The organism is Kitasatospora sp. NPDC096147 (assembly GCF_044763225.1).
Lineage (GTDB): Bacteria > Actinomycetota > Actinomycetes > Streptomycetales > Streptomycetaceae > Kitasatospora.
On record NZ_JBIWFX010000004.1, the window covers coordinates 227,723 to 273,972 of the forward strand.

Annotated in this window: 44 protein-coding genes (1 of these 44 cut by a window edge); 24 read left to right on the plus strand and 20 right to left on the minus strand. The window is 74.6% G+C overall.

Annotated elements, in window-relative coordinates; genetic code table 11:
- The 4 genes from ACIRBX_RS15265 to ACIRBX_RS15280 all read left to right on the plus strand — a co-directional run.
- A protein-coding gene (locus tag ACIRBX_RS15265; protein WP_402296835.1) for an aminoacyl-tRNA hydrolase crosses the window boundary here: on the plus strand, positions 1-660 show its 3' portion. Its footprint begins 63 nt before the window's first position; 660 of the gene's 723 nt are visible here — the last part of the coding sequence; its start codon lies off the left edge, out of view; its stop codon occupies positions 658-660.
- Between the two features lie 124 nt (positions 661-784).
- The gene (locus ACIRBX_RS15270; protein ID WP_402296837.1) at positions 785-1,408 is read left to right on the plus strand and encodes an excisionase family DNA-binding protein; all 624 of its coding nucleotides are present in this window, start codon (positions 785-787) and stop codon (positions 1,406-1,408) included.
- Positions 1,405-1,884: a Fic/DOC family protein gene (locus ACIRBX_RS15275; RefSeq protein ID WP_402296839.1), complete on the plus strand. Its 480-nt coding sequence runs from the start codon at positions 1,405-1,407 to the stop codon at positions 1,882-1,884. The genes ACIRBX_RS15270 and ACIRBX_RS15275 overlap by 4 nt, the downstream gene beginning before the upstream one ends.
- A gap of 59 nt (positions 1,885-1,943) precedes the next feature.
- Positions 1,944-2,489, plus strand: a complete 546-nt coding sequence (locus ACIRBX_RS15280) for an NUDIX domain-containing protein (RefSeq protein WP_402296841.1) — start codon at positions 1,944-1,946, stop codon at positions 2,487-2,489.
- A gap of 437 nt (positions 2,490-2,926) precedes the next feature.
- Here ACIRBX_RS15280 and ACIRBX_RS15285 read toward each other — a convergent pair whose 3' ends face one another.
- Together ACIRBX_RS15285 and ACIRBX_RS15290 are read right to left on the minus strand one after the other, a co-directional pair.
- Positions 2,927-3,673 carry an ABC transporter permease subunit gene (locus tag ACIRBX_RS15285; protein ID WP_402296842.1) on the minus strand — a complete coding sequence of 249 codons (747 nt, stop codon included), beginning with the start codon at positions 3,671-3,673 and terminating at the stop codon, positions 2,927-2,929.
- Positions 3,670-4,578: an ABC transporter ATP-binding protein gene (locus tag ACIRBX_RS15290; protein WP_402296844.1), complete on the minus strand. Its 909-nt coding sequence runs from the start codon at positions 4,576-4,578 to the stop codon at positions 3,670-3,672. Before ACIRBX_RS15290 ends, ACIRBX_RS15285 begins: the two co-directional genes overlap by 4 nt.
- Before the next feature lie 134 nt (positions 4,579-4,712).
- Here ACIRBX_RS15290 and ACIRBX_RS15295 point away from each other — a divergent pair, with 134 nt between their 5' ends.
- Genes ACIRBX_RS15295 through ACIRBX_RS15305 form a run of 3 tightly spaced genes read left to right on the plus strand, consistent with a single transcriptional unit; the run spans position 4,713 to position 7,702 of the window.
- Complete coding sequence (locus tag ACIRBX_RS15295; RefSeq protein ID WP_402296846.1) at positions 4,713-5,927, plus strand: sensor histidine kinase; 1,215 nt, start codon at positions 4,713-4,715, stop codon at positions 5,925-5,927.
- Positions 5,924-6,571 carry a response regulator gene (locus ACIRBX_RS15300; protein ID WP_402296847.1) on the plus strand — a complete coding sequence of 216 codons (648 nt, stop codon included), beginning with the start codon at positions 5,924-5,926 and terminating at the stop codon, positions 6,569-6,571. Before ACIRBX_RS15295 ends, ACIRBX_RS15300 begins: the two co-directional genes overlap by 4 nt.
- A 45-nt stretch (positions 6,572-6,616) precedes the next feature.
- Positions 6,617-7,702 carry a hypothetical protein gene (locus ACIRBX_RS15305; protein WP_402296849.1) on the plus strand — a complete coding sequence of 362 codons (1,086 nt, stop codon included), beginning with the start codon at positions 6,617-6,619 and terminating at the stop codon, positions 7,700-7,702.
- On the opposite strand, the gene ACIRBX_RS15310 is transcribed toward ACIRBX_RS15305, so the two are convergent.
- The 3 genes from ACIRBX_RS15310 to modA form a co-directional block, all read right to left on the minus strand.
- The gene (locus ACIRBX_RS15310) at positions 7,703-8,776 is read right to left on the minus strand and encodes an ABC transporter ATP-binding protein (RefSeq protein WP_402296851.1); all 1,074 of its coding nucleotides are present in this window, start codon (positions 8,774-8,776) and stop codon (positions 7,703-7,705) included.
- Positions 8,777-8,959: 183 nt separating this feature from the next.
- On the minus strand, positions 8,960-9,778 hold the full coding sequence (locus tag ACIRBX_RS15315) for an ABC transporter permease (RefSeq protein ID WP_402297618.1): 819 nt from the start codon (positions 9,776-9,778) through the stop codon (positions 8,960-8,962).
- A 23-nt stretch (positions 9,779-9,801) separates the two neighbouring features.
- On the minus strand, positions 9,802-10,608 hold the full coding sequence (modA, locus tag ACIRBX_RS15320; protein ID WP_402296853.1) for a molybdate ABC transporter substrate-binding protein: 807 nt from the start codon (positions 10,606-10,608) through the stop codon (positions 9,802-9,804).
- 220 nt (positions 10,609-10,828) lie between these two features.
- On the opposite strand from modA, the gene ACIRBX_RS15325 reads away from it, so the two are divergent.
- From ACIRBX_RS15325 to ACIRBX_RS15335, 3 genes are all read left to right on the plus strand, one after another.
- Positions 10,829-12,214: a cytochrome P450 gene (locus tag ACIRBX_RS15325; RefSeq protein ID WP_402296855.1), complete on the plus strand. Its 1,386-nt coding sequence runs from the start codon at positions 10,829-10,831 to the stop codon at positions 12,212-12,214.
- A gap of 219 nt (positions 12,215-12,433) precedes the next feature.
- Complete coding sequence (locus ACIRBX_RS15330) at positions 12,434-13,273, plus strand: MHYT domain-containing protein (RefSeq protein ID WP_402296857.1); 840 nt, start codon at positions 12,434-12,436, stop codon at positions 13,271-13,273.
- Positions 13,274-13,418: 145 nt separating this feature from the next.
- Positions 13,419-14,378 carry a hypothetical protein gene (locus ACIRBX_RS15335; RefSeq protein WP_402296859.1) on the plus strand — a complete coding sequence of 320 codons (960 nt, stop codon included), beginning with the start codon at positions 13,419-13,421 and terminating at the stop codon, positions 14,376-14,378.
- Between the two features lie 117 nt (positions 14,379-14,495).
- Here ACIRBX_RS15335 and ACIRBX_RS15340 read toward each other — a convergent pair whose 3' ends face one another.
- A complete protein-coding gene (locus ACIRBX_RS15340; protein ID WP_402296860.1) occupies positions 14,496-15,866 on the minus strand; it encodes a cation:dicarboxylate symporter family transporter in 1,371 nt (456 codons plus the stop codon).
- Between the two features lie 175 nt (positions 15,867-16,041).
- Here ACIRBX_RS15340 and ACIRBX_RS15345 point away from each other — a divergent pair, with 175 nt between their 5' ends.
- A complete protein-coding gene (locus ACIRBX_RS15345; protein WP_402296862.1) occupies positions 16,042-17,658 on the plus strand; it encodes an ATP-binding protein in 1,617 nt (538 codons plus the stop codon).
- A gap of 64 nt (positions 17,659-17,722) precedes the next feature.
- Positions 17,723-18,424, plus strand: a complete 702-nt coding sequence (locus tag ACIRBX_RS15350) for a response regulator (protein ID WP_402296864.1) — start codon at positions 17,723-17,725, stop codon at positions 18,422-18,424.
- An 8-nt stretch (positions 18,425-18,432) separates the two neighbouring features.
- Here the strand turns inward: ACIRBX_RS15350 and ACIRBX_RS15355 are convergent, their stop codons facing one another.
- From ACIRBX_RS15355 to ACIRBX_RS15370, 4 genes are all read right to left on the minus strand, one after another.
- Complete coding sequence (locus tag ACIRBX_RS15355) at positions 18,433-18,864, minus strand: DNA-binding protein (protein ID WP_402296866.1); 432 nt, start codon at positions 18,862-18,864, stop codon at positions 18,433-18,435.
- Positions 18,825-19,109, minus strand: a complete 285-nt coding sequence (locus ACIRBX_RS15360) for a hypothetical protein (protein WP_402296868.1) — start codon at positions 19,107-19,109, stop codon at positions 18,825-18,827. The genes ACIRBX_RS15355 and ACIRBX_RS15360 overlap by 40 nt, the downstream gene beginning before the upstream one ends.
- A gap of 28 nt (positions 19,110-19,137) precedes the next feature.
- Positions 19,138-19,740 (minus strand): class I SAM-dependent methyltransferase, encoded by a 603-nt coding sequence (locus tag ACIRBX_RS15365; RefSeq protein ID WP_402296869.1) that lies wholly within the window; start codon positions 19,738-19,740, stop codon positions 19,138-19,140.
- A 104-nt stretch (positions 19,741-19,844) separates the two neighbouring features.
- On the minus strand, positions 19,845-20,429 hold the full coding sequence (locus ACIRBX_RS15370) for a class I SAM-dependent methyltransferase (protein ID WP_402296871.1): 585 nt from the start codon (positions 20,427-20,429) through the stop codon (positions 19,845-19,847).
- A gap of 91 nt (positions 20,430-20,520) precedes the next feature.
- On the opposite strand from ACIRBX_RS15370, the gene ACIRBX_RS15375 reads away from it, so the two are divergent.
- Positions 20,521-21,474, plus strand: a complete 954-nt coding sequence (locus ACIRBX_RS15375; RefSeq protein WP_402296873.1) for a GNAT family N-acetyltransferase — start codon at positions 20,521-20,523, stop codon at positions 21,472-21,474.
- A 64-nt stretch (positions 21,475-21,538) separates the two neighbouring features.
- On the opposite strand, the gene ACIRBX_RS15380 is transcribed toward ACIRBX_RS15375, so the two are convergent.
- The 3 genes from ACIRBX_RS15380 to ACIRBX_RS15390 form a co-directional block, all read right to left on the minus strand.
- On the minus strand, positions 21,539-22,621 hold the full coding sequence (locus tag ACIRBX_RS15380; protein WP_402296875.1) for a PQQ-dependent sugar dehydrogenase: 1,083 nt from the start codon (positions 22,619-22,621) through the stop codon (positions 21,539-21,541).
- A 104-nt stretch (positions 22,622-22,725) separates the two neighbouring features.
- On the minus strand, positions 22,726-23,277 hold the full coding sequence (locus ACIRBX_RS15385; protein ID WP_402296877.1) for a hypothetical protein: 552 nt from the start codon (positions 23,275-23,277) through the stop codon (positions 22,726-22,728).
- Between the two features lie 136 nt (positions 23,278-23,413).
- Positions 23,414-24,598, minus strand: coding sequence for a UDP-N-acetylglucosamine--N-acetylmuramyl-(pentapeptide) pyrophosphoryl-undecaprenol N-acetylglucosamine transferase (locus tag ACIRBX_RS15390; protein WP_402296878.1), 1,185 nt, complete (start codon positions 24,596-24,598; stop codon positions 23,414-23,416).
- A 296-nt stretch (positions 24,599-24,894) separates the two neighbouring features.
- Here ACIRBX_RS15390 and ACIRBX_RS15395 point away from each other — a divergent pair, with 296 nt between their 5' ends.
- The 5 genes from ACIRBX_RS15395 to ACIRBX_RS15415 all read left to right on the plus strand — a co-directional run bounded on the left by ACIRBX_RS15395 (position 24,895) and on the right by ACIRBX_RS15415 (position 30,817).
- Positions 24,895-26,238 carry a diaminobutyrate--2-oxoglutarate transaminase family protein gene (locus ACIRBX_RS15395; protein WP_402296881.1) on the plus strand — a complete coding sequence of 448 codons (1,344 nt, stop codon included), beginning with the start codon at positions 24,895-24,897 and terminating at the stop codon, positions 26,236-26,238.
- A gap of 290 nt (positions 26,239-26,528) precedes the next feature.
- Entirely contained in the window at positions 26,529-27,983 is a 1,455-nt protein-coding gene (locus tag ACIRBX_RS15400; protein WP_402296882.1) for a pyridoxal phosphate-dependent decarboxylase family protein, read from the plus strand.
- Positions 27,984-28,031: 48 nt separating this feature from the next.
- Complete coding sequence (locus tag ACIRBX_RS15405; RefSeq protein ID WP_402296883.1) at positions 28,032-28,490, plus strand: peptidylprolyl isomerase; 459 nt, start codon at positions 28,032-28,034, stop codon at positions 28,488-28,490.
- Between the two features lie 369 nt (positions 28,491-28,859).
- A complete protein-coding gene (locus ACIRBX_RS15410; RefSeq protein WP_402296884.1) occupies positions 28,860-29,582 on the plus strand; it encodes a tRNA-dependent cyclodipeptide synthase in 723 nt (240 codons plus the stop codon).
- Positions 29,583-29,611: 29 nt separating this feature from the next.
- Positions 29,612-30,817: a cytochrome P450 gene (locus tag ACIRBX_RS15415; protein WP_402296885.1), complete on the plus strand. Its 1,206-nt coding sequence runs from the start codon at positions 29,612-29,614 to the stop codon at positions 30,815-30,817.
- A gap of 88 nt (positions 30,818-30,905) precedes the next feature.
- Here the strand turns inward: ACIRBX_RS15415 and ACIRBX_RS15420 are convergent, their stop codons facing one another.
- Positions 30,906-31,703, minus strand: a complete 798-nt coding sequence (locus tag ACIRBX_RS15420) for an inositol monophosphatase family protein (protein ID WP_402297619.1) — start codon at positions 31,701-31,703, stop codon at positions 30,906-30,908.
- A gap of 148 nt (positions 31,704-31,851) precedes the next feature.
- On the opposite strand from ACIRBX_RS15420, the gene ACIRBX_RS15425 reads away from it, so the two are divergent.
- Positions 31,852-32,661 carry an SDR family NAD(P)-dependent oxidoreductase gene (locus ACIRBX_RS15425; RefSeq protein ID WP_402296886.1) on the plus strand — a complete coding sequence of 270 codons (810 nt, stop codon included), beginning with the start codon at positions 31,852-31,854 and terminating at the stop codon, positions 32,659-32,661.
- Between the two features lie 26 nt (positions 32,662-32,687).
- Positions 32,688-33,080: a MerR family transcriptional regulator gene (locus ACIRBX_RS15430; RefSeq protein ID WP_402297620.1), complete on the plus strand. Its 393-nt coding sequence runs from the start codon at positions 32,688-32,690 to the stop codon at positions 33,078-33,080.
- A gap of 58 nt (positions 33,081-33,138) precedes the next feature.
- Here the strand turns inward: ACIRBX_RS15430 and ACIRBX_RS15435 are convergent, their stop codons facing one another.
- Genes ACIRBX_RS15435 through ACIRBX_RS15450 form a run of 4 tightly spaced genes read right to left on the minus strand, consistent with a single transcriptional unit; the run spans position 33,139 to position 39,159 of the window.
- Positions 33,139-34,497 carry a type III PLP-dependent enzyme gene (locus ACIRBX_RS15435; protein WP_402296888.1) on the minus strand — a complete coding sequence of 453 codons (1,359 nt, stop codon included), beginning with the start codon at positions 34,495-34,497 and terminating at the stop codon, positions 33,139-33,141.
- Complete coding sequence (locus ACIRBX_RS15440) at positions 34,494-36,230, minus strand: IucA/IucC family protein (protein WP_402296889.1); 1,737 nt, start codon at positions 36,228-36,230, stop codon at positions 34,494-34,496. Before ACIRBX_RS15440 ends, ACIRBX_RS15435 begins: the two co-directional genes overlap by 4 nt.
- Complete coding sequence (locus ACIRBX_RS15445) at positions 36,230-37,966, minus strand: IucA/IucC family protein (protein WP_402296891.1); 1,737 nt, start codon at positions 37,964-37,966, stop codon at positions 36,230-36,232. The genes ACIRBX_RS15440 and ACIRBX_RS15445 overlap by 1 nt, the downstream gene beginning before the upstream one ends.
- Positions 37,963-39,159 (minus strand): acetyl-CoA carboxylase biotin carboxylase subunit family protein, encoded by a 1,197-nt coding sequence (locus tag ACIRBX_RS15450; protein ID WP_402296892.1) that lies wholly within the window; start codon positions 39,157-39,159, stop codon positions 37,963-37,965. The genes ACIRBX_RS15445 and ACIRBX_RS15450 overlap by 4 nt, the downstream gene beginning before the upstream one ends.
- A 213-nt stretch (positions 39,160-39,372) precedes the next feature.
- Here ACIRBX_RS15450 and ACIRBX_RS15455 point away from each other — a divergent pair, with 213 nt between their 5' ends.
- Positions 39,373-40,119, plus strand: coding sequence for an iron-sulfur protein (locus tag ACIRBX_RS15455; RefSeq protein ID WP_402296894.1), 747 nt, complete (start codon positions 39,373-39,375; stop codon positions 40,117-40,119).
- A 225-nt stretch (positions 40,120-40,344) separates the two neighbouring features.
- Here the strand turns inward: ACIRBX_RS15455 and ACIRBX_RS15460 are convergent, their stop codons facing one another.
- Both ACIRBX_RS15460 and ACIRBX_RS15465 read right to left on the minus strand, forming a co-directional pair.
- Positions 40,345-41,565, minus strand: a complete 1,221-nt coding sequence (locus ACIRBX_RS15460; protein WP_402296895.1) for an MFS transporter — start codon at positions 41,563-41,565, stop codon at positions 40,345-40,347.
- Between the two features lie 283 nt (positions 41,566-41,848).
- A complete protein-coding gene (locus ACIRBX_RS15465) occupies positions 41,849-42,592 on the minus strand; it encodes a MerR family transcriptional regulator (RefSeq protein ID WP_402296897.1) in 744 nt (247 codons plus the stop codon).
- Between the two features lie 182 nt (positions 42,593-42,774).
- On the opposite strand from ACIRBX_RS15465, the gene ACIRBX_RS15470 reads away from it, so the two are divergent.
- From ACIRBX_RS15470 to ACIRBX_RS15480, 3 genes are read left to right on the plus strand one after another with little or no spacing between them, the layout of a single operon-like run.
- Positions 42,775-44,316, plus strand: a complete 1,542-nt coding sequence (locus ACIRBX_RS15470) for a flavin-containing monooxygenase (protein WP_402296898.1) — start codon at positions 42,775-42,777, stop codon at positions 44,314-44,316.
- Positions 44,313-45,248: an alpha/beta fold hydrolase gene (locus tag ACIRBX_RS15475; protein WP_402296900.1), complete on the plus strand. Its 936-nt coding sequence runs from the start codon at positions 44,313-44,315 to the stop codon at positions 45,246-45,248. Before ACIRBX_RS15470 ends, ACIRBX_RS15475 begins: the two co-directional genes overlap by 4 nt.
- Positions 45,245-46,126: an SDR family oxidoreductase gene (locus ACIRBX_RS15480; RefSeq protein WP_402296902.1), complete on the plus strand. Its 882-nt coding sequence runs from the start codon at positions 45,245-45,247 to the stop codon at positions 46,124-46,126. The genes ACIRBX_RS15475 and ACIRBX_RS15480 overlap by 4 nt, the downstream gene beginning before the upstream one ends.
- The last annotated feature ends 124 nt before the right edge of the window (positions 46,127-46,250 follow it).

Genomic DNA, 46,250 nt, shown 5'->3' on the forward strand with positions numbered 1-46,250 from the left:
CCGCAGTACGTGCTGCCCCTGGTGGTCCGGCTGGAGAAGGCCGACCCGCCGGCCCGGACGGACGCCCTGGAGACCTCGGCGCGGGCGGTGCTGACGCTGCTGGCGGACCCCCGGGTGACCGAGCCCGAGGGGGAGTGGGCCGAGCGCGTGGCGGCCTGGGAGGACGCGCGGATCCGGAAGGTGGTGCGGCGGGCCCGGGGCGGCGAGTGGCGCAAGGCCAACGAACTGCCGGGCATCACCGTGACGGGCCGTCAGGCCGAGGTCCGGGTCTACCCGCCGATCCCGCTGGACGGCTGGCCCAAGGACCTCGCCAAGCTCCAGGTCTCCGGCACCGACCTCGACGACCCCGAGGGCCGGGAGCCCGCCCCGGTCGCCGACGGCGCCCCGGTGCTCTGGCTCAACCCCGAGTTGGAGATGAGCGCGGGCAAGACCATGGCCCAGACCGGCCACGCCGCCCAACTCGCCTGGTGGCGCCTGGACGACACCGAACGCAGGGCCTGGGCCGGGGCCGGCTTCCCCCTCATCGTCCGCACCGCCCCGAAGGACGCCTGGCCCGACCTGACGTCCGGTCACCTCCCGGTGGTCCGCGACGCCGGCTTCACCGAGATCGCCCCCGGCTCCTGCACCGTCGTCGCCGACCACCCCGCGCTCCGCGTCTGACCGGGTGCCCCCTCGGGCTGGGCCTGATGCGGCCGCTCTCAGCAGTTGCACATATTGCATCTGATGCACTTGCTGCATATGGTTGAGGTCGGATGGCACCTCTCTCGAAGCTGGGGACGCACTGATGCCCGCGACGCAGCAGGATCAGAAATCGGTCAAGCGGGTCAAGCAGGTGAAGCGCGTCACCGCCGGTGGTGCGGCGCCCTCGGCCCACGAGGTCAGGCGTACCGCGGAGGAGGCCGTCCCTCGCCTCCGCGATGCTCTGACGAGCAGCGCCGCGACGTTCCACGTGACCGTCGCCGAAGCGGGCAAGGGCGCCATAGAGGTGCCGCGTGAAGCCCTGGCGGTCCTGGCGGAGACCATCGCGCTCATGGCCTCGGGCAGCTCGGTCGAGGTGGTCGCCAGGAGTGCGGAGCTCTCCACCATCCAGGCGGCGAAGGCCCTCGGCGTCTCCCGGCCGCATCTGGTCAAGCTTCTCGACAAGGGTGCGATCGACTTCCGGATGGTTGGTACGCACCGCCGTGTGAACGTCGAGTCCCTGGAGGAGTACGAGCGACGCGAGCGGAGCGAGTCGGTCCGGCGCCGCCGCCAGGCAGTCGCCTCCGCCATCGGCTCCACCGAGGCCGAGGGGCTGCGTGTCAGCGCGGACACCACCTCCGACCTTGACTCCTACGCACGGGGAGAGCTCGACGCCGCAGCCGTGCGCGCCCGCACCCTCGCGCGCTACACCCGCAAGGCTGCTGAGTGATCGATCCGTACAGCGAGCCCACCGGAGTCCTCCGGAACAGTCTCGGCATCACCGACGCAGCCGAGCTCTCCGGGGCCGAAGCGGACATTGCCGCGGTGGAGCTCACCATCCTCGACGCCGAGCCGTTGCCCGGCAACTACGACCTCGCGCACCTGCAGGCTTTTCACCAGCAGATCTTCGGGAGTGTGTACCCGTGGGCCGGGGAGTTGCGCACCATCGAGATCTCCAAGGGCACGTCATTCTGCCCGTCGATCCACATCGTCTCGTTCGCTGAGGACGTGTTCCGCAGGCTGGCCGACAACCACCACCTGCAAGGCTTGGACCGCCCGGCGTTCGTCCGTGCTCTCGCCGACCCGTACGGCGACGTGAACGCCATTCACCCCTTCCGGGAAGGCAACGGCCGCACCCAGCGTGCGTTCCTCGCCCAACTCGCCGGCGAAGCCGGGTACACCGCGCCGACTCCTCCCGGCTGTTGAGCCGGGAGGCCCGATGGAACCCTCCGGCGCAACCCCATCCCGCCAAGGAGATCACCTCGATGAGCACCACCGAAGCGACGACGCCCGAGCCGTTCAGCAGGATCAAGGTCCGCGTCACCGGCCTGGTCTTCTGTGGCGACGACGTCGCGCTGCTGCGACGGGACCGGACCGACTCCGTGCACTACACCACCATCGGCGGCAACGTGGAGGACGGCGAGGACTACCGCGAGGCCGTCCTGCGCGAGCTCGAGGAGGAGCTCGGCCTCAGGCGCGACCAGGCGTCCGCCGAGCCGGAGTTGATCTGGATGGCGGACGCCCGGATCACCCGGCCCGGCCCGACCCCGCCGCCCCGCAAGTTCCACCTGATCTACCGCCTCCACGTCACCCCCGAGGTCCGCGCCCGGCTCGCCGTCCAGGAGTTCGACGAGCTCCCCGACGGCAGCCACGAGGTCGGCACGATCGAGTGGCACGACTACCGCAAGGTCGACGGCCTCCCGCTCTTCCCGCCGATCGGCAAGCAGATCGCCGAACTCGACGCGCCCACCGCCCCGGTGCACACGTTCGAGCTGGAGCCGATCACCGATCAGAACTACACCTGGATCTGACCCCGAATCGCCTGCGGCGATCCGCCTGGGTGCCGGTCCGTGGACTCACCCGAAAGGCGAGTCCACGGACCGGCCGATCCGACCTGATGCTGTGTCATGTCAGGTGATCAGACGGAGAGGTGGCCACCGCACCGGCTCGGGCTCCATGCGAGGTACGGCGCTTGCGCATCCGATTCGGCACCGTCGCTGCGGAGCCCGCCACCTACCCGGCGCCGTCCCTACGCACAGGTGCCGCCAAAGTGCTCGGAGGGTGCCGATTGCTCACCCGACCCCGACGGAACGAGTGCCCGTCAAGCATGGAACCTCACGTTCCCACCGGGGCCGGTGCTCATCGAGGCGCGACCCTACGGGCGAGGACGGTGCTGCCGCCCCACCCGTCGGGCACCGGGAGGCGATCCCCCCCGCAGAGCCCACGGGGGGCGATGCGGTGAAGGGCGTCAGACGTCCTTGCGGGTCAGGGAGCGGTGGCCGAGCCAGAGCAGGGTGACCGTCCAGGCGGCCATCAGGAGCAGGCCGGTCCAGTGGCCGAAGGCGATGTGCGGGTCGGGCTGCTGCTTCCAGGCGTACTGGCCGGCCCGGTCCGGGAGGTACTGGGCGACGGCCCGGACGCCCGGGATGGCGGCCAGGGCGGTGGTGCCGAAGAAGACCAGGGGGGTGAGCAGGCCGAGGGCGGCGCTGAGGTTGCGGAAGCAGGCGGTGACGGCGAAGCAGATCAGCACCAGCATCGGGCAGTAGAGGACGCCGGCCACGGCGGTGCGGAGCATGCCGGGGGCGGAGAGGTCGAGGCCGGTGGTGTTGGCGACCACCAGCATGGAGCCGCCGGTGGTGAGCAGGCCGACCAGGAGGCCGAGGCCGGCACCGAGCAGGGCCTTGGCGGCGTAGAGGCGGCTGCGGTGCGGGACGGCGGTGAGGGAGGCGCGGATGGTGCCGGAGTTGTACTCCTGGCCGATCAGCAGGATGCCGAGGCAGGCCAGCGGCACCTGGCCGAAGTTGAAGCCGTAGAAGATGCCGACGCCCTTGTCCTCGGTGAGCGAGCCGTCGTCGGAGTAGTGGAAGTTCACCAGGAAGGTGATGCCCACGCTCAGGGCCACCGAGAGGACGGGGGTGGACCACTGGGAGATCAGGGTGGTGAGCTTGGTCCACTCGGAGCGCAGGACCGGAGCGTCGGGGAGGACGGTGCTCATGCCGCCACCGCCCGGTACTCGACGCTGTCCGCGGTCATCCGCATGAAGGCCTCCTCCAGCGAGTCCTGACGGCTCGCGATCTCGTAGAGCACCACCCCGTGCGAGGCGGCGTAGCGGGCGAACTCCTCGCCGGTCACCCCGGCGACCTCCCAGGCGCCGTCCCCGGCCGGGGACGCGGTGAGGGAGGTGTCGGCCATCAGGCGGTCCAGCTTCTCCGGGTCGACGGCCCGCACCCGCAGGCGGGGGCGGCCGTGCTCGGCGATGAAGTCGTCCAGGGTGGAGTCGGCCAGCAGCCGGCCCCGGCCGATCACCACCAGGTGATCCGCCGTCAGGGCCATCTCGGTCATCAGGTGCGAGGAGACCAGGACGGCGCGGCCCTCGGCGGCCAGGCCGCGCAGCAGGGTGCGGATCCACCGGATGCCCTCCGGGTCCAGACCGTTGACGGGCTCGTCCAGCAGCAGGGCGGGCGGGTCGCCGAGCAGGGCGGCGGCGACACCGAGCCGTTGCCGCATGCCGAGGGAGAAGCCGCGCACCCGGCGCCCGGCCACCTCGGCCAGCCCGACCTGGTCGAGGACCTCGGCCACCCGCCGGTCCGGCAGCCCGTTGCTGCGGGAGAGGCAGAGCAGGTGGCCCCGGGCGGTGCGGCCACCGTGCACCGCGTTGGCGTCCAGCAGGGCGCCCAAGGTGCGGAGCGGGGCGGCGAGTTCGGCGTACGGACGGCCGTCGACCAGGGCCCGGCCGGCGGTCGGGCGGTCGAGGCCGAGCAGCATCCGCATGGTGGTGGTCTTGCCGGAGCCGTTCGGGCCGAGGAAGCCGGTGACCGAGCCGGGCCGGACCTCGAAGGAGAGGTCGTCCACGGCGCGGGTCTGCCCGTAGCTCTTGCTCAGGCCCTGGACCTGGATCACGTTCGCCTCCTGTGGGAGTGGTTGACGTGGTCCATTCCAGCGGTGGCGGGCGGTGGGCGGATCCCGCCGGGGAGGGGACGGCCTCCCTCCCGGGAGGGAGCCGGGGAGGGCAGTGCGGCTGGCACCATGGGCGGGTGCTCACGACGATCTTCGCGCCGCTGCTCGCGCCCGCCACCTATGCCCGCTGGCTGCACCTGATCATCGGCATGATCTTCGCGGGGGTGGTGCTGTTCGTCTATCCCGGGATCGAGCCCGGGGTCGGGGTGCTCGAACTGATGGCCAAGTGGGCCGCGACGGTCTCGGCGCTGCTGGTGCTGATCGCGCTGATCCCGGCCGTCCGGCGGGCCGAGGGCGTGCAGGCCAGGCTGCTGCTGGTGCCGGAGCGGGAGGAGGAGATCGGCACCGCCTCCTCGGTGGGCTGGACCGACCGGCGGCGGACGGCGGCCTGGCTGCTGGGGCGGACGGCGCTGGGCCTGCCGGTGGGCTACGTCTCGCTGTTCGGGGTGGCCGGGTGCGTCTCCACGGTCTCGTACGTGGTGACCGGGCGGCACCCGGAGCCGTTCGGGCTGGAACTGCCCAGGGAGGTACCGCCGTTGGCCTACCTGCCGGTGGTGGCGCTGGTGCTGCTGCTGGTCGTGCTGGTCGCCGCCCTCGCCGGGAGGCTCCAACTGGCGATGGCGGTGCGGCTGTTGGGGCCGTCACCAGCCGAGCGGCTGGTCGAGGCGGAGCAGCGGGCCGAGCGGCTGCTGGAACGCAACCGGCTGGCCCGGGAGCTGCACGACTCGATCGGGCACGCGCTCACCGTGACGGTGCTCCAGGCCGGCGCGGCCCGGGAGGTGGGGGACCCGGCCTTCGTGGCGAAGGCGCTGGAGGTGATCGAGGAGACCGGCCGGCGGGCGATGGACGACCTGGAGCGCACCCTGGTGCTGCTCCGGGACAGCGCGGACGGCACGGCGGTGGAGCAGCCGGGGGTGGAGCAGCTGGCCGGGCTGTTCGAGACCGCCCGGGCGGCCGGCAGCCCGGTGCGGGCGGTGGTCGCGGTGACGGCCGGGGCGCTGCCGGGGGTGCTCTCCCGTGAGTCCTACCGGATCGTCCAGGAGGCCGTCACCAACGCCCTCAAGTACGCGCCCGGGCAGCCGATCACCGTCCGACTCGCCGTGGAGGAAGGGGACTTGCTCATCCGCAGCACCAACGGCCGTGCGTCGGAGGGTGGTTCGCGGCGGGGCGGCGGCAAGGGCCTGCGCGGCATCCGGGAGCGGGCCACCCTGCTGGGCGGCGAGTCCTCGGCCGGCTGGGAAGGGGCGGAGTGGGTGCTCTCGGTGCGGCTCCCGCTACGGTTGTCGGCATGATCGACATCCTGCTGGTGGACGACGAGGAGCTGGTCCGGGCCGGGCTGCGGGCCGTGCTGGAGGCGCAGGGCGACCTGCGGGTGATCGGCGAGGCGGCGGACGGCGCGGAGGCCATGGTGCTGGCCCGGACGCTCCGGCCGCACGTGGTGCTGATGGACGTCCGGATGCCGGAGGTGGACGGGCTGAGCGCGACCCGGGCGATCCTGGCGGCGGGCGGGGCGAGTGCCCCGAAGGTGCTGGTGGTCACCACCTTCGAGAACGACGACTACGTCTACGAGGCGCTGCGCGCCGGGGCCGACGGCTTCCTGCTCAAGCGCTCCCGGCCGGCCGAGATCGCGCACGCGGTACGGCTGGTGGCGGCGGGCGAGTCGCTGCTCTTCCCGGCCGCGATCCGCCGGCTGGCGGGGGAGCGGGCGAACCGGCCGGCGGCGGAGGCGATGGCCCGGGCCGGGCTGACGGAGCGTGAGGCGGAGGTGCTGCGGCTGGTGGCCCAGGGGCTCTCGAACGGCGAGATCGCCGAGCGGCTCTTCCTCGGGGTGCAGACGGTCAAGACGCACGTGAGCAGCGTGCTCGGAAAGCTCGGCGCGCGGGACCGCACGCAGGCGGTGATCGTGGCGTACGAGTCGGGGTTCGTGCCGAGGTAGCGCGTCGCCCGGGTGCGGGCGTTTTGAGATGGTATGTCTGGCCCCATGACACGACGGTTCGCAGTGGCGGGTTGTACGGCTGTGGCGCTCGGGACGTTGGCCATGGTGCCCTCGATGGCGGTCGGGCCGAGGGCGGTGGCCCCGAACGCGCTGGCCACCGCTGAGCTGGTGAAGCTGACCCAGCAGAAGGTGGATCCGATCGGGATGACCGCCTTCAGCGGCACCTACGGCACGGCCGACAGCGTCGCGTTCGGGGACACCGACAACGGTGACTTCTCCGATCCGGACGGGGTGCTCGCCAAGCTCACCATCGCCACCCAGGTCAGCCGGACCGACGCCGCCGAGAGCAAGATCTACGGGCAGGCGCAGCTCACCGACCTGGAGATGATCCACAACGCCAAGCCGCTGGTGAGCATCCGGGTGGCCCCGGGCGGCAGCGGGGTGGCGTCGATCGACTCGTACGCGGAGTGCGTGCCGCCGCCGGTCGGGCCGTACGCGCTGGCCTACAACCGGACGGACGGTGCCCAGATCACCGTGCTGGGGCAGCGGGTCGGGGTCGGCACGACGCAGCTGGCGGTCACCGGGGCCGACTTCGGCGCGCCCGGCGTCGGACCGAGCATGCTCACCGTGGTGGTGACGCCGCATCAGGTCCCGCCGGCCCAGAGCCGGGACTACGACGCGGAGGCGTGGCTGGACATCGAGGTCAGCGGGGTGCTGAACGACACGGGTGGGGCCCAGGTGTACCAGGGCGACATCACCACGATGCGGCTGGGCGAGGTGCACGCGCACTGCAAGGACAACACCACGCCGACCCCGACGCCCACTCCCACGCCGACCCCAACTCCCACGCCGACACCCACGCCGACTCCCACCCCGACCCCGACGCCCACGCCCAGCCCGACCGTGACCCCCACCCCCACGCCCACCCCGAGCCCTACGCCCACGCGGACGCCGACGCCGAGCCCGACGCGGAGCAGTGCCCCGCCGGTGCCCGTCCCGCCGGACGGCGGCGGGAGCCTGCCCGAGACCGGTGCGGCCGTGGGGTGGGAGCGGCCGGCGGCCGGGGCGCTGGTGCTCGGGCTGGCGGGAGCCGGGTTGGTGGTGGCCGGGCGGCGGCTGCGGAGGCGCTGATCAGGCCGGGTAGGCGTGGGTCTGGGTCGCCTTGACGGTGGCCCAGACCGTGCTGCCGGGAGCCAGGTCGAGTTCGGCGGTGGCCGCCGGAGTGAGGTCGGCGGCGAGGTCGAGCGGCCCGGTCAGGTCCACCCGGACCTGGTCGCCGTGCAGGTCGAGGCCGGTCACCCGCACCGGCCAGACGTTGCGGGCACTGGAGTCCGGGCGGGAGCGGTGCAGTTCCACGGCGGAGGGCGGGAAGGCCACGAAGGCCGGGCCGTTCAGGTCCTCGCTGGTGGTGAGGACCGGGCCGCCGTCGGGGAGGGTGACGGTGTGTCCGTCCGCCGACCCCTGGTAGAGGTTGAGCCCGACCAGCCGGGCGATGTAGTCGGTGCGGGGCCGTCGGGCGATCTCGGCCGGCGGGCCGGACTGCACCTCGCGCCCCTCCTCCACCACCACCAGCCGGTCGGCCAGCACCATCGCGTCCAGCGGGTCGTGGGTGACCAGCACCGCCACTGCCTCGAACTCGGCCAGGTGGCGCCGGAGTTGGGCCCGGACGTCGAGGCGGGTCCGGGCGTCCAGGGCGGCCAGCGGCTCGTCCAGCAGGAGCAGTCGGGGGTGCACGGCCAGCGCGCGGGCCAGTGCGACGCGCTGGGCCTGGCCACCGGAGAGCCCGGCCGGGCGGGCCTGGACGTGCTCGGCCAGCCCCATCCGCTCCAGCCACGGGAGGGCGGCCTCGCGGGCGGCCCGGCGGCCCAGGCCCTGGCAGCGGAGGCCGAAGGCGACGTTGTCCAGCGCGGAGAGGTGCGGGAAGAGCAGGTAGTCCTGGAAGACCACGCCGACCGGACGGGCCTCGGCGGGGGTGTGCACCCCCTTGGCGGGCGTCTCCAGTTCGGCCCCGTCCAGGGTGAGGTGACCGTCCGTCAGCGGCAGCAGCCCGGCGAGGGCGCGCAGCGCGGTGGACTTCCCGGCGCCGTTGGGGCCGAGCAGGGCGACCACCTCGCCGGGGGCGGCGGCCAGTTCGAGGTCCAGCCGGAACCCGGCCCGGCCCTCCCGGGGGGCGCGCTCGACGATCAGACGGGCATCAAGGGACAAGGGAACGCTCCGTGGCGCCGGGGGTGCGGCGCTCTGCTGATGCGCGGCTCCGCCGGACGGGCGCGAGTCGGCGGGCCGATCGGGGTGGGGTCGGGACGGGGGTGCCGGTCGCCTGCGGTGCCGTTCGCCGGCACGCGATTCGCCGCGCCCTGCGGCGGGGTGCCCCCGCGCCCGTGCGCGGCCTCACGACATCCACCGTCCGCGCAGCCCGGCGAGTACCGCGATCGACACCGCGAGCAGCACCAGGCTGAGCGCGATGGCCGCCGCCGGTTCGGACTCCATGGCCAGGTAGACGGCGAGCGGCATGGTCTGGGTCTTGCCGGGGAAGTTGCCCGCGAAGGTGATGGTGGCGCCGAACTCGCCGAGCGCGCGGGCCCAGGCCAGCACGGCGCCGGCCGCGACGCCTGGGGCGATCAGCGGGAGGGTGACGCGGCGGAAGGCGGTCAGCCGGGAGGCACCGAGGGTGGCGGCGGCCTCCTCGTAGCGCGGGTCGGCGGCCCGCAGCGCGCCCTCGACGCTGATCACCAGGAACGGCATCGCGACGAACGCCTCGGCCAGCACCACCCCGGCGGTGTGGAACGGCAGGGTGATGCCGAACCAGGCGTCCAGGTACCGCCCGACGATCCCGTTCCGCCCGAGCACCAGCAGCAGGGCCACACCGCCGACCACCGGCGGCAGCACCAGTGGCAGGGTCACCAGCGACCGCACCAGCCGCCGCCCGGGGAAGTCCGTCCGGGCCAGCAGCCAGGCGAGCGGCACCCCGAGGACGAGCGAGACCACCGTCGCCGCGGTGGCGCAGAACAGCGAGAGCCGCAGCGCCTCCCAGACCTCGGGGCTGGTGAGCTGCTCGGGGAGGTCGCTCCACGGGGCCCGGATCAGCAGGCCGAGCAGCGGCAGCACCAGGAAGGTGAGGCCGAGCAGGGCCGGCAGCAGCAGGGCGTACGGGATCCGGGCCCGTGGGCGATGGCGGCGGGTGCGGCCGGGGGTCGTGCGGCCGGGCACCTCGCGGCCGGGCTGAGCGAGCGTCACGGGGCCTGGAAACCGGCCTCGGTGAGCAACCGTCGGGCGTCGGCCGACTGGACGTAGGCGGTGAAGGCGGCGGCACCGTCGGCGTTGGGGGCCTTGGTGAGCGCGGCGATCGGGTAGTCGTTCACGGCCTGCGCGGCCTCGGGGAAGTCCACGCCGTCGATCTTGGCAGCGTCGGCCTTCACATCGGTCTTGTACACGAGGGAGGCGTCCACCTCGCCGAGCTCGACCTTGGTGAGCGCGCCCTTCACGTCCTGCTCCAGGGTGACGGGGGTGAGGTTGACCCCGCCGGCCTTCAGGGCGTCCAGGGCGGCGGCGCCGCACGGGACCTCCTTGGCGCAGAGCGCGACCTTGAGGTCGCCGCCGGCCAGGTCCTTCAGGGCGGCGATCTTCTTCGGATTTCCCTTGGGCACGGCGATGGCCAGGGTGTTGCGCACGAAGACCTTGGAGTCGGTGGCGGCCTTGGCGTCCGTGACGGTCTTCATGGTCTTGGTGGAGGCGGCGGCGAACACGTCGGCCGGGGCGCCGGAGGTGATCGAGGTGGCCAGCGCGGAGGAGCCGCCGAAGTTGAAGGTGACCTTGACGCCCGGGTAGGCGGCCTCGAAGCGCTTGCCCAGCTCGGTGAAGCTCTCCTTGAGCGAGGCCGCGGCGAAGACCGTGACGGTGCCGGAGAGCTTGGGGCCGGTGGCCGAGGCCGAGCCGGAGGGGGAGGCGGTCGGGGAACCGGAGCTGCTGCACGCGGTGAGCCCGGCGGCCAGGGCGAAGGCGGTGGCAGCCAAGGCGGCGCGGCGGACGGTGACGGTCATGTGAGCGATTCCCCTCATGGTGTGGTGACCGGATCATAGTGCCGCAGTTGCGGCGGGAAAGTCGCCTGTCTCATTGCACGGGCCAGTATCCGGGCTCTTCGTGGGGTGCATGTGCGATGTGACAGGCGGCGTCGCGTGCGCCGGGGTGCGCCCTGTCTGGGCTGACAGTTCGTCAGCTAGCGTGGTCGGCGGACGACCGTTCCGACACTGGGGGGATCCTTTGCCGACGACGCAGACGAATCAGACGACCGGGGCGACCGGGGCGGCGCAGGCGCCGGGGCCGGCCGGCGTGCCGCTGCTCGGCTCGATGTTCGACCTGAAGCGCGACCCGCTGGGCACCTATCTGGCCGGCCACCGGGAGCACGGGGACGTGGTGCGGTTCACCGCCGGGCCGCCCGGGCTGCGGGCCGAGTTCTACGGGGTCTACTCGCCGGACGGCGCCCAGCAGGTGCTGGCCGGCCAGGCCGCGGACTTCCGCAAGGAGAACAGCTTCTACGAGGAGATCCGGTCCAGCTTCGGGAACGGGCTGCTCACCTCGCAGGACGCCGACTACCAGCGCCAGCGGAGGCTGATCCAGCCGCTCTTCACCCGGCGCCGGGTGGACGGCTACGCCGACGCGATCGGCGTCGAGGCCGAGACGCTGGTCGAGCGCTGGGGCGGACTGACCGGGACGGTGGACGCGGTGGACGAGATGTCCCGGTTCGCGCTGCGCGCGGTCTCGCGGATCCTGTTCGGCGCCGACGTGGAGACCGCGCTGGACCCGGTGCGGACCAACTTCCCGGTGCTGGCGCACTACGTCACCGCCCGGGGCTTCCAGCCCGTCCGCATCCCGCGCACCTGGCCGACCCCGACCAACCGGGAGGCGATGGCCGCCGAGCGGGCGCTCTACGGGGTCTGCGACGCGATCATCGCGGCCCGGGGCGGTGCGGCGGCCGAGTCCGACGACCTGCTCGGCCTGCTGGCCGCGGCCCGGGGCGAGGACGGCGAGCGGCTGGACGCCACCGAGCTGCGCGAGCAGGTGCTGATCTTCCTGCTGGCCGGGCACGAGACCACCGCCACCTCGCTCACCTTCACCCTGCACCTGCTGGGGCAGCACCCCGAGGTGCAGGCCCGGGTGCACGCGGAGGTGGACGGCCTGCTCGGTGACGGCCGCCGTCCGGCCGCTGCCGACTACAACGAACTGCCGTACCTGACCATGGTGTTGAAGGAGGCGATGCGCCTCTTCCCGGCCGCCCCGGTGATCGGGCGGCGGGCGGTCGCGGAGAGCGTGATCGGCGGCACGGTGATCCCGGCCGGGGCCAACGTGATGGTCTCCCCGTACGTCATCCACCGGCATCTCGGGCACTGGGAGGACCCGGAGCGCTTCGACCCCGAGCGGTTCACCCCGGAGGCCGAGGCCGCCCGGCACCGGTACGCCTGGTTCCCGTTCGGCGGCGGCCCCCGGGCCTGCATCGGCCAGCACTTCTCCATGCTGGAGTCGGTGCTCGGGCTGGCCGCGGTGCTGCGTGCCTTCGAGGTGACGGCGGTGGACCGCGAGGTGGCGCTGACCCACGGCATCACCCTGGAGGCGGCCGGCCCGGTCCGGCTGACACTGAAGCGCCGCTGAGCGGAAGGTGGTCGAGCCCGGGGCGTGCGCCCGGTGCACAGAGCGCACAGAGCGCATGGGGCGCACGCCAGTTCAGCACACGCAGGCCCCCGGGCGGGCCGTTTTCCGGATGGTCCGATGCCCCCGCTCGATGCCGCATAGCGTCCTGCGCCCAAGGTCCGGTCCGGGGCCCGTCCGCAGGACGACCCGGTGCCTGACGCTTCATCGAACGGGGGCTCGATGGCACACCTGCACCACGTCGGCTTCGGCTGGCCGATCCCGCTCGTCTCGTACGCGACGGCCTGCGTCGGCGCCGCTCTCGGCCTGCGCTGCGCCGTGCGCGCCCTGGCCGTCACCGCCGCCCGGCGGCACCGGCTGCTCGCCGCTGCCGCCGTCGGGCTCGGCTCCGGCGTCTGGACCATGCACCTCGTCGCCCTGCTCGGCTTCACCGTGGACACCACCGAGCTGTGTCGACAGCTGCCGCACGCCGCGCTCGGCCTGCCGGTCGCCGTCCTGGCGGCCGGCCTCGGGGTCCTGACGGTCGCTCACGGCCGGCACCGGGGACGCGCCCTGCTGCTCGGCGGTCTGATCACCGGTCTCGGGGTGGCCGCCGTGCACCACCTCGGTACTGCCGCCGTCCGGCCGTCCGGCCACCTCCGCCACGAGCCGGGCGCGGTCGTGGTCCCGGTGCTGCTCGCCGTCGGAGCCTCGACCGCCGCGCTGTGGGCCGCGACCACGCTGAGGAACGGCTACGCGGCGGCTGCCGCCGCGCTGCTGATGGGCGTCGCGGTGAGCCTGATGCACGGCACCGGGACGGCCACCACGACGGCGGTCCGGCCGGAGTACTCCCGGACCGGGGCGGGCGGGGTCGAAAGCGGGGGCGGGAGCGGGGTCGGTCAGGGCGAGGTCGGGGCGGGCGTGGCCGAGCCGGTGCGGTTCGTGGTCCCGCTCGCGGCCGGGCTCGGCTCCCTCCTCTTCCTGACCGCCGCCTCCGTCGCGCTCTCGCCGCCCGCCCAGGAGCGCGCCGCCCGCCGCGAGGCGGGCCAGCGGGCGATCGAGGAGGTCCGGCTCGTCCGCTGACGGTGCGTGCCGGGCGGTGCTCCGGCCATGCCACCCCGGACAGCGGGGGCCGGAGCACCGCCCGGCGGTCGGACGCCCGCTCCATCCACCGTTCCGCCCGGCCGCGCCTCCCTTGACGGGCCGTCACGATCCGTACGCTGAAAATGTGATCACCTACGAGTGCCGCTCGCTGCGGACCCTGGCCGACGAGGAGCGCTGGCCCGAACTGCTCGGGCTCTACCGGGAGTCCCGCGCCGTCGGCGCCGCGCTGCGCGGCGAGTCCCAGGGGGCGGCGGAGACCGCCCCGCTGGGCCATCTGATCGCGTACGGGGCGCCGCCCGAGCTGGCGGCGCGGCTGTTCGACCCGGACGGTGGTCCGGGGACCACCGCGACCACGGCGGACCACGACAGCGGCCCGCTCTGGGAGGTGCTGGCGACTCGTCACACCTGGCGGCGGCTGGCCCCGTTGCTCGGCCCGGAGCCGGTGCGGCGGCTGGTGCGGCACACCCGGATCCTGCTCGGTGAGCAGCTCGGCCCGGCCGCCGAGCCGGATCCGGAGGGGGTGCCCCCGGCGTTGGAGCCCTGGGAGCTGGCGGCCCGTCAGCCCGATGCGCTGGTCCGGGAGTACCTGCCCAAGGGCGGTGCCCGGCGGGCCCTGCTCACCCTGCCGGCCGGGCTGGAGGGCCTCGGCCCGGTCGAGCTGCCGGAGCGCGGCGAGCAGGTGATGGGCCTGGCCGCCACCCGTCTGCTGGCGACCACCGTGCCCTGGGTCACCGCCCGCTGCGTCCGGGGGCCGGGCCCGGCCGCCGCCGCCCAGCTCACCACCGCCCGCCGGGTCACCGGCGGCCACGTGTCGTTCGGCGCGGTCTACCCGGCGCTGCTCCAGGCCGCGACCGAGCGGCCCTGGCAGGGCAGTGCGGAGGGCCGGCTGGCGCTCTGGCGCCTGCTGGCCGCGATGACCGGGGCCGACACCGTCTCGGTCCCTGAGGTGAACGCCCTGGTCGCGCGGCTGCGCTGCTTCACCTGGCAGGAGCCGGACGACGAGCTCCGCTTCCTGCACCTCGCGCTGGAGGACCCGGCCACGGGTCTGTCCTGGGCACTGAGCGGTGCCCGCTACGACCCCTGAGCGGTGCCCGCCCCGACCCCGAGCGGCGCCGTCGCCGCCCCGGGTCGCGGCCGGGGGAAGCGGCAGGCCCGCCCGAGCGTGGTGTCCTCGGGCGGGCCTGCGGTCTGTGAGGGGGCGTCAGTGCGCCTTCTCCAGGGTGGGGGCGGGGGCGGGAGCCGCGGCCTGCTCGGGGACGGTGCCGTGGCCGCCGTCGACCAGGGTGGTCTCGTCGAACGGCAGGCGGCCGGCCAGCACCTCGGTCATCCGGGCCCGGTCCAGCTCCTTGGTCCAGTGGCCGATCAGCACGGTGGCCACCGCGTTGCCCGCGAAGTTGGTGAGGGCGCGGGCCTCGGACATGAAGCGGTCGATGCCGACGATCAGGCCGACGCCGTCGACCAGTTCGGGCCGGTGCGACTGCAGCCCGCCGGCCAGGGTGGCCAGGCCCGCCCCGGTGACCCCGGCGGCGCCCTTGCTGGCGATCACCATGAAGACCAGCAGGCCCAGCTGCTGCCCGATCGACATCGGCTTGTCCAGCGCCTCGGAGATGAAGATCGAGGCCATCGTGAGGTAGATCGCGGTGCCGTCCAGGTTGAAGGAGTAGCCCGTCGGCACGGTGATGCCGACCACCGGGCGGCTCACCCCGAGGTGCTCCATCTTGGCGATCAGGCGGGGCAGGGCGCTCTCCGAGGAGGAGGTGGAGAGGATCAGCAGGAACTCCCGGCCGAGGTAGCGGAGCAGCCCGAAGATGCTCACCCCGGCGGCGAACCGCAGCAGCCCGCCGAGCACCAGCACCACGAACAGCAGGCAGGTCAGGTAGAAGCCGACCATGATGACGGCGAGGCTCTTCAGGGCAGCCACCCCGGTCGCCCCGACCACCGCCGCGATCGCGCCGAAGGCACCGACCGGCGCCAGCCACATGATCATCGACATCACCCGGAACACCAGCCGCTGCACGTGCTCGATCCCGCGCAGCACCGGGGCACCGGTCGAGCCCATCGCCTGGAGCGCGAAGCCGGTCAGCAGGGCGACCAGCAGGGTCTGCAGCACCTTGCCCTCGGTGAGGGCGGAGAACAGCGTGGTCGGGATGATCCCGAGCAGGAAGTCGGTGGTCGACTGGGCGTGCCCGGCGGTGGCCTGGGCGTGGCCGGCCTTGGCCAGCGCCTGGGTCAGGTGCAGGCCCGAGCCGGGCTCCAGCAGATTGCCGACCAGCAGGCCGATGGCCAGCGCCACGGTCGACATCAGCAGGAAGTAGCCGAGCGCCAGCCCGCCGACCCGGCCGACCTTGGCCGCCTTGGTGACGGAGCCGATGCCCAGCACGATGGTGCAGAAGATCACCGGGCTGATCATCATCTTGATCAGGTTCACGAATCCGGTGCCGACCGGCTTGAGCTCCACCGCGAAGTCCGGCGCCGCCAGCCCGACCGCGACGCCGGCCAGCACGGCGGCGATCACCGCCAGGTAGAGGTAGTGCGTGCGGTCTCTGCGGCCGGGGGCGGCTGTGCTGGTCATGGGGGAGGCTCCTTCGCCTGCGGTACGGCTTCGCCGGCGGTGCGGCGGCGGCCCGTTGGGTGGGCGGGCCGCTAAGACTTTCGCGCGCGGGCGTGACCCCGGTCACGTTTCCGTTCATAGAGTTCACGCTCCGGCCGGGGCGGGCTCCGGCGCCCGGCAGGGCACACTGGCTCCCATGGACCAGCACCCCGACCTCCCCAAACCCCGCCGGGCCCGCAGCCTGGCGGGGCAGCTGTTCGTGGTGCAGGTGGTGATCGTGGCCGCCGTGGTGGCCGGGGGAGCGCTGCTCGCCTACCTGTTCACGGCAGGCCGGGCCGAGGACGCCGCGCTCCGCCAGGTCACCGCCGTGGCCCGCTCGGTGGCCGACGCGCCGAACGTCCGGGAGGCCGCGCTGGCCCCGGCGCCCTCCGCCGCGCTCCAGCCGTACGCCGAGCAGGTCCGCCGGGACACCGGGGTGGACTTCGTCACCGTGATGGCCCCCGACGGCATCCGCTGGACCCACCGCGATCCGGAGCAGATCGGCAAGCGCTTCCTCGGCCACACCGAACAGGCGCTGGCCGGCCAGGTGTTCAGCGAGACCTACACCGGCACCCTCGGGCCGTCCGTCCGGGTGGTGGTCCCGGTGCAGGACGGCGGCCGGGTGGTCGGGCTGGTCAGTGCGGGCATCACCGTGCAGTCCATCAGCGCCCAACTGCGGGGTCCGTTCCTCGCATTGGGGGCGGTCGCGGGGGCGGCCGTGCTGCTCGGCGGCCTCGCCACCTATCTGGCCAACGCCCGGCTGCGTCGGCACACCCACGGCATGGGTGCGGCCGAGCTGAGCCACCTCTACGACTACCACCAGGCGACGCTGCACTCCGTCCGGGAGGGCCTGGTGCTGCTCGATCGGCACGGCCGGGTGGTGCTCTGCAACGACGCCGCCCGCGAACTCTTTGGCCTCACCGGCGGGTTGGACGGCGTCCCGGTCCGGTCGCTCGGCCTGCCGCCCTCGCTGGTACGGGCGCTCGGCGGGGCCGAGCCGGTCCGGGACGAGGTGCACCTGACCGAGGAGCGGGTGGTGGTGGTCAACACCTCGGCCGTCGGCCCCGGCCTGGGCACCGTGGTCACCCTCCGGGACCACACCGAACTCCAGTCGCTGTCAGGTGAGTTGGACTCGGTGCGGGGCTTCGCCGAGGCGCTCGGTGCGCAGGCCCACGAGGCCGCCAACCGGCTGCACGCGGTGGTCTCGCTGATCGAGCTCGGCCGCCACCGCGAGGCGGTGGAGTTCGCCACCGCCGAACTCGAACTCGCCCAGCAGCTCACCGACCGGGTGGTGGCCGCCGTCGGCGAACCGGTGCTGGCCGCCCTGCTGCTCGGCAAGACCGCCCAGGCCGCCGAGCGCGGCGTCGAGCTCACGCTCACCGAGGACAGCCGGATCGACGACGGCGTGCTGCCGCCCGGTCTCGCCCCGCGCGACCTGGTCACCGTGCTCGGCAACCTGGTCGACAACGCGGTGGACGCCGCGATCGAGAACGCCCCCGCCCGCGCCCCCGAAGTCGCCGTCACGGCACGGGTGGACGGCACCGAACTCCTGCTCCGGGTCGCCGACTCCGGCCCCGGCATCGACCCCTCGGCGGCCGGCGAGGTCTTCGACCGGGGCTGGACCACCAAGGCCTCCTCCGGCGGACGCGGCCTCGGCCTCGCCCTGGTCCGGCAGGCCGCCCGCCGCAACGGCGGCGCCGTCACCGTCGGCGGCTCCCCGGCGGACGGCGCCGTCCTGACGGTCCGTCTCCCGCTCCGGCGGGAGGCTGGCTGATGACCCCGCCACCCCTGCCGCACCGCACCCCGGCCGGTCCCCCCGTCCCCGACGAGGCCCCCGCATGACCATCTCCGTACTCGTCGTCGAGGACGACCCGGTCGCCGCCGACGCGCACACCCTCTACGTCTCCCGCACCCCGGGCTTCCGGTCCGCCGGGACGGCGCACAGCTGCGCGGAGGCGCTCCGCCTGCTGGACCGGGCCCGGAGCGAGGGCGTCCCCGCGGACCTGATCCTGCTCGACCTCCACCTGCCCGACGGCCACGGCCTCCAACTCCTGCGCACCCTCCGGGCGGGCGGCCACACCGCCGACGTGATCGCCGTCACCTCGGCCCGCGACCTCGCCATGGTCCGCTCCGCGGTCTCCGCCGGAGTGGTCCAGTACCTGCTCAAGCCCTTCGGCAGCGCCGCCCTGACGGACCGTCTGGACCGCTACGCCCGCTACCACGCCACCCTGGCCCGCACCGGTCAGGCCACCGGGCAGGACGAGGTCGACCAGGCCCTCGCCACCCTGCGCACTCCCGACCGCACCGCCCTCCCCAAGGGCCTCAGCGCCCCCACCCTGGACACCCTCGCCACCGTCCTGCGCACCGCCCCCGACGGCCTCACCGCCACGGCGGCGGCCACCGCCACCGGAGTCTCCCGGATCACCGCCCGCCGCTACCTCGAACACCTCGTCACCACCGGCCTCGCCGACCGCGAGCCCCGCTACGGCACGGTCGGCCGCCCCGAACTCCACTACCGCTGGCGCACCGGCCGTCCGTAGCGGGGCGGTCACACCTGGACGAGCAGGACCCGTGGGTCGCAGAGTTTCGCCATGTCGTCGACATCGCTGGTGAGCATGGTGACCGGACCGGCACAGGCCATCGCGGTGGCGGCGACCACCGCGTCGATGGCGTACTTGTGGCCGTGCAGACCCGCTGCGCGGAGTAGGCCCATGGCGTGCAGGGTCAGCTCCAGAGTCACCTCCTCGACCTGGATCCGGGAGATCAGGTAGTCCCAACGAGCCTTCGACTGCTTCGGATTGACGGCTTCGATCAGAGTGAGGGCGCTGGTGACGACCCGGATGTCACGTGCGACGGCGGACTTCAGGAAGCCCGCCACCTTCAGATCGTCGGAGGCGGCCAGCGCGAGCCCCTGACTGTCGAGGACCAGTGCGCCGGCGGTCAGCCGGCCAGGGGTTCGTCCGCCTGGCTTGCGAGCCACTCCGCGTACCTCCGCTCGGCCTCGTCGAAACTGCGGTTGGCCTCCTGGACGGACGTGTCGGGAACCGTTCCGTGGCGCTGCTCGTGCTCGTCCACCAGTTCCGCCAGTCGGTCACGCTCTATCTGGCGCTCGACCGCAGCGGTGACGTACGCGCTGAAAGCACCCTTGCCGACGCGGTTGCGGACGTCCTCCGCGACCTCCTCCGGCATCGAGACGCTGTACTTCTTGAACGGCGACTCAGACATGGCGCCAGGCTACCACCGTTGGTGTCACTCACTCTCCGCGCTTGACAGCGATCACCAGGTAACGGTCGTCGGTGTCGGTGTAGGAGTCCATCCGCCAGCCGTTGGCGGCCAGCAGGGGGCGGAGGTTGGGCTCGGCGCGGAGGTCGTCGGGGGTCAGGGCGCGCTGGTGGCGGGCGGCCAGGACGGCGCGGCCGATGGCGTGGAACAGGACCAGGCGCCCGCCGGGCCGGGCGGCCCGGGCGAGTTCGCGCAGGCCGGCGGCGGGGTCGGGGAGGTGGTTGACCAGGCCGGCCGCGAAGACCACGTCGGCGGTGGCGTCGGGGAGCGGGAGGCGCTGGCAGTCGGCCAGGACGACCCGGGCGGCGGGGGCGTGGGCGGCGGCCCGGCGGAGCATCTCGGGGGTGACGTCCACCCCGAGCACGGTGCCGGTGGGGCCGACGGCGGCCCTGAGCAGTGGGAGTGCGCGGCCGGTGCCGCAGCCCGCGTCGAGGACGAACGCGCCGTCCAGCGGGCCGAGTTCGGCGATGGCGGCAGCGTAACGGGGGCTGTCGTCGGGATACTTGGAGTCCCAGGTGTCCGCCCGTGCGGCGAAGAACTCGCGGATGCCGGGGATGCTCGCTTCGTGTGCCATGGCCAGCAGCCTAGGGCCCGGGGGCCGGGTGGGCTCCGGGGCACGGTGGGGACGGGATGGGCGCCTCCGCTCCGGGCGGTGCCGCGTCCGGAGCGGAGTGCCCGTCAAGTGCGTTCGGCCACCGCGAGGTAGTGGTCGTCCGTGTCGTGGTGGCTGACGGGGCGCCAGCCGGTGGCGGCGAGCAGGGGGCGCAGGACCGGCTCGGCCTGCGGGTCGGTGGCGGGGTCGCGGCCGTGGCGGGCGGCGAGGGCGGTGCGGGAGAGCGGGAGGTAGAGGGCGAGCCGGCCGCCGGGGCGGGTGACGCGGGCGAACTCCCGTAGGGCGGTGGCCGGTTCGGGGAGGTGGCCGAGGAGGCCGGCGGCGAGCAGCAGGTCGGCGGTGGCCTCCGGGAGGGGGAGCCGGGTGCAGTCCGCGACGGTCACCAGGGCTCCGGGGCGGGTGGCGGCCAGGGCCACCATCTCCGGGGTCAGGTCCATCCCGAGCACGGTCCCGCCCGGCCCGACGGCGGCCCGGAGCAGGGGCAGCGCACGGCCCGTCCCGCAGCCGATGTCCAGGGCGAACGCCCCGTCCAGCGGCCCGAGTCGGGCGATGGCCGCCGCGTAGCGTGGCGGGTCGGCGGCGAACTTCGCGTCCCAGCCCGCCGCCCGCTCGGCGAAGAAGGCCCGGACGGCCGCTCGGTCCTGTGGCATGCCGCCAGCCTACGAGCCGCCGCGCCGCCGGACGGGGAGCGGCCCGGAAAATCGCTCGCGGGTCGTGCGGCCCGGTGCGAGGGTGGCGGGTATGACCACCACAGGAACGCCCCCCGCCGGGCTGACGGTACGGCCCGCGACGCTCGGCGACGCCGGGGCGGTCACCGCGCTGCTGAACGCGATCGACGTGCTGGAGATCGGCCGGGAGGAGACCGAGCTGAACGAGGTCGAGGCCGACCTCAAGCATCCGGAGGTCGATCTGGAGAAGGACTCCTGGCTGCTCTTCGAGGGCGACCGGCTGATCGGCTACGGGCTGCTCTGGGACGACTCGGGCGCCGAGCGGATCGACATCGACCAGTACGTGCTGCCGGACCGGCCCGACGGTACGGAGTACCTGTTCGAGCTGATGGAGGCCCGCGCCGCCGAGCGGGCGGCGGGCAACGGCGCCGACCGGGCCGTGATCCACCTGCACCTCAACATCGAGCCCTGCGTCGACACCGACGCGATGCGGGCCCGGGGTTGGCGGACCGTCCGGCGCTACAACGTGATGGCCCGGGACCTGGTCGCCGCCGAGCACCCGATCCCCGAGCCGCCCACCGGGGTGGTCCTGCGCGACTGCACCGACGAGGCGGACCGCCGGACCGCGCACCGGCTGATCCAGGAGAGCTTCGCCGAGCACTTCGACTTCCAACCGCGTAGCTACGAGCAGTGGTTGAGTGACATCGACGGTGAGCGCGCGGACTGGTCGCTGGTCTGGATCGCCTCGCTGGACGGCGAGGACGTGGCTGCCATCCGCACCCGCAACGACCGCACCACGATGGGCTGGACGGCCAATCTCGGGGTGCTCGCCGCTGCCCGTGGCCGGGGCCTGGGCAGCTACCTGCTGCGGCACTTCTTCGCCCACTACGCGACCGTCATCGGCCGTGAGCGGGTCGGCCTCGGCGTCGACACCGACAACAGCTCGGGCGCGCTCGCACTCTACGAGCGGCACGGCATGGCGCTCGACTTCGCCGTCGACACCTGGGAGTTGACCCGCCCGGTCTGATCCCGGAGCCGGAGCCGGAGCCGGAGCCGGAGCTGGAGCCCCGCCCGGTCCGACCGGGCGGGGCTCAGTGCAGGGTGACCCGGAGCACCCGGTCGTCGCCGGGGCGGACCTCGCCCCGGCCGTCCGTGTTGCTGGTGGTGACCAGCAGCGATCCGTCCGGTTCGGCGAGGACGGTGCGCAGCCGGCCGTACGCACCGTCCAGGTAGGAGGCCGGGCTGCCGCCGTCGACCGGGACGCGCCAGAGGCGGTTGCCCCGGAGGGCGGCCAGCCAGATCGCGCCGTCGGCGTAGGCGATCCCGCTGGGAGAGGCGTCGGCCGGCTTCCACTGCGCCACCGGATCGGCGTAGCCCTCGCGTCCGGCCCGGCCCTCCACCACCGGCCAGCCGTAGTTGACGCCGGGGCGGACGAGGTTCAGCTCGTCCCAGGTGTTCTGGCCGAACTCGGCGGCCCAGAGCGCGCCGCGGGCGTCCCAGGCCAGGCCCTGGACGTTGCGGTGTCCGAGCGAGTAGACGGGCGAGCCGGGGAACGGATTGCCCGGGGCGGGGGCGCCCTCCGGCGTGAGCCGGAGGATCTTGCCGCCGAGCGAGGCCCGGTCCTGCGCCGCCTCGCGGCGTCCCGCGTCGCCCGTGCCGGCGTAGAGCATCCCGTCTGGGCCGAAGGCGATCCGGCCGCCGTTGTGGGTGGCGGCCTTCGGGATGCCGGTCAGCACGGTGGTCGCGGGGCCCGGACCGGTCGGCCCCGGGTCGAAGCGCAGGATCCGGTTGTCCGTGTCGGCGGTCAGGTACGCGTACAGCTGCCGTCCGTCGGGGGCCAGCGCCAGGCCCAGCAGCCCGCCTTCGCCGCCGGCCACCACCCCCGGCACCGTGCCGTACGCACTGCGCGCGCCGTCCGCGCCGATCCGGGTGAGCTGGCCGGTGTCCCGGGAGCCGGCCAGCAGGTCGCCGCCCGGCAGGCGGAGCAGCCCCCACGGGGAGTCGAGTCCCTCGGCCACCGTCCCGGCCACCCGGACGGTGGCGGTGGCGGTCGCCGAGGTGGTGCCGGAGGCGCTCGGCCCCGGGGTGGAGGAGGAACAGCCGACGGCCGACAGGGCGGCGGCCACTCCCGCGGCCACGGTCGGGATGGTGCGGTGCGCTCTCGTCCGGCTCATCCGGGACGCCTCCTCGGTGATCCCCTCCAGCACACCACAGCGCCTCGGCCGACGGAAGCCCGCTCCGGACCACCGCCGCGGACAGGGGGGCACGGGGCAGGGGCTCAGGTGACGACGGCCGGTCCGATGACGGTGCGGCCGACCCGTTCGGCCAGCCACTGGGCGCGTGCGAGGTCGGAGCCCCGGACGTGGACCAGGACCGTGTGGCCGACGGACCGGGAAGTGCCCTGCGGCGCCCCGGAGTTGGCGAGCAGCTCGACGCTGGAGTGGGCGCCCGCGTACCCGGGCAGGCGCAGCCGGGGGACGGGCGGCCAGCGGACCGGCCACCACTCCAGGGTGCCGGGGGTGTGGTCGAGGGCGGCCAGGAAGGCGTCCTCGACGGTGCCGAGCGGCGCCTCCTCCCGGAAGACCTCCACCGGCACCCCCGGCCACGGCCCGTCGTGCGGCACGGGTGTGGCGAACGGGTCCCGAACGGTCCGGGCGCCGGGCAGGGCGGTCAGCAGCCGCTGCCACCGGTCCGGGTCGGTGACCCGGGCCGCGCACCGGACGGTGGTCTCGGCCAGGCCGGCCAGGGCCAGCAGGTCGTGGGCGGTGGCGACGGCCTCGGCCAGGTCGGGGGTGTGGAGCACGGGGTACGCGCGTTCGGGTGCTGCCATGCTCCGCAGTCTGGTCGAGTGGGCCGCCCGGTGGTGGTGGATCACCGCCGCCCGGCCGGGTGACGCCGGGTCAGGGGGACGGTCGGCGGGCCGGGTCGGCGCGCGGGGGCAGCGCCGGCCCGGCCCGGACGTGTCGTCAGACCGCTCCGGCGACCGAGAGCAGGACGTCGACCAGGCGCTCCGCCGCGTCGGGACGGCCGAGGGCGCGGGCCCGGGCGGCCATCTCGGTGCGGCGCATCGGGTCGGCGAGCAGCGGGGAGATCAGCTGGTGCAGGGCCTCGGGGGTGGCCTCGCCGAGCAGCGCGGCGGCGGCGCCGGACTCCTGGAGGTGGCGGGCGTTGTGGGCCTGCTCGTTGCCGGCCGAGCTGGCCAGCGGGATGAAGACGGCGGCCTTGCCGAGGGCGGTGAGCTCGGCCAGGGTGCCGGCGCCGCTGCGCGAGACCACCACGTCGGCCAGTGCCAGCACGTCCGGGAGCTCGGGGCCGACGAAGCCGGTGAGGTGGTAGCGGCCGGCCAGGTGCGGCGGCAGGGTGGCGGCGTTGGCGGCCAGGCCCTCGACGTTGGCCGGGCCGCACTGGTGGAAGACGTTGGCGTACTGGAGCAGCCAGGGCAGCAGTTGGGCGATCAACCCGTTGATCTGGGCCGAGCCCTGGGCGCCGCCGGTGACGTAGACGGTCGGCAGGGAGCGGTCGAAGCCGTACAGGCCGACGGCCTGGATCGCCTTGTCGGGGTGGCCGGTGAGCACCTCGGGGCGGACCGGATTGCCCGTCACCACGGCGGTGGCGCGGGCGGATTCGGGCAGCAGGGCGACGGTGGACTCGGAGGAGACCGCGACCCGGGCGGCCACCTTGGCCAGCACCTTGTTGGCCAGCCCGAGCCGCACCGTCTGCTCGTGCACCACCAGCGGGCGGCCGCAGGCCTTCGCGGCGAGGCCGACCGGCACCGCCACGTAGCCGCCGGTGGCCAGCACCACGTCCGGCCGGTAGTCGGCGACGATCGAGCGGGCCTGGGCGGCGCCGAGCGGCACCCGGGCCATGTCCTTGACGTTGGCGGGGGAGAGCATCTTCAGCGGGTTCGAGGAGCGCCGCACCTTGCCGGTGGCCACGGTCTTGAACGGGATGCCCTCGGCCGGGGCGACCCGGGCCTCCAGGCCCTTGTCGGTGCCGACCCAGAGCACGTCCAGCGAGCCGCCGGAGCGGGCCAGCCGGGCCTGGAGGGTGCGGATCGCGGTCAGCGCCGGGTAGGTGTGGCCGCCGGTGCCGCCACCGGTGACGATGAGCCGGATCGCGCGCCCGGCGTTCGGTGCGTGGTGGTCGTACACGTTGGTGGCCCTCTGGTCGGGTGTCGGCGGCGTCCGGCGTGGTCCGGCGGATTCCGTGCTTTCCGTGGTGACGGGCGGTCAGGGGACCGGTGCCACCGCGGCGATCGTAACCCGAACGGATGATCCGGGACCGGGCGGCGCCGGGCGGATTCCCGGCTGCGGGCCGTGTCCCTTGCCGCGCCCGCTCGTTGACGGTGTGTCGGGCGCACTCGTTCAGGTGAACCTGAGGGGTGCGAGCGGGTCACTGACCAGCGGCTAGTAAAGTTAGGCTTACCTAACCTAAAGGGGAGCCCGCCTTGTCCCTCACCGCCGCCCCGTCGGCCGGCGCCGCCATCCTGCGCCGCCAGCGCGTCCGCGAATCGGCCGCCCGTACCTACGCCCGCTCCTTCCCGATCGTGCCGGTGCGGGCCAACGGGATGACGGTCGAGGGCGCCGACGGCCGCCGGTACCTGGACTGTCTCTCCGGCGCCGGCACCCTGGTGCTCGGCCACAACCACCCCGTGGTGCTGGCCGCGATCCGCCGCACCCTGGACAGCGGTGCCCCGCTCCACCTGCTCGACCTGGCCACGGCGGAGAAGGACGACTTCACCACCGCGCTGTTCGAGAGCCTCCCGCCCGGCCTGGCCTCCTCCTCCCGGGTGCACTTCTGCGGCCCGGCCGGGACGGACGCGGTCGAGGCCGCGCTCAAGCTGATGCAGACCGCGACCGGGCGGCGGGGCGCGCTCGCCTTCACGGGTGCCTACCACGGCATGACCGCCGGGGCGCTGGCCGTCACCGGCTCGGTGGAGGTCAAGGCCCCGCTGCCGAGCGGCGGCGAGGTGACCCGGCTGCCGTACCCGTACGCCTACCGCTGCCCGTTCGGCGAGGGCGCGCGGGGCGCGGAGCTGTCGGCGACGTACGCGGAGCGGCTGCTCGACGATCCGTCAGGCGGGGTGCTGCCCCCGGCCGCGATGATCCTGGAGGCGGTGCAGGGCGAGGGCGGCGTGGTGCCGGCCCCGGACGGCTGGCTGCGGGAGATGCGGCGGATCACGGCGGAGCGGGGCATCCCGCTGATCGTCGACGAGGTGCAGACCGGCGTCGGCCGGACCGGCGCCATGTGGGCGGTGGAGCACAGCGGCATCGTGCCGGACGCGATGGTGCTGTCCAAGGCGATCGGCGGCTCGCTGCCGCTCGCGGTGGTGGTCTACCGGGAGGATTACGACGGCTGGCTCCCCGGCGCCCACACCGGCACCTTCCGGGGGAACACGCTGGCGATGGCGGCCGGCGCCGCCACCCTCCGGTACGTCGCGGAGCGCGGGCTGGTGGAGCGCGCCGCGCTGCTCGGCGCGCGGATGACCGCACGGCTGGACGGCCTCAAGGGGCGGCTCCCGGTGATCGGGGACGTACGGGGCCGCGGCCTGATGATCGGCGTCGAGCTGGTCGACCCGACCGGCGAGCCCGACCGCTGCGGCGCGCACCCGGCCGACCCGGCGCTCGCCCGGCGGGTCCGCGAGGCGTGCCTGGAGCGCGGCCTGATCGTGGAGCTCGGCGGGCGGCACGACGCGGTGCTGCGGCTCCTGCCGCCGCTCACCATCACGGACGAGCAGGTCGAAGCGGTCCTGGAGCGCATCGCCGACGCGATCGAGGCGTCCGCGCGGTAGCGAACCGTGGCAGCGGCTCTTGGCGCTGGGCTCGTTCGCGGCGCGCCAGGGGCGCGAGGCCCTACTGAGGTGCGGCTCCGCCGTGTGGGCGCGGGGTGGGAAGGCAGCACGTGCGACTGGCTGACGGTGGGTCAGGTGCCGGTGAGCCGCCGTCCGGTACCGCGCCATTCTTAGCACCCCCGGGTGCTGCAACCGCAGCTCGTGCATCGCAACCGGACCTCGTGCGTCGGGGCCGTCAGGAATCACAGCGGTCCCCCCGAGGGTGCGGCCGGAGTCGGAGAGGAGCCCCCGTGCGGAGTGAGCTGCGGGATGCGGTGGAGCTGGTGCTGATCGGCCTGGAGGTCGGGTCGGCGCGGCGCGACGGACCGGTGCCCCGGGTGACGCCGGAGGCGTTGGCGGAGCAGGTGCGCGGCGTGCTGCGGCTCCAGGAGCAGGACGACGACGCACTGCTGCGCTTCACCGAGCTGCTCGCGTACGGCTCCGCCGATCCCGGGCATCCGGCGTGCGCAGCACACCTGCACTGCCCGCCGCACCCCGTCGCGGTCGCCGCCGACCTCGCGGTCTCCGCGCTCAACCCCTCCCTCGACTCCTGGGACCAGGCCCCGGCCGCCACCACGATGGAGACCGAGCTGCTGGCCGAGCTGGCCGCCCTGGTCGGCTTCGATCCGGCCGGTGCTGCCGGGGTGCTGACCACGGGCGGGACCGAGTCGAACCTGATGGGCCTCTTCCTGGCCCGTGACCGCGCCTTCGGCGCCCTCGGCGCCGAGGTGTCCCGCGACGGGCTGCCGCCGCAGCCGCAGGGGGTGGTGCTCGCCTCCGAGGCCGCCCACTTCTCGGTCCAGCGCGCCGCCGCCCTGCTGGGGCTGGGCGAGCGCGCGGTGCTGCCGGTGCCGGTGGACCGGAGCCTGCGGATGGACCCGGTGGCGCTGGCCGGACTCCTGAAGGAGACGGTGCGTCAGGGGCGGCTGCCGGTCGCGGTGGTGGCCACCGCCGGGGTGACGGACACCGGGGCGGTGGACCCGCTGCCGGCGGCGGCGGAGCTGGCGGCGGAGTACGGGGCCTGGCTGCACGTGGACGCGGCGTACGGTGGCGGGGCGCTGTTCTCGGAGCGACTGGCGCCGCTGCTGGCCGGGATCGAGCGGGCCGACTCGGTCTCCCTGGACTGGCACAAGTTCGGCTGGCAGCCGGCCGCCGCCGGGGTGTTCCTGACCCGGCGGGCGGCGGACTACGGGCCGCTGGAGCGCCGGGCGGTCTACCTCAATCCGGCGGACGACGACGAGGCCGGGTACCCGAGCCTGCTCGGGCGTTCGCTGCGCACCACCCGGCGGGCCGACGCGTTCAAGCTGCTGGTCACGCTGCGCACGCTCGGCCGGGCCGGGCTGGGCGCCCGGGTGGACGCCTGCCACGAACTGGCGCTGGCCACCGCCGAGTCGGTGCGGGCGGTGCCGGGGCTGGAGCTGCACGGCGAGCCGGTGCTGAGCACGGTGGTGTTCCGGTACCACCCGGAGAGCGGGGCCGGGCCGGAGGAGCTCGACCGGCTGAACGCGGAGCTCCGGCGGGAGCTGCTGCGGACCGGCCGGGCGGTGGTCGGCCGGACCGAGCTGCCGGGGGAGGGGCCGGGCCGGATCAGGCTGAAGCTGACCCTGCTGAACCCGGAGACCACGCCCGCCGACACGGCGGCGGTGCTGGCCGAGGTGGTGGCGACCGGAGGGCGTATCAGAACCGGTCAGCCCCGGCACGAGTGACATATGGTGAGGAAATAGGACACTCACAGCGATGGCAGGTGGTGGGCGGTGGCGAACCGAACCGTGCTGATCGAGACCTCCAAGGGCTCGGTCACCGTGGAGCTCTACCAGGACGAGGCGCCCGTCACGGCGGCGAACTTCGCCGACCTGGTGGGGCGGGGCTTCTACGACGGGCTCACCTTCCACCGGCACGAGCCGGGCTTCGTCATCCAGGGCGGTGACCCGAAGGGCAACGGCACCGGTGGGTTCACCGACCCGGAGACCGGCACCGAGCGCACCATCCCGCTGGAGGTGAAGCCCGCCCTGAAGCACGGCGAGGCCGGTGCGCTGGCGATGGCCCGCAGCCAGAACCCGAACAGCGCCTCCAGCCAGTTCTACATCACCCTCGGCCCGGCCCCCTTCCTGGACATGAACTACGCGGTCTTCGGCCGGGTGACGGCGGGGATGGACGTGGTCGAGCAGTTGCGGGCGGGTGACCGGGTGGTCAGCGCCACCCTCGGTGACTGACCGGGGAGTTGGTGGAAAGGACAGCCGGGGCCCCGCCCCGGCTGTCACAATTCGTAGCTAGGGACGAGCAGTTGACACCCCGTGGGTCCGGCCGGGGTGGCTCCGTGGACATACCTTCTCCGCTGCTGTCCAGCGGTTTTCGGCCGCACTCGGGCGGGTTCTCGCCAACGCCCGGTGCGCGCTTGCGGATCTGACGAAGCCGGGCGGTAACTTCTAGTAGCCGCCGCCACACCAGGAGCACACGGCTCCTCGGGACTTGCGGCGCGAGGGAGCAGCGAACCCGCCGTCATCCGGCGCGGCCACTCCCGTACCCGTTCCACGCACGACCCTTCCCCCGTACTCAGCCCTGCGACGCGGAGGCGCCTCGGCATGACCGAAACACTCCTGAGCACCAGCTCCAGCACCTTCCAGGCACTGCCGTTCTCCGACCGCTGCCACCGGGTCTGGCAGCGCGGCGACCACCTGCTGATCGGCGTCAGCCCGGGCAACAGCTACTTCAGTCAGCTACGGATCGCCCAACTCGTGCGCTGGGGACGGCAGTTCTTCGCCGCCGTGGACGTGGTGCACGCCGATCTGCACGTGGACGCCCAGTACGCCGTGCACGGCTACCCGGCCGAGCTGGCCCTGCGCCGGGCCGCCAAGGAGGTGAAGGCGACCAGGCGCCGGATCGAGCGCGGGGTCGCGCTGGCCGGCCGGGCCGGGGTCGGTGTGCACGCCCTGTCCGAGTTCACCGGCACGGCCGCCTACCGGCGGCTGCGCGGTGAGGTGGCGACCGGCCTGGCCGAGGACGCCGAACTCCGGGCCGCCACCGAGCTGATGGCGGCCGGTTTCCTGGCCTCCCGGCTGGCCGAGGGGGAGGCGCCGACGGCGGACCAACTGGCCGCCGGGATCGGCTACATCGCCGCCGAGCTGCCGTTCTTCCTGGACACCCCGAGCCTGCTCGGGGTGGAGAGCTCGGTCTCCTGCTACCACGTCGAGCTCCCGCTCACCCCCGTCCTGTTCGGCCGCGATCACGGCCTCCGGGCCGCGCCGGGCCAGGGCTACGCGGTGATCCGCCCCCGGGTCGCACCGCAACTCGCCAGCGCCGCCTGACCCTTGACCTTCCCCGAGGAGCCCGCACGATGACCACGCACGCGCAGTGCCCGTACGTCCCGACCGAATTCCCGCTCGACCGGCGCGGCGACGTGCCGCCCGAGGAGGTCGCCCTGCTGCGGGAGCGGGCGCCGATCGCCCCGGTGACCACGCTGACCGGCGATCCGGCCTGGCTGGTGAGCAGCCACGCCCTGGCCCGGCAGGTGCTGGAGGACGAGCGCTTCAGCCTCAAGGACACCGCCAACCCCGGGGTGCCGCGCCAGTACGCGCTGACCATCCCGCCCGAGGTGGTGAACAACATGGGGAACATCAACAGCGCCGGGCTGCGGGACGCCGTGATGAAGACCCTCTCCCCGCGTGCCGACCGGGAGTTGGCCGGCTGGCTGGAGCGCGAGGCGCACCGGCTGGTGGACCGGCTGGAGGAGCAGGGCGCCCCCGGTGAGCTGCGGGACGGCTTCACCGAGCCCTACTCGGCGGCCCTGCACTGCCGCCTGCTGGGCATCCCGGCGGACGACTGGCGGCAGCTGATGTCCGGGATCGACCTGGCCTTCCTGACCAGCCCGGAGCCGTTCGAGGGGGCGGCGGCCAACTGGTACCGCGATCTCGGCTACATGCTGGGGAAGCTGACGGCGGATCCGGCCCCGAAGGACGGGCTGCTCGGCCGGTTTGCCGCGCTGCGGGCCGAGCGGGCCGAGCTGGAGGAGGACGAGCTGCTGGCGACGGTGGCGCTCTCGCTGTTCGGTGCCGGGGCGGTGTCCACCTCGGCCTTCCTGCTGCACGCGGTCATCGCGCTGCTGAAGCGGCCGGAGCTGGCCGAGCGGCTGCGGCGGGACCCGGCGGTGATCGGCCGGGCGGTGGACGAGCTGCTCCGGTACAACCTGTCGATCGGTGACGCGCTGCCCCGGCTGGCGCTGGCGGACGTCCGGGTCGGGGACGTCCTGGTGCGGGCGGGCGAACTGGTGCTGGTGCTGATCGAGGGCGCCAACCACGATCCGGCAGTCTTCCCGGACCCGGCCCGGATCGACTTCGACCGGGAGGCCAACCCGCACCTCGCCTTCGGTGCGGGCCGGCACTTCTGCCCCGCCTCGGCGCTCGGGCGGATGCACGCGGAGGTCGCCCTGCGGGTGCTGGTGGAGCGGCTGCCCGGACTGCGGCCCGCCGTCCCGATCGAGCAGCTGGCCTGGCGGCCGGGCTTCATCAAGCGGCTGCCTGAGCGCCTGCCGGTGCTGTGGTGAGGCGGCTGACGATGCGGTGGTGCGCGTGGTGAGCGGGCGGCGCACCACGCGCGGCTGACCGGGTGTCAGCGCCGTCGGTCCGGTCGGCCTACCGGCTCGTCAGCACCGCGTGCACCTGCTCCCAGACGGCCGGATCGGCGGCGACCAGCAGACCGTCCGGCCCGCCCGGGGGCGTCGGGCGGTACGGGGAGCCGTCCAGGTGGGCGGAGACGCCACCGGCCTCGGTGACCAGCAGGGAGCCGGGGGAGTGGTCCCAGGGGAGGGTGCGCCAGTAGAGGATGAACTCGAGGTCGCCGACGGCGACCAACGGGTACTCGATGCCGGCCGACCCCAGACCGGTGGCGGTCGGGCCCAGGACGGTGGCGGCGGACCGGAGGCGGCGGTGCTCCGCAGGGTCGAGGAACCGGCTCTTCAGGAAGCCGCGCCACTTCTCGGACGGATCGGTGACCGGCGGGCGGCGCAGGGGTTGGCCGTTGCGCCAGGCACCGGAGCCGAGCTCGGCGGCGTAGGCCGTCCCGGTGACGGGCTGCCAGATCCAGGAGGCGACCGTCCGGCCGGAGCGGACCAGCGAGGCCATCACGGCGTAGTCGGGCCGGCCGCCCGCGAAGTTGGCGGTGCCGTCCACCGGGTCGACCAGCCAGGCGGCGGGCTCGTCGAGCAGCGCCCGGGCCAGCGCCGGATCGGCCGACACGGCCTCCTCACCGACCACCGGGACGGGGAGCAGCTCGCGCAGCCGCCGGGAGATGATCACCTCGGCCTCCCGGTCGGCGACGGTGACCACCTCGCCGGGGGCCTTCTCCATCACCTCGCCGTCCGCCAGTGCCCGGAACCGCGGCTCGACCGCCTCGGCCGACGCCTCGGCGAGGATCTCGGCCACCTTCTCCATCAGCACCTCTGTGCTCCCTTCACCCACCACCACTCTCCCATGCCACCACCCGCGCCGACCTGCCGGGACGGCCCGACGGACCGTCAGCGGGCCCGCCGGGGCCCGGGGCTTGACCCTGCCGCTGGCGGCAGGGTTCCAGGATGCGGGCATGAGCGAGAGCAGCAGCAGGACACGGACCGACACCGTCAGCACCGGCCCGGGCGGCACCGGTTGCGGTGGCGGGCCCCGGGTGGTGGTGGTCACCGGAGCCGGCACCGGCATCGGGCGGGCCACCGCGCGGGCGTTCGCCGAGGAGGGGGCCCGGGTGCTGGCGGTCGGCCGTCGGCCCGGCCCGCTGGCCGAGACCGCCGCCGACCGGCCCGGGATCGGCACGCTGGCCGTCGACCTGACGGCGGAGGACGGGCCCGGACGGATCGTCGCCACCGCGCTGGCGCGCTACGGCCGGCTGGACGTGCTGGTGAACAACGCCGGGATCGTGCAGGGCGGCCCGCTCGGCGGGCTGGGCCCGGAGCGGGTGCTGCCGCAACTGGCGGTCAACCTGGTCGCCCCGGTGCTGCTGGCCGAGGCGGCACTGCCGGCCCTGGAGGCGGCCGGTGGGGTGATCGTGAACGTCACCACGGCGGTCGGTGGCCGGGGCTGGGCCGGAGCCTCGGTCTACGCGGCCGGCAAGGCCGCCCTGGAGACCCTGACCCGCAGCTGGGCCGTCGAGCTGGCGCCGCGTGGGGTCCGGGTGGTGGCGGTCGCCCCGGGGGCGGTGGACACCCCGATCGGCGAGCACCAGGGCCTGAGCCTCGAGCAGCGGGCCCGGGTCCGGGCCTGGCAGCTGGCCCGGACCCCGATGGGCCGGATCGGCCGGCCGGAGGAGGTCGCCTGGGCGATCACCCGGCTGGCCGGTCCGGGGGCCTCCTTCGTGACGGGGGTGGTGCTGCCGGTGGACGGCGGCGCGGTGGTCGCGTGACAGCATGGTGGCCGGAGGTGGGGCCGGTGCGGATCGGTGAGTTGGCGGCCGAGGCTGGGACCACGGCGCGGGCGCTGCGCCACTACGAGCAGGCCGGTCTGATCCGATCGGAGCGTGCCGCGAACGGGTACCGCAGCTACCACCCGACGGCGGCCGTCCGGGTCCGGAACATCCGGCTCCTGCTGGACGCCGGGCTCACCCTGGACGATGTCGGGGTCTTCCTCGACTGTCTGGACGGTGACCTCGCTGCGGCACCGCCGTCTCCGAAGGGGCTGGCCGTGGCCCGTGCCCGGCTCGCCGTCCTGGAGGACCGGATCACCCGTCAGACAGCCCTGCGGGACCGGCTGCTGGCGGCCCTGGCCTCGGCGGGGGCGACCGGCGGCGAGGGTGCGGGCGCTGTGGCTGCACCGGAGGGCTGATCCCGAGCCGGGGACCGGCCGAGGGGGCCGCGGCGTGCGGGGCCGCTGCGACGGCCGGTCAGTCCAGGTAGTGGAAGCCGGGGTGCGGGTGCATCAGGAACTCGTGGTGGGAGATGTTCCACGCGTAGGCACCCGCCATCGCGAAGACCAGCCGGTCGCCGGCCCGCAGGACCTCGACCGGCTGCCGGGCGGCGAGCACGTCCTTCGGGGTGCAGAGCTGGCCGGCCACGGTGACCAGGCCGGTGGTGGTGGCGGGGCGCGGCCAGGGGTGCGGCCAGTGCTCGACCGGCAGGACGGCGAAGGGCTGGTCGTGACCCCGGGTCGCGGGGGTGCGGAGGTGGTGGGTGCCGCCCCGGACCACGGCGAAGTCCTCGCCGTGGCTCTGCTTCACGTCCAGCACCTCGGTGGCGTAGTACCCGCAGTAGGAGGTCAGCGCGCGGCCCGGCTCGATCCGCAGCGTGAGGCCGGGGTGACGGTCCAGCAGCTCGGCCAGGCCCTTGCCGAAGGCGGTCCAGTCGAAGCGGGCGTCGGGGTCGGCGTAGTCGACCGCCATGCCGCCGCCGACGTTGACCTCGTGCAGGGGGAAGCCGTGCTCCGCCGCCAGGGCCGCCGACCACTCCACCACCCGCTCGGCCAGGGCGAGTTGGGCCTCGGCGTCCAGCCCGCTGGCCAGGTGTGCGTGCACCCCGCGCAGCCGTAGCCGCCCGGAACCGGGCTCCGCCAGCAGCCGGACGCAGCGCTCAACCACCGCCGGGTCCAGCCCGAAGGGGGTGGGCCGGCCGCCCATGGCCAGCTTGACGCCGTCCAGCGAGCCGTCGGTGACCGGCAGGTTCACCCGCAGCAGCACGTCCACGGGCCCGTCCGCCGACGCGCCCGTCGAGCCCGTCGCCCCTGCTGCGCCGTCCGGCTCCGTCGGGTCTCCCGAGCCGTCCGAGTCTCCGGAGCCCTCCGGGCCCGTCGGGCCGACCGCGCCCTCCCGCTCGGCCGCACTCCTCGGACCCGCCGGACTCCTCGGACCCGCCGGGCGTGCCGGGTCCGCCGAGGTCATCGAGGCGAGCAGGCGCAGCTCGTGCTCGCTCTCCACGTGCCACCGCCGCACCCCCGACGCCAGCACGGCGGCCATCTCGGCCGGGGTCTTGCCGGGCCCGCCGAAGGCCAGCGGGTGGCCCGGCACGGCGGCCCGGAGGTGCGCCGCCTCGCCGCCGGAGGAGACCTCGTAGCCGTCCACCGCCCCGGCCAGCGCGGCCAGCACCGGCGCGTCGGGGTTGGCCTTGGCGGCGTAGTACAGCTCCACCCGCTCGGGCAGCGCGGCCCGGACGGCGGCGGCGTGGGCCCGCAGGGCGGCCAGGTCGTGGACGTAGGCCGGGAGTTGCTCGGCCGTCAGGGCGGCGACCAGTCGGCGGACGGCGGGGGTCATCGGCAGCTCCGGCTCAGTGCGGGGGCGTGGGCGGGCCCGCCCAGCGGCGAGGGCAGCGGGACGTAACCGGCCTCGCGGTCGGCCTTGCGGGCCCAGCGGGTCAGCAGGTTGGCCTTGGCGGGCAGCGGCACCCCGGCGAGCAGGGCGGCGAGCCTCGGCGGGCAGCCGTGGGTGTCGGCGTAGTCGCCCAGCACGGTGCGGAGTTCGGCCCAGAAGGCGGACTCCAGGGCGGGGTGCAGATCGGCCAGCGCGGAGACGAACTCGGCCAGGTGGTTGACCACCAGGCAGTAGACCACCCGGTCCCAGCCGTGCCGGGCGTCGTAGGTCATCGGCCCGGCTACCTCGGGCGGCAGGGCGGCGAGCAGGGCGGCGTTCCGCTCGGGGAGCAGCTTGGTGCCCTCCAGGTCGCGGAAGAGCACCTGGGCCGGTCGGCCGGCCCGGTCCACGCCGATCAGCACGTTCTGCAGGTGCGGCTCCAGCACCACACCGTGCTCGAAGTAGGCGGTGAGCACCGGGGGCACCACCAGCCGCAGGTAGGCGCCCCACCAGTCGAGCGCCCCGGCCGGCCCGGAGTCGCCGAGCAGCGAGCCGAGTTGGGCCGAGCTGGTCGGGTACTCGTCGGCCACGGCGGCGGCCAGCAGGGCGGTGACGCCCGGTCGCAGGTGGCGCTCCAGCCCCTCCCGGACGATCAGGCCGAAGCCCTCGTGCAGCGAGAGGTCCGGGGCGCCGCCGGGGCCGGGCAGGGCGAGGGTGCGGAAGGCGGGCTCGCGCAGCACCGCCGCGTCGGGGTACTGCCGGGCCAGGGCGGCGAGCGGCTCGGCCAGCAGCCGGGTCAGGGTGACGGCGCCGGTCAGCTCGTAGGCGGCGTTCTTGCGCAGGCAGTTGGTGATCCGCACGTTCAGGCTGAACTTGAGGAAGGCGCCCGCGCCGTGCAGGGTGCGGACGGAGGCGGTGGCGGTGAAGTCGGTGCCGCGCTCACCGAGGTCGAGCACCTCACCGCGAGCCAGGGCGGCGGTCAACCCGGGGTGGTCGTGCAGGAGTTCGTACTGCCAGGGGTGGACGGGCAGCAGGACGTGGCCGTCCGGCACCTCGCCGAGCGAGTCCAGCAGCGCGAGCGCACCCGGGTCCGCGCTGTCCTGGGCGACGTACTCGCGGCGCACCGCGAGGTGGCGCAGCCGGAAGGCGGCCCGCGCCTCGGGGGCGTAGTCGTCCCAGCGGCCCCGCTCGGCGTAGCGGGACTTGGGGGAGGGGTGGAAGCGGTGGCCGAAGAGCAGGGCCTGCTCGGACTCCAGGTAGCGGTCCGGGCCGGGGGCCGGCCGGCGGTCCAGGCCGTGGGCGACGCCGGCCCGGCTGGAGGCCAGCTGCCCGAGGAACTCCTCGTTCCGCACGCCGGTCCGCAGGGTGAGCTCGGCCTGGACGTGCTCGGCCAGCTCGCGCCAGCCCAACTCCCGCTCCTGGTCCGTGCCTTCCTCGATCACCGGGCCGGTGAAGCGGTGCGCTCCGGTGAGCGAGGCCCGGCGCAGCGCGACCCGCAGGGTGACGCCCCGGCGGGGTAGCCGCAGGCGCAGGGAGCCGTCGGTGACGGCGCTGGTCCGCTCCGGGCCGGAGACCTCGCGGAGCAGGCAGTTGAGCAGGGTGTGCGCCACCGCCTCGTCGGCGCGCGGGAGTCGGGTGGGCGCGGCCGGGGTGCGGGGCCGGGCGTACGGGTGGCCGGGGCGGGCGGGTGCGGGCATCAGCGGCTCCTGCGCAGGTAATTGGGGCCGGTGGTGTAGTGCTTGTTGATGTCGGCGGCACCCGAGCGATCCTTGCCCAGCAGGGAGCCCGCCGTCACCATCGCCTTCACCGGCAGCCGTTCGGCGTCCAGCACGGCGGCCCGCAGCCGCTCCCCGGCCGGCCCGAGGCGGTCTGCCGCGCGCTCCAGCCCGTCCCGCAGCAGCCCCAGGGTGTCGGCGAGCGGCGCCCGGCCGTGCTCGGCCAGGCCGAAGGCGAGGGCGGCGGTGCACAGGTGGACGGTGATGGTGGTGAACAGGTCGCCGACCGGCCCGTCGTCCTCGGTGCAGGTCCGCGGGTCGGTGAAGGCCGCCGCCAGTGGGGCGAGTGCACCGAGCCGGCCGGTGTGCACGCGGGGGCCGTCGTTGTCCTTGAGCAGCAGTCGCAGGCGGGTCGTGCCGTCGACGGTGTCCAGCACCAGCGAGGTGTTCTGCTGGTGCGATTCGAGCGCGATGCCGGCCGCGTACAGGGTGGTCTGCCAGTCGATCAGCAGCTCCAGCAGGGCGCGGTACAGCGCGAGCACCGAGCCGCCGAAGAAGCGCTCGGCGAGCCGGTCCACCACCAGCACCGGCCCTGCGGTCCCGTCCGGCGGCGGGCCGCCGGGTGCCTCGGCCAGCAGGGCGGCCAGCGGCACCGTCACGGCCCGCTCCAGGCTGGCCGGGTACTGCCGGAGCAGGACCGCCAGCAGTTCGTGGTCGGTGTGGGCGTAGCGCTGCTCGTCGGCGTGCAGGATCCGGCCCGTGAAGCGCGGCTCGCGAGCCGTGGCGGCCTCGACCAGCCGCTGGCCGGCCGCGCCGTCCGCCAGCACGCCGGGCTTGATGGTGCGGCGGTTGCGCAGGCCCAGGGTGGCGGTGGCCAGAGGCAGTTTGAGGTGCCATCCGGGGTGCTCGGTCAGGGCCACGGTGCGCATCGACAGGGTGGGCACCACGGTCAGGTACCGGAGCCCGGCGAGCACCGTGCCGTCCGGCGCGGCGGCCAGGGCCGCGTCGGCGCTCAACGGGTGGACGGGCAGGGTCAGATGGGTGCCGGTCAGCTCGGGCAGGCCGAGCCGGGCCGGGGTCGGCCACCAGCCCGGGCGCTCCCCGAGGGTGTCGGCGGTCGGTGCCCCGGTCGGCAGGGCCAGCCAGCGCAGCTCGAAGGCGGGGTGGAACTCCGGTGCGTAGCGGCGCAGTTCGTCGTCGGTCAGGCCGGACCGGCCGCGCGCGGTCGGGTAGACCGGGTGGTCCAGGAAGGCGGCCAGGGTGTCGAAGGCGAGCGAGGCGCCCAGGCCGGTCCAGCGCGCCGGGTCCGGGCCGTGCTGCCGGGCCAGCCGGTCGAGCACCTCCCCGTGCACGCGCTCGTGCAGCTCCATGGTCGCCAGGGTCTGGCGGGCCTCCTCGGCGAAGTCCCGGTAGCCGCCCCGGTCCGGTGGCTCGGCCAGCTCGGCGAGATGGGCCAGGATGCCGTCCAGCGAGGTCAGTTCGCGCCCGCCGGCCAGCAGCAGCGGCAGCCGGGCGGTCCACTCGCTCTGGAAGCCGTCCGGCCGGACCGGGAGCTCCAGCCGCCCGGGCCCGGTGCCGGTGACCAGCCAGGGGCCGTCCACCCGCTGCTCACGGGTGCTCCCGGTGCGCAGGCCCAGCACGTCCTCGCGCAGCAGCGCGCCGAGCACCCGCAGGGTCAACCGGTCGGCGGGGGTGGCCCGTTCGCGGAGCGCGCTCATCCGGTGATCTCCCAGCGGTGGGCGGCCAGGAAGTCGTCCACCGCCCGGTCCACCGACCGCTGGTCCGGCCCGACGGCCCGCACCAGGCCGAGGTAATCCCGGTTGGTGCCGGACAGCGGCCGGCTCTCCCCGAGCTCCCGGGCCGGCTGGTAGGACAGGGTGACGCCGTCCCGCTCGCCCCGGTACGGGCCGGGGGCGGCGGTGAGGGTGCCGGCCCGGTCGGCGATCACCGCCTGGTTCCGGGCCCGGCGGTCGGTGCGGGCGCCCAGCTCGGCCGGCAACGGGACGCCGAGGTGCGCGTTCAGCACGTGCTCGAAGAACGGGATCTCCAGCAGCTCGGCCAGCATCAGGTCACAGGTGTCGCCGATCGCCCGGTAGTTGACCTCCACCAGCCGGACCCGGCCGTCGGCCTGGAGGACGAACTCGGTGTGGCAGGCGCCCAGGCCGACCCCGAGCGCGTCCAGCTGGGCGAGCACCTGGGCGGTGACCGCCTCCGGGTGGGCCGGGAGGTAGACCAGCGCCTCCTCGACGAACTGCGGCGGCGGGGAGAGCCGGGTGTGGAATCCGCCCAGCACGTGCCGGACGGTGCCGTCGCCGAGCGTCTCCAGGGTGTGCAGCTCGCCGGCCAGGTACTCCTCGACCACCAGCGCCGCGTCCGGCCGCCGGGTGCGGATGTCCGCCACGGCGGCGGCCAGCGCGTCGGCGTCCTCGGCCAGCACCACGTCCTCGCTGGCCACGCCCTCGCGCGGCTTGACCACGCAGGGGAACGGCGGGGCGAGGGCGGCCGGGGGCAGGCCCGGGGGCAGCTCGGCGGCGTGCACGTGGTCGAGCCCGGCAGCCGCCAGGTGGCGGCGCAGCTCGGCCTTGTTCTTGGTGCGGAGGGCGGCCCTCCAGTCCTTGGCCGGCAGGCCGAAGTACCCGGCGGCCAGCGCGGTCTGCTCCTGGAGGTGGTCGCTGTTGCTGAACACCGCGTCGGGGCGCGGGAGCCGCGAGATCAGCGCGATCACCTCGCGGTGGTCCCGGACGGCGCACTCCAGCACCTCGGGGGCGTGCTCCGATCCGGCGTAGGCGCGGCGGTGCGGCTCGGCGTGGTCGGTGAGCACGGTGACCGTCAGCCCGAGTCTCGCCGCCGCGGGCAGGAAGCCCTGGGTGACGGAGTCGGTCGGGTTGAGCGCGAGCAGGTACAGCCGCATGGTCGGGGTCCTCTCCGAGGTGCGGGGCCGAACGGGTGAAGCCGGAAGGTGCGGGCCGCAGCGTATCCCGGGGGGAGCCGGTCGGAGTCGGTCATGTCGGAGCTGACGATTCTTCAATTCGCTGCCAGGTCTGTAAGGTGAGGCTTACCTTAGTCGATCTAGGGAGTGCGGATGCTCCAGGCGGCACCTCAAGTACCCTCCGCCACCGAACCTTTGGCCGGAACCCTGCGGACCCTGACCGGGCTGTGCCCCGGGCTCAGGCTGCACCCGGTCGAACCGGGTGCGGTCGGCGGCCCCGGGCCGGGCCCGGGCGGCGGATGGGTGCCGTACGCCCAACTCGCCGACCGGGTCGAGGACCTGATCGCCGGTGAGGCGACCAGGATCGCCGAGCAGTTCGGCGTGGTGCCCCGCTCCCACGTGGCCGCCTCGCGCTTCCTGCACCACTACCTCTGGTCGGCCTGCCTGCTGCTCAGCGGCCCCTGGTACCTGGCCGGGCGGATCCCGGAGATCGACCCCGCCGGGCTCTGGACCGCCCCCGCCACCGGTGACCTGGCCTTCCGCCCGGGCGGCTGGGCCGACGGCGGCCCGGCCGAGCTGCGCGCGGCGGTGGCCGGCCACGTCACCCCGGTCCTGGAGGCCTTCGGGCCGCACCTCAAGCGCGGGCCGCGCGCCCTCTGGGGGATGGTGACGGACGACCTGGCCTCCGGCATCTGGTACCTCGGCCGCCAGCTCGGCCAGGAGGAGCAGGCGGTCCGCACCGCCGAGGCCGTGCTGCCCGGCGCCACCGCGCCCTTCCCCGGCGGAGCCGACTTCCGCCGCCTGCCCGGCACCGAGGGCCGCACCCACCTGACCCGCACCCGGCTCGGCTGCTGCCTCTACTACGCGGTCGACCCGCCCGCCGCCTGCCTCACCTGCCCGCGCACCTCCGACGCCGAACGCGTCGCCCGACTCGAGGTCTGACGCCCCGGCAGCTGACAGAGAGCCGACGGCCCGCTGTCCGGTCCGCCTCCGGTCTCCGTACCGTGGAGGAGCGGCGCACGAAGCCCACCGGCTCCGGCTCCCGCCACTTCCTGAGGGCGGCGGGAGCCGGCACCGCCGGTGGGCCACCGCACCGGTGCGGGCGCGCCTGACGGTCGATCAGGATCCAGCCTCAGCCTGCCAGTCGTCACCCCGTTGCGGCCCCGCTCAGACCGTCACCTCGGCTCCCGTCCCCGCCACGGCCGGGCGGTAGCGCGCGGCGGTGGCGGTCAGCGCGGTGAGCAGCAGGGTGGCCAGCGCGAAGGAGACCGTCAGGGCGAACGGGGCGGTGGGCCCGTGGAGGTCGGCCAGCCGTCCGGCGGCCAGGGTGCCGGCCGCCTGGGCCAGCGTGATGGAGCTGACCAGGGCGGCCATCGCCTCGCCCAGGCGGGGGAGCGGCACGGTCCGTTCGACCAGGCCGAACATCGTGATCATCTGCGGTGCGACGGCCAACCCCAGCCCGCCGACCGCGAGCGCCAGGCCGGTCACGGTGGAGACCAGCAGCAGCGGCAGGGCCGCCGCCAGCAGCAGCGCGGCCGAGACCCGCAGCCGCAGCGGCAGGTCCCAGCGGGTGGGCAGCGCGGCCGTGACCACTCCGGCCACCGCGCTGGTGCCGCCCATCAGCCCGTAGACCAGCCCGGCCGCGCCGGGGTGGCCGAAGGCCTCGGCCGAGGCGGTGACCCCGACCTGCACCGAGCCGAAGCAGGCCCCGAGCAGCGCCATGCCGGCCAGCAGCAGCGCGTACGGGGTGCTCAGCAGCCGCCCGGGGGAGCGCCGCCCGGCCGTGCTGCCGGGGGCGGCGGTGGGGTGCAGGGCGAAGAGGGTGCCGCAGACCGCGACCAGGGCGGCGGCCAGCAGCAGCCCGGCGGCCGGGTCGGACAGGGTGGCGAGCAGGCCGATCACGGCCGGGCCGGCGGTGAAGCTGATCTCGTCCACGGTGCCGTCCAGGGAGAGCGTGGCCGAGGTCAACTCCCGGTCCCCGCCCGCCAGTCGGACCCAGCGGCTGCGGGAGAGCGGGCCGATCAGCGGCACCGAGAGACCGATCAGGGTGGCGGCGGCGAGCTGGAGGGCGAACGGGGCGGCCAGCCGGGAGCCGAGCACCAGGGCCAGGATCGCCAGCGCGTTCGCGGCGGCGGTCACCAGGCCGATCCGGCGCTGCCCGTGACGGTCCGCCAGCCGGCCGGTCAGCGGGCCGCCGGCCGCCTGGCCGAGGGCCAGCACGCCGGTCGCGGCCGAGCCGCGCCAGACGCTGCCGGTGTCGTGGGTGACCAGCAGCAGCGCGCCGATCGGGCACATGGCGTTCGGCAGCCGGCCGAGCGCCGACCAGAGCAGCACCCGCCCGCCGGTCAGTCGTGCGGCGGTCGCGAACGTGGAGAAGGCACCGGCCATCCCAGCCCCCCGGGAATCCGGGCCGGTCTCGGGGCGCCCGCCTCCCGTCCACCGGCCCCAAGGAGTGGACGTCCTGCGGGTGCGTGACCCGACCCTAGGGCGGCCGGGTGGTGCGGAGGAACAGTGGGATCACCCAAGCAGGACGCCCCCTGACGGACCGTGTCAGGGGGCGTCCTACGAACCGGGCGGGGTCGCGACCCCTCACGATCCGCCCGGCGTGGCGGCGAACTTAGGTAAGCCTAAGTTGGGGTGGGCGGGCGGCGCAAGCCACCTCGCCGAGGTCTCAGGATTCGAGCAGTGCGCGGTACTCCGCCGCCACCCGCCGGTCCATCGCCAGACCGAACTGCGCGTCCGCCACCGAGCGGGCCAGCGGTCGCAGTCGCCGCACCTGCTCGGCCAGCCGGGCCGCCTCACCCGGCGTCAGCTCCTCCGCGCGCTCCAGCGCGCCCAGCAGCTGATCGCGGATCAGGGTGGTGAACGCCTCCGCCATCGCGTCCGCGTACTCCTGCGCCTTCCGACTGGCGGCCAGCACCGCGGCCAGCGGCACGCCCTCGGCGACCAGCTCCCGGGTGGCGTCCATCAGCCGGCGGCTGACGTGGGTGATGCCGTCCTCCTCGACCGTGACGTAGCCCTGGGCGATCGACTCGGCGGTGGTGTCCTCGGTCAGCTGGGTGCCGAAGGACTGCTCCAGCTCGGCCCAGCTCAGGTGCACCGGGGTCTCGTCCGACCAGGGCGCGGTGATCGCGTCGCGCAGCCCGATCAGATCGGCCACGTCCTGGCCGCTCTCCCCGGCCCCGATCAACTCGGCGATCCCGCCCAGGGTGTGGCCGCGCTCCAGCAGTTCGCCGATCACCCGCAGCCGCTCCACGTGCCGCTGCCCGTACCAGGCGATCCGGCCCTCCCGGCGGGGCGGCTGGAGCAGCTTGCGCTCCCGGTAGAAGCGCAGCGTGCGGGTGGTGATCCCGGCCGCCTCGGCCAGCTCCTCGACCCGGTACTCGCGCTGTTCGCGCCGCTGCTCGATCTCCACGGCGCCCAGCATAGGCGCCTCCGGGGTCGCCGGAGCCAGGGAAAACCCGTGCTGTCCGCCTTCTTCCACTGAGTGTCAGCAAGGGCTACCCTGCCAATCGTGCCAGCAATCACTGGCGCGGTTCTAATGGACCGGACGAGCCCGCCCCACACCGCGCTCCCACCCCCTCAGGAGGCCGACGCATGGCAGCCAGCCCCAAGCGCACCCAGAAGGACCCCGCTCCGGCGACCCCGCACGTGCGGGTCGCCGTGGTCGGCTCCGGCTTCGGCGGTCTCGGCGCCGGCGTCCGGCTGCGCCGGGCCGGGATCACCGACTTCGTGATCCTGGAGCGGGCCGCCTCGGTCGGCGGCACCTGGCGGGACAACAGCTACCCCGGCTGCGCCTGCGACGTGCCCTCGCACCTCTACTCCTTCTCCTTCGCGCCCAACCCCGAGTGGCCGCGCAGCTTCTCCTTCCAGCCCGACATCCGGGCCTACCTGGAGAAGGTCACCGACACCTTCGGCCTCCGCCCGCACCTGCGCTTCAACGCCGAGGTCACCGAGCTGCGCTGGGAGCAGGAGCAGAACCGCTGGCGGGTCACCACCACGGCCGGCAGCTGGACCGCCGACGCCGTGGTCTCGGCGGCCGGCCCGCTGGCCGACCCGCAGATCCCCGACCTGCCGGGCCTCAAGGACTTCACCGGCAAGGTCTTCCACTCCTCCCGCTGGGACCACGACTTCGACCTGACCGGCAAGCGGGTCGCGGTGGTCGGCACCGGTGCCTCGGCCGCCCAGATCATCCCGGCCATCCAGCCGCAGGTCGGCAAGCTGACGGTCTTCCAGCGCACCCCCGCCTGGGTACTGCCGCGCAACGACCGGGAGATCTCCGGCGCCGAGAAGTGGCTGCACGCGGCCCTGCCGCCCACCGGCAAGCTCCGCCGGGGCGTGCTGTTCGCGCTGCGCGAGCTCCAGGTGGACGCCTTCGTCCGCCGCCCCGGCGCGCTCAAGCTGGTCCAGCAGCTGGCCGTGCACAACATCCACAAGGGCGTCCAGGACCCGGCACTCCGGGCCAGGCTGACCCCGGACTACCGGATCGGCTGCAAGCGCATCCTGCTCAGCAACACCTACTACCCGGCGCTCGCCGCGCCCAACACCGAGGTGGTCGCCGCCGGCCTGCGCGAGCTGCGCGGCTCCACCCTGGTGGCCTCCGACGGCAGCGAGCACGAGGTGGATGCGGTGGTCTTCGGCACCGGCTTCCACGTCACCGACATGCCCATCGCCCAGCGGGTGTTCGGCGTGGACGGGGTCAGCCTGGCCGAGGAGTGGAAGGACGGCATGGAGGCGCTGCGCGGCTCCACGGTGCGCGGCTTCCCGAACCTGTTCTTCGTCGTCGGGCCCAACACCGGCCTGGGCAACAGCTCGATGATCCTCATGATCGAGTCCCAACTGAACTACCTGATCGATGCGTTGACCACCCTGGACGCGATCGGCGGCGGCGCCCTGCAGCCCACCGCCCGGGCCCAGCGGCAGTGGAACCTCGAACTCCAGCACAAGATGGACCGCACCGTCTGGTCCACCGGCGGCTGCACCAGCTGGTACCTGGACGGCAACGGCAAGAACACCGTGCTCTGGCCCGGCTCCACCAGCTCCTTCCGCCGCGCCACCCGCCGGATCGACCTGGCCGAGTACGAGGTGATCCGGCGCAGCCCCGCCGCCGTGACGACCGCTCAGGAGGCCCTCGCATGACCGCCCTTCCGCCCGACTGCGCGCTGCCCGCCCCGGACGAGGAGTACCGGATCCGCTCGGCCGACGGCCACTGGATCCACGCCGCCGCCTTCGGCCCCGAGGACGCCCCGCTGGTGGTGCTGGCCCACGGCTGGACCTGCTCCACCCTGTTCTGGGCCCCCGTCGTCCACCGGCTCGCCGCCGACCACCGGGTGGTGGCCTACGACCAGCGCGGCCACGGCCGCAGCGACGTCCCGGCCACACCCGCCGGGTACTCCACCACCAAGCTCGCCGACGACCTGGAGGCGGTGCTGCTGCGGGTCATCCCCGAGGGGCGGCAGGCCGTGGTGGCCGGGCACAGCATGGGCGGCATGACCGTGATGGCCGCCGCCGAGCGCGGCGAGGTGGCCGCCCGGACGGCCGCCAACCTGCTGGTCTCCACCGGCCCCGGCGACCTGCTGGCCGAGCTGAACGTGCTGCCGGCCCGCCTCCCGCGCCCGCTGCGGCGCTTCCTCGGCAAGCAGCTGCTCCAGTCCCGGATGCCGCTCGGCCGTGCCAACCCGGTCAGCCGGGCCGCCCTCAAGTACGCCACCATGGGCCCCGACACCCCCGCCGACCGGGTCGCGGCCAACGCCGAGGTGGTGCACGCCTGCCCGACCGGCGTCCGGTACCGCTGGTCCCGGGTGCTCGGTACGCTCGACCTGTACGCGCAGGTCGCCAAGCTGGCCGCCCCCACCGCCGTCCTGGTCGGCACCCACGACCGGCTCACCCCGCCGGTCCACTCGCGGCGGCTGCTCTCCGCGCTCCCCGCGCCGGCCGGGCTGGTCGAGCTCCCCCGGATCGGCCACATGGCCCCGGTCGAGCGCCCCGCCGAGGTGGCCGGCGAGATCCGCCGGCTGGCCGCCGCCCACCTGCCCGCCACTCCCGCCCCCCTCCGGAAGGCCGCCTCATGAGCCCCCAGCTGAACGGTCAGGTCGTCGTGGTCACCGGAGCCGCCCGGGGCGTCGGCGCCCTGACGGCCCGTAAGCTCGCCGAGCGCGGCGCCCGCCCCGCCCTGGTCGGCCTGGAGCCCGCCGAGCTCAAGGCCGCCGCCGCCCTGTGCGGCCCCTCCGCGACCTGGCACGAGGCCGACGTCACCGACCTCGCGGCGCTGGAGGCGGTGGCCGCCGAGATCCAGGCCCACCACGGCCGGATCGACGCCGTGATGGCCAACGCCGGCATCGCCATCGGCGGCCCGCTGGTCGACTCCGACCCGCGCACCTTCGACCGGGTCATCGAGGTCAACCTGCTGGGCAGCGTGGCCACCGCCCGGGCCTTCCTGCCGGCCCTCACCGAGAGCCGGGGCTACCTGCTCCAGATCGCCTCGCTGGCCGCGATGACCCCCGCCCCGCTGATGGCCGCCTACTGCGCCTCCAAGGCCGGCGTCGAGGCCTTCGCCCACTCGCTCCGCGCCGAGGTCGCCCACCAGGGCGTCAAGGTCGGTGTGGGGTACCTGAGTTGGACCGACACCGACATGGTGCGCGGCGCCGACCAGGACGACGTGCTGCGCCAGATGCGGGCCCGCCTGCCCTGGCCCGCCAACAAGACCTACCCCCTGCCGCCCGCGGTGGACCGCATCGTCGACGGCATCGCCCGCCGCTCCGCCCACGTCTACGCCCAGCCCTGGCTGCGCGCCATGCAGCCGCTGCGCTGGACCCTTCCCACCCTGATCGCCGCCGTCGGCTCCCGCGACGTCGCCAAGCTCGCCCCCCAGCTCAAGGCCACCGCCGCCACCCGCCTGCGGCCGGTCGGCGCCGGGGGCGAGGCGGACTCCACCCGCAAGGTGCTCTGACCGACCGTCCCCCGCCGCCGGGGGGGGGGGGGGGGGGGGCGTGGGGGGGGGGGGGGGCCGAGGAGGGAGGTTGGGTGGCGGAGGGGGTAGCCTCGGCGGGGGCGGCCACGGCCTCGCTACGGGG

What these genes read in the sequence shown, in the direction of transcription:
- ACIRBX_RS15350 (WP_402296864.1), top strand. Translation starts at nt 17,723, where the DNA reads ATGACCATCTCCGTACTCGTCGTCGAGGACGACCCGGTCGCCGCCGAC.
- ACIRBX_RS15445 (WP_402296891.1), bottom strand. Translation starts at nt 37,966, where the DNA reads ATGAGCGCGCTCCGCGAACGGGCCACCCCCGCCGACCGGTTGACCCTG.
- ACIRBX_RS15410 (WP_402296884.1), top strand. Translation starts at nt 28,860, where the DNA reads ATGACCGAAACACTCCTGAGCACCAGCTCCAGCACCTTCCAGGCACTG.
- ACIRBX_RS15385 (WP_402296877.1), bottom strand. Translation starts at nt 23,277, where the DNA reads ATGGCAGCACCCGAACGCGCGTACCCCGTGCTCCACACCCCCGACCTG.
- ACIRBX_RS15475 (WP_402296900.1), top strand. Translation starts at nt 44,313, where the DNA reads ATGACCGCCCTTCCGCCCGACTGCGCGCTGCCCGCCCCGGACGAGGAG.
- ACIRBX_RS15300 (WP_402296847.1), top strand. Translation starts at nt 5,924, where the DNA reads ATGATCGACATCCTGCTGGTGGACGACGAGGAGCTGGTCCGGGCCGGG.
- ACIRBX_RS15360 (WP_402296868.1), bottom strand. Translation starts at nt 19,109, where the DNA reads ATGTCTGAGTCGCCGTTCAAGAAGTACAGCGTCTCGATGCCGGAGGAG.
- ACIRBX_RS15280 (WP_402296841.1), top strand. Translation starts at nt 1,944, where the DNA reads ATGAGCACCACCGAAGCGACGACGCCCGAGCCGTTCAGCAGGATCAAG.
- modA (WP_402296853.1), bottom strand. Translation starts at nt 10,608, where the DNA reads ATGACCGTCACCGTCCGCCGCGCCGCCTTGGCTGCCACCGCCTTCGCC.
- ACIRBX_RS15375 (WP_402296873.1), top strand. Translation starts at nt 20,521, where the DNA reads ATGACCACCACAGGAACGCCCCCCGCCGGGCTGACGGTACGGCCCGCG.
- ACIRBX_RS15460 (WP_402296895.1), bottom strand. Translation starts at nt 41,565, where the DNA reads ATGGCCGGTGCCTTCTCCACGTTCGCGACCGCCGCACGACTGACCGGC.
- ACIRBX_RS15420 (WP_402297619.1), bottom strand. Translation starts at nt 31,703, where the DNA reads ATGGAGAAGGTGGCCGAGATCCTCGCCGAGGCGTCGGCCGAGGCGGTC.
- ACIRBX_RS15440 (WP_402296889.1), bottom strand. Translation starts at nt 36,230, where the DNA reads ATGCCCGCACCCGCCCGCCCCGGCCACCCGTACGCCCGGCCCCGCACC.
- ACIRBX_RS15380 (WP_402296875.1), bottom strand. Translation starts at nt 22,621, where the DNA reads ATGAGCCGGACGAGAGCGCACCGCACCATCCCGACCGTGGCCGCGGGA.
- ACIRBX_RS15435 (WP_402296888.1), bottom strand. Translation starts at nt 34,497, where the DNA reads ATGACCCCCGCCGTCCGCCGACTGGTCGCCGCCCTGACGGCCGAGCAA.
- ACIRBX_RS15330 (WP_402296857.1), top strand. Translation starts at nt 12,434, where the DNA reads ATGGCACACCTGCACCACGTCGGCTTCGGCTGGCCGATCCCGCTCGTC.
- ACIRBX_RS15345 (WP_402296862.1), top strand. Translation starts at nt 16,042, where the DNA reads ATGGACCAGCACCCCGACCTCCCCAAACCCCGCCGGGCCCGCAGCCTG.
- ACIRBX_RS15450 (WP_402296892.1), bottom strand. Translation starts at nt 39,159, where the DNA reads ATGCGGCTGTACCTGCTCGCGCTCAACCCGACCGACTCCGTCACCCAG.
- ACIRBX_RS15470 (WP_402296898.1), top strand. Translation starts at nt 42,775, where the DNA reads ATGGCAGCCAGCCCCAAGCGCACCCAGAAGGACCCCGCTCCGGCGACC.
- ACIRBX_RS15425 (WP_402296886.1), top strand. Translation starts at nt 31,852, where the DNA reads ATGAGCGAGAGCAGCAGCAGGACACGGACCGACACCGTCAGCACCGGC.
- ACIRBX_RS15480 (WP_402296902.1), top strand. Translation starts at nt 45,245, where the DNA reads ATGAGCCCCCAGCTGAACGGTCAGGTCGTCGTGGTCACCGGAGCCGCC.
- ACIRBX_RS15370 (WP_402296871.1), bottom strand. Translation starts at nt 20,429, where the DNA reads ATGCCACAGGACCGAGCGGCCGTCCGGGCCTTCTTCGCCGAGCGGGCG.
- ACIRBX_RS15365 (WP_402296869.1), bottom strand. Translation starts at nt 19,740, where the DNA reads ATGGCACACGAAGCGAGCATCCCCGGCATCCGCGAGTTCTTCGCCGCA.
- ACIRBX_RS15285 (WP_402296842.1), bottom strand. Translation starts at nt 3,673, where the DNA reads ATGAGCACCGTCCTCCCCGACGCTCCGGTCCTGCGCTCCGAGTGGACC.
- ACIRBX_RS15305 (WP_402296849.1), top strand. Translation starts at nt 6,617, where the DNA reads ATGACACGACGGTTCGCAGTGGCGGGTTGTACGGCTGTGGCGCTCGGG.
- ACIRBX_RS15270 (WP_402296837.1), top strand. Translation starts at nt 785, where the DNA reads ATGCCCGCGACGCAGCAGGATCAGAAATCGGTCAAGCGGGTCAAGCAG.
- ACIRBX_RS15415 (WP_402296885.1), top strand. Translation starts at nt 29,612, where the DNA reads ATGACCACGCACGCGCAGTGCCCGTACGTCCCGACCGAATTCCCGCTC.
- ACIRBX_RS15340 (WP_402296860.1), bottom strand. Translation starts at nt 15,866, where the DNA reads ATGACCAGCACAGCCGCCCCCGGCCGCAGAGACCGCACGCACTACCTC.